The sequence below is a fragment of the Paenibacillus sp. VTT E-133280 genome (genome assembly GCF_002264385.1).
Lineage (GTDB): Bacteria > Bacillota > Bacilli > Paenibacillales > Paenibacillaceae > Paenibacillus_AQ > Paenibacillus_AQ nitricinens.
Window position 1 is genome coordinate 1 of record NZ_NFUX01000057.1, and the last position, 52,686, is coordinate 52,686.

The 52,686-nt window shown below is 42.7% G+C and carries 51 protein-coding genes; 11 read left to right on the plus strand and 40 right to left on the minus strand.

Annotated features, from left to right (window positions below; translation table 11 throughout):
* Positions 1 to 127 precede the first annotated feature (127 nt).
* The 6 genes from CA600_RS21920 to CA600_RS21945 form a co-directional block, all read right to left on the minus strand.
* On the minus strand, positions 128 to 1,186 hold the full coding sequence (locus tag CA600_RS21920; RefSeq protein WP_179281697.1) for a GNAT family N-acetyltransferase: 1,059 nt from the start codon (positions 1,184 to 1,186) through the stop codon (positions 128 to 130).
* A gap of 11 nt (positions 1,187 to 1,197) precedes the next feature.
* Positions 1,198 to 2,655: a sensor histidine kinase gene (locus CA600_RS21925; protein ID WP_094872910.1), complete on the minus strand. Its 1,458-nt coding sequence runs from the start codon at positions 2,653 to 2,655 to the stop codon at positions 1,198 to 1,200.
* A complete protein-coding gene (locus tag CA600_RS21930) occupies positions 2,652 to 3,350 on the minus strand; it encodes a response regulator transcription factor (protein ID WP_042128265.1) in 699 nt (232 codons plus the stop codon). Before CA600_RS21930 ends, CA600_RS21925 begins: the two co-directional genes overlap by 4 nt.
* Positions 3,343 to 4,632 (minus strand): hypothetical protein, encoded by a 1,290-nt coding sequence (locus CA600_RS21935; protein ID WP_256989962.1) that lies wholly within the window; start codon positions 4,630 to 4,632, stop codon positions 3,343 to 3,345. The genes CA600_RS21930 and CA600_RS21935 overlap by 8 nt, the downstream gene beginning before the upstream one ends.
* Before the next feature lie 28 nt (positions 4,633 to 4,660).
* A complete protein-coding gene (locus CA600_RS21940) occupies positions 4,661 to 5,386 on the minus strand; it encodes a phosphonate ABC transporter ATP-binding protein (protein ID WP_060623387.1) in 726 nt (241 codons plus the stop codon).
* A gap of 90 nt (positions 5,387 to 5,476) precedes the next feature.
* Entirely contained in the window at positions 5,477 to 6,631 is a 1,155-nt protein-coding gene (locus CA600_RS21945; protein ID WP_094872984.1) for an MFS transporter, read from the minus strand.
* Positions 6,632 to 6,793: 162 nt separating this feature from the next.
* On the opposite strand from CA600_RS21945, the gene CA600_RS21950 reads away from it, so the two are divergent.
* The 3 genes from CA600_RS21950 to CA600_RS21960 all read left to right on the plus strand — a co-directional run bounded on the left by CA600_RS21950 (position 6,794) and on the right by CA600_RS21960 (position 9,323).
* Positions 6,794 to 7,711 carry an ArsR/SmtB family transcription factor gene (locus CA600_RS21950; protein ID WP_094872912.1) on the plus strand — a complete coding sequence of 306 codons (918 nt, stop codon included), beginning with the start codon at positions 6,794 to 6,796 and terminating at the stop codon, positions 7,709 to 7,711.
* 36 nt (positions 7,712 to 7,747) lie between these two features.
* Complete coding sequence (locus CA600_RS21955) at positions 7,748 to 8,494, plus strand: HAD family hydrolase (protein ID WP_094872914.1); 747 nt, start codon at positions 7,748 to 7,750, stop codon at positions 8,492 to 8,494.
* A 103-nt stretch (positions 8,495 to 8,597) separates the two neighbouring features.
* Positions 8,598 to 9,323 carry a DsbA family protein gene (locus tag CA600_RS21960; RefSeq protein WP_094872916.1) on the plus strand — a complete coding sequence of 242 codons (726 nt, stop codon included), beginning with the start codon at positions 8,598 to 8,600 and terminating at the stop codon, positions 9,321 to 9,323.
* 89 nt (positions 9,324 to 9,412) lie between these two features.
* Here CA600_RS21960 and CA600_RS21965 read toward each other — a convergent pair whose 3' ends face one another.
* Positions 9,413 to 11,668, minus strand: a complete 2,256-nt coding sequence (locus CA600_RS21965) for a type IA DNA topoisomerase (protein ID WP_094872918.1) — start codon at positions 11,666 to 11,668, stop codon at positions 9,413 to 9,415.
* Between the two features lie 186 nt (positions 11,669 to 11,854).
* Between CA600_RS21965 and CA600_RS21970 the strand changes: the two genes are divergently transcribed.
* Positions 11,855 to 12,718 carry a pentapeptide repeat-containing protein gene (locus tag CA600_RS21970; RefSeq protein ID WP_256989963.1) on the plus strand — a complete coding sequence of 288 codons (864 nt, stop codon included), beginning with the start codon at positions 11,855 to 11,857 and terminating at the stop codon, positions 12,716 to 12,718.
* A 10-nt stretch (positions 12,719 to 12,728) separates the two neighbouring features.
* On the opposite strand, the gene CA600_RS21975 is transcribed toward CA600_RS21970, so the two are convergent.
* The 9 genes from CA600_RS21975 to pdhA all read right to left on the minus strand — a co-directional run bounded on the left by CA600_RS21975 (position 12,729) and on the right by pdhA (position 24,491).
* A complete protein-coding gene (locus tag CA600_RS21975; protein WP_094872920.1) occupies positions 12,729 to 14,441 on the minus strand; it encodes a proline--tRNA ligase in 1,713 nt (570 codons plus the stop codon).
* Positions 14,442 to 14,762: 321 nt separating this feature from the next.
* Complete coding sequence (locus tag CA600_RS21980) at positions 14,763 to 16,250, minus strand: glutamate synthase subunit beta (protein WP_094872922.1); 1,488 nt, start codon at positions 16,248 to 16,250, stop codon at positions 14,763 to 14,765.
* Positions 16,251 to 16,480: 230 nt separating this feature from the next.
* Positions 16,481 to 16,972 carry a dihydrofolate reductase gene (locus CA600_RS21985; RefSeq protein ID WP_094872924.1) on the minus strand — a complete coding sequence of 164 codons (492 nt, stop codon included), beginning with the start codon at positions 16,970 to 16,972 and terminating at the stop codon, positions 16,481 to 16,483.
* A gap of 53 nt (positions 16,973 to 17,025) precedes the next feature.
* Positions 17,026 to 18,006, minus strand: coding sequence for a thymidylate synthase (locus tag CA600_RS21990; protein WP_094872926.1), 981 nt, complete (start codon positions 18,004 to 18,006; stop codon positions 17,026 to 17,028).
* A gap of 107 nt (positions 18,007 to 18,113) precedes the next feature.
* Positions 18,114 to 19,088 carry a S66 family peptidase gene (locus tag CA600_RS21995; RefSeq protein WP_094872928.1) on the minus strand — a complete coding sequence of 325 codons (975 nt, stop codon included), beginning with the start codon at positions 19,086 to 19,088 and terminating at the stop codon, positions 18,114 to 18,116.
* 177 nt (positions 19,089 to 19,265) lie between these two features.
* Positions 19,266 to 20,678, minus strand: a complete 1,413-nt coding sequence (lpdA, locus tag CA600_RS22000; protein WP_094872930.1) for a dihydrolipoyl dehydrogenase — start codon at positions 20,676 to 20,678, stop codon at positions 19,266 to 19,268.
* A gap of 2 nt (positions 20,679 to 20,680) precedes the next feature.
* On the minus strand, positions 20,681 to 22,327 hold the full coding sequence (locus tag CA600_RS22005) for a 2-oxo acid dehydrogenase subunit E2 (RefSeq protein WP_094872932.1): 1,647 nt from the start codon (positions 22,325 to 22,327) through the stop codon (positions 20,681 to 20,683).
* A 103-nt stretch (positions 22,328 to 22,430) separates the two neighbouring features.
* Positions 22,431 to 23,408: an alpha-ketoacid dehydrogenase subunit beta gene (locus tag CA600_RS22010; RefSeq protein WP_094872934.1), complete on the minus strand. Its 978-nt coding sequence runs from the start codon at positions 23,406 to 23,408 to the stop codon at positions 22,431 to 22,433.
* Between the two features lie 15 nt (positions 23,409 to 23,423).
* The gene (gene pdhA, locus CA600_RS22015; protein WP_042188812.1) at positions 23,424 to 24,491 is read right to left on the minus strand and encodes a pyruvate dehydrogenase (acetyl-transferring) E1 component subunit alpha; all 1,068 of its coding nucleotides are present in this window, start codon (positions 24,489 to 24,491) and stop codon (positions 23,424 to 23,426) included.
* A 265-nt stretch (positions 24,492 to 24,756) separates the two neighbouring features.
* On the opposite strand from pdhA, the gene CA600_RS22020 reads away from it, so the two are divergent.
* The gene (locus CA600_RS22020; RefSeq protein ID WP_094872936.1) at positions 24,757 to 25,488 is read left to right on the plus strand and encodes an alpha/beta hydrolase; all 732 of its coding nucleotides are present in this window, start codon (positions 24,757 to 24,759) and stop codon (positions 25,486 to 25,488) included.
* A 136-nt stretch (positions 25,489 to 25,624) separates the two neighbouring features.
* Here CA600_RS22020 and CA600_RS22025 read toward each other — a convergent pair whose 3' ends face one another.
* Positions 25,625 to 26,089 (minus strand): low molecular weight protein-tyrosine-phosphatase, encoded by a 465-nt coding sequence (locus tag CA600_RS22025; protein WP_094872987.1) that lies wholly within the window; start codon positions 26,087 to 26,089, stop codon positions 25,625 to 25,627.
* A gap of 162 nt (positions 26,090 to 26,251) precedes the next feature.
* Here CA600_RS22025 and CA600_RS22030 point away from each other — a divergent pair, with 162 nt between their 5' ends.
* Positions 26,252 to 26,893 (plus strand): thiamine diphosphokinase, encoded by a 642-nt coding sequence (locus CA600_RS22030; protein ID WP_094872938.1) that lies wholly within the window; start codon positions 26,252 to 26,254, stop codon positions 26,891 to 26,893.
* Positions 26,894 to 27,219: 326 nt separating this feature from the next.
* A complete protein-coding gene (locus CA600_RS22035) occupies positions 27,220 to 27,720 on the plus strand; it encodes a C40 family peptidase (protein ID WP_094872940.1) in 501 nt (166 codons plus the stop codon).
* A 45-nt stretch (positions 27,721 to 27,765) separates the two neighbouring features.
* Here CA600_RS22035 and CA600_RS22040 read toward each other — a convergent pair whose 3' ends face one another.
* The 18 genes from CA600_RS22040 to CA600_RS22125 all read right to left on the minus strand — a co-directional run bounded on the left by CA600_RS22040 (position 27,766) and on the right by CA600_RS22125 (position 45,793).
* The gene (locus CA600_RS22040) at positions 27,766 to 28,488 is read right to left on the minus strand and encodes a response regulator transcription factor (protein ID WP_179281698.1); all 723 of its coding nucleotides are present in this window, start codon (positions 28,486 to 28,488) and stop codon (positions 27,766 to 27,768) included.
* Positions 28,489 to 28,603: 115 nt separating this feature from the next.
* Positions 28,604 to 29,644, minus strand: coding sequence for a ThiF family adenylyltransferase (locus CA600_RS22045; RefSeq protein ID WP_094872944.1), 1,041 nt, complete (start codon positions 29,642 to 29,644; stop codon positions 28,604 to 28,606).
* Between the two features lie 72 nt (positions 29,645 to 29,716).
* Positions 29,717 to 31,270, minus strand: coding sequence for an ABC-F family ATP-binding cassette domain-containing protein (locus CA600_RS22050; protein WP_042188823.1), 1,554 nt, complete (start codon positions 31,268 to 31,270; stop codon positions 29,717 to 29,719).
* A 145-nt stretch (positions 31,271 to 31,415) separates the two neighbouring features.
* On the minus strand, positions 31,416 to 32,918 hold the full coding sequence (locus CA600_RS22055; protein WP_179281699.1) for a serine/threonine protein kinase: 1,503 nt from the start codon (positions 32,916 to 32,918) through the stop codon (positions 31,416 to 31,418).
* Positions 32,919 to 33,036: 118 nt separating this feature from the next.
* On the minus strand, positions 33,037 to 34,104 hold the full coding sequence (locus CA600_RS22060) for an SAM-dependent methyltransferase (protein ID WP_094872947.1): 1,068 nt from the start codon (positions 34,102 to 34,104) through the stop codon (positions 33,037 to 33,039).
* A complete protein-coding gene (locus tag CA600_RS22065; protein ID WP_094872949.1) occupies positions 34,101 to 34,883 on the minus strand; it encodes an ABC transporter ATP-binding protein in 783 nt (260 codons plus the stop codon). Before CA600_RS22065 ends, CA600_RS22060 begins: the two co-directional genes overlap by 4 nt.
* Positions 34,883 to 35,206: a thioredoxin family protein gene (locus CA600_RS22070; RefSeq protein ID WP_094872951.1), complete on the minus strand. Its 324-nt coding sequence runs from the start codon at positions 35,204 to 35,206 to the stop codon at positions 34,883 to 34,885. Before CA600_RS22070 ends, CA600_RS22065 begins: the two co-directional genes overlap by 1 nt.
* Entirely contained in the window at positions 35,203 to 35,547 is a 345-nt protein-coding gene (locus tag CA600_RS22075; RefSeq protein WP_094872953.1) for a cyclic-phosphate processing receiver domain-containing protein, read from the minus strand. Before CA600_RS22075 ends, CA600_RS22070 begins: the two co-directional genes overlap by 4 nt.
* Before the next feature lie 2 nt (positions 35,548 to 35,549).
* Positions 35,550 to 36,407, minus strand: a complete 858-nt coding sequence (locus CA600_RS22080) for a deoxyribonuclease IV (RefSeq protein ID WP_094872956.1) — start codon at positions 36,405 to 36,407, stop codon at positions 35,550 to 35,552.
* Positions 36,397 to 37,212: an Fpg/Nei family DNA glycosylase gene (locus CA600_RS22085; protein WP_094872957.1), complete on the minus strand. Its 816-nt coding sequence runs from the start codon at positions 37,210 to 37,212 to the stop codon at positions 36,397 to 36,399. The genes CA600_RS22080 and CA600_RS22085 overlap by 11 nt, the downstream gene beginning before the upstream one ends.
* Before the next feature lie 46 nt (positions 37,213 to 37,258).
* Positions 37,259 to 38,047 (minus strand): HAD-IIA family hydrolase, encoded by a 789-nt coding sequence (locus CA600_RS22090; protein WP_094872959.1) that lies wholly within the window; start codon positions 38,045 to 38,047, stop codon positions 37,259 to 37,261.
* Positions 38,048 to 38,329: 282 nt separating this feature from the next.
* Complete coding sequence (rnz, locus tag CA600_RS22095; protein WP_094872961.1) at positions 38,330 to 39,277, minus strand: ribonuclease Z; 948 nt, start codon at positions 39,275 to 39,277, stop codon at positions 38,330 to 38,332.
* Positions 39,278 to 39,421: 144 nt separating this feature from the next.
* Positions 39,422 to 42,799 carry a methionine synthase gene (gene metH, locus CA600_RS22100; protein WP_373455903.1) on the minus strand — a complete coding sequence of 1,126 codons (3,378 nt, stop codon included), beginning with the start codon at positions 42,797 to 42,799 and terminating at the stop codon, positions 39,422 to 39,424.
* A 174-nt stretch (positions 42,800 to 42,973) separates the two neighbouring features.
* Positions 42,974 to 43,405, minus strand: coding sequence for a FixH family protein (locus CA600_RS22105; protein WP_094872965.1), 432 nt, complete (start codon positions 43,403 to 43,405; stop codon positions 42,974 to 42,976).
* Positions 43,406 to 43,664: 259 nt separating this feature from the next.
* On the minus strand, positions 43,665 to 44,450 hold the full coding sequence (locus tag CA600_RS22110; RefSeq protein WP_094872967.1) for an HAD family hydrolase: 786 nt from the start codon (positions 44,448 to 44,450) through the stop codon (positions 43,665 to 43,667).
* A 33-nt stretch (positions 44,451 to 44,483) separates the two neighbouring features.
* Complete coding sequence (locus CA600_RS22115) at positions 44,484 to 45,011, minus strand: hypothetical protein (protein ID WP_094872968.1); 528 nt, start codon at positions 45,009 to 45,011, stop codon at positions 44,484 to 44,486.
* 49 nt (positions 45,012 to 45,060) lie between these two features.
* Complete coding sequence (locus CA600_RS22120) at positions 45,061 to 45,270, minus strand: DUF896 domain-containing protein (protein ID WP_042128334.1); 210 nt, start codon at positions 45,268 to 45,270, stop codon at positions 45,061 to 45,063.
* A gap of 109 nt (positions 45,271 to 45,379) precedes the next feature.
* On the minus strand, positions 45,380 to 45,793 hold the full coding sequence (locus CA600_RS22125; RefSeq protein WP_179281700.1) for a LysM peptidoglycan-binding domain-containing protein: 414 nt from the start codon (positions 45,791 to 45,793) through the stop codon (positions 45,380 to 45,382).
* Between the two features lie 295 nt (positions 45,794 to 46,088).
* On the opposite strand from CA600_RS22125, the gene lexA reads away from it, so the two are divergent.
* The 4 genes from lexA (at position 46,089) to CA600_RS22145 (ending at position 48,566) form a co-directional block, all read left to right on the plus strand.
* Positions 46,089 to 46,715 (plus strand): transcriptional repressor LexA, encoded by a 627-nt coding sequence (gene lexA, locus CA600_RS22130; RefSeq protein ID WP_042188849.1) that lies wholly within the window; start codon positions 46,089 to 46,091, stop codon positions 46,713 to 46,715.
* Between the two features lie 171 nt (positions 46,716 to 46,886).
* Positions 46,887 to 47,225 (plus strand): L,D-transpeptidase, encoded by a 339-nt coding sequence (locus tag CA600_RS22135; protein WP_094872971.1) that lies wholly within the window; start codon positions 46,887 to 46,889, stop codon positions 47,223 to 47,225.
* Positions 47,226 to 47,372: 147 nt separating this feature from the next.
* The gene (locus tag CA600_RS22140; protein ID WP_094872972.1) at positions 47,373 to 47,753 is read left to right on the plus strand and encodes a hypothetical protein; all 381 of its coding nucleotides are present in this window, start codon (positions 47,373 to 47,375) and stop codon (positions 47,751 to 47,753) included.
* A 234-nt stretch (positions 47,754 to 47,987) separates the two neighbouring features.
* Complete coding sequence (locus CA600_RS22145) at positions 47,988 to 48,566, plus strand: hypothetical protein (RefSeq protein WP_094872974.1); 579 nt, start codon at positions 47,988 to 47,990, stop codon at positions 48,564 to 48,566.
* 124 nt (positions 48,567 to 48,690) lie between these two features.
* Here the strand turns inward: CA600_RS22145 and CA600_RS22150 are convergent, their stop codons facing one another.
* The 5 genes from CA600_RS22150 to CA600_RS22170 form a co-directional block, all read right to left on the minus strand.
* A complete protein-coding gene (locus tag CA600_RS22150) occupies positions 48,691 to 49,473 on the minus strand; it encodes an MBL fold metallo-hydrolase (protein ID WP_373455902.1) in 783 nt (260 codons plus the stop codon).
* Complete coding sequence (locus CA600_RS22155) at positions 49,470 to 49,970, minus strand: cupin domain-containing protein (RefSeq protein ID WP_179281701.1); 501 nt, start codon at positions 49,968 to 49,970, stop codon at positions 49,470 to 49,472. The genes CA600_RS22150 and CA600_RS22155 overlap by 4 nt, the downstream gene beginning before the upstream one ends.
* A 132-nt stretch (positions 49,971 to 50,102) precedes the next feature.
* Positions 50,103 to 50,600, minus strand: a complete 498-nt coding sequence (locus CA600_RS22160; protein WP_143812181.1) for a DUF4352 domain-containing protein — start codon at positions 50,598 to 50,600, stop codon at positions 50,103 to 50,105.
* Between the two features lie 392 nt (positions 50,601 to 50,992).
* The gene (locus tag CA600_RS22165; protein WP_094872980.1) at positions 50,993 to 51,196 is read right to left on the minus strand and encodes a DUF5316 family protein; all 204 of its coding nucleotides are present in this window, start codon (positions 51,194 to 51,196) and stop codon (positions 50,993 to 50,995) included.
* Between the two features lie 208 nt (positions 51,197 to 51,404).
* Positions 51,405 to 52,049: a hypothetical protein gene (locus CA600_RS22170; RefSeq protein WP_094872982.1), complete on the minus strand. Its 645-nt coding sequence runs from the start codon at positions 52,047 to 52,049 to the stop codon at positions 51,405 to 51,407.
* Between the last annotated feature and the right edge of the window lie 637 nt (positions 52,050 to 52,686).

The following is a 52,686-nucleotide window of genomic DNA, read 5'->3' on the forward strand; positions in this document are numbered from 1 at the left end:
TTATGCGAGAAATATAAGGATAATGTATAGTGTGAAACTTATATATTATTATATTTATAAAAAGGGGCTGTTGTCCTGGTCGATCATGACCAGAGCAACAGCCCCTTCGGTTGTTAGAAGTTAATTTTTATGATTCTTGGAGTGCTAACCATTCTCGATCTAAAATGCTCATTTCCACACCATCTACATATTGCTCTCCAAACAGCGCCGATTCACGCACTACACCCTCCCGCTTAAAGCCCAGTGCCTCATAGGTTTTCTGGGCAACGGTGTTGAAAGCGTAAGCCCCCAGGGAAAGACGATGCATACCCAAGCCCTCAAATCCGATTCGGAGCATTTCATTCATCATCCTTGTTCCAAAGCCTCTTCCCTGATAATCAGTATCTACTACTACTCTGCCAATACTTGCAGATCGATTGGACCGGTCTATGCCTGAAAAGCTGATGTGTCCCACGACCTGCTGAGTAGCTTCGTGCACCGCACAGAAGATAAGGCGATCAGAATTCGCTGGATGATTAGCTCCATCTAAATACTTAGTAAGCTGGTCATCGTCAAGTGGAAAAGTTAGCGAAGGTCCAGCCCATTGCTTCAGATACTCAGGTGAAACACTCCATCGTTTCAAGTGCTCAAAGTCCGATTCAGAAATAAATCTAAGAATCAGACGATCGGCATCAGGTTGTTCCTCAAAATGCTCATACAGGTTCACTAAACGACCATTTCCCATATCGTTAGTACCCATGTAATGAAAACCCATGCTCTGATAATAACGATTAAGTTTAATGTTATGTGCGACGGTATCAAATCTGAGTCCTCTGTATCCAAGCTCCTTGGCTCGCACCACAGCATATTTAAGCATATGCTGACCAAGTCCCTGACTGCGGTGTGATCCCGCTACAGCTAATCTATGCAAATATGCATAAGACTCATTGTTTTTGCTTCCCCAGTATTGAGGATCACTGAATTGTAACGTGAACATTCCAACTACTTCTTCACCGTCAATCGCAAGATATACATGCCTATCGGCGAAATAACCTGTAATATCCTCCTCGTTAAATTGGCCGGGGGTCCATTGCTTTATCCCATTTCGCTCCATCCAATTTGCTGCTTCCTGCAGCAGCCTCAAGATATCACCTGTCCGATCAGGCTCTCCACGAACGATCCGAATCGAATTCCCCCATACTTCCATTTCCATACCTCCTAGACATCTGATTCAGGTAAGATAGCTGTAATTTGTGCTACATGATCTGAATTGACTTCAGGCAGCTTCTCAGTAAGAGGCAAGATTACGGTAACTTCAGTTCCACTACCTAGCTCACTTTCCATTTCGAGCTTACCGTGGTGAAGTTCCACGATTTGTTGTGAGATGGCTAGACCTAAGCCCGTTCCTCCGTTCAACGCATCCACTTGAAAGAAACGGTCTTTAACCCTGGAGATATGTGCTTCACTAATCCCAATGCCGCTATCACGAACTATGATAGCAGTCTCTGTATTGGAAAGTCTCTTCGCAGACAATTCTATACTGGAGTCCTCATGGGAAAACTTCACAGCATTGTCTACCAGATTTAAGAATACTTGTTTTAGACGGTTGGCATCCCCTTTAACAAAGATCCCTTCCTCACATTCAAGAAGCAAGTGAATCCGTTTCTTCTCTGCCTTGGCCCATATATTTAGTATGGTCTCCTGAAGTAATACTTTCACATCAACAATCCCAATGGACAGCTTCATCTGGTTCTGCTGCAGCTTTGAAAAGTCTAAAATCTCCTCTACCAGACCAATCAAGCGTTCGCTTTCTTTGGAAATGATGCTGACTCCAAGCTTCGTCTCCTCCGGATCATAGCCTCCAGAGACCAAGGTTTCACTCCAACCCTTAATACTAGTAAGGGGCGTCCGAAGCTCATGTGAAATGGACGAGATGAAATCATCTTTAATCTGATTGCTGCGCACAATTTCCTGAGCCATATAATTCAGCGTGGAAGCCAAGTCACCAATCTCAAATTTGTAATTCCCCTTAATCCGCACATTAAATCTACCCTTAGCCATCTGGGCTGAAACCGCCGTAATGTTATTGAGCGGCTTTACAATTGAATTGGCAAGCCCGATGCTGAACACGATAACAACAGCCATAACAGCCGCACCTATACCAATGGACAGTAATGTAAGATTAAGCAAGTCGTTGTTAATACCTTCGAGTGAAGTAAGATATCTTAGAATATACGTATCACGTCCGTGAATTTGCACCGTTTTAGACACAGCCATAACACTCTCGTTAGTACCGCTCTGGCGCCCTACCCAGCGCCCGATACTCCCGCCCACTGCTTCAGGGACATCACTAGTTGTAATCGTACGGTCTGGCTGAAAACCAGTCGAACTGGTGATCATATCCCCAGTCAAGGTTAATACTTCTAGCTCAGTATTGTTCAACTCAAATCTTTCCAGCAGCTTTTGCAGCTGGGTCGAGTTGTTATCGCCCTCTAGCTCGTATTTATGAAAAAACGACTCTGCAGTGGTAATATGATTTTTCATCTTGCTATATACACTGTCATAATAATACGTTCTGATGGCAAGCAGGAAGATAACTTCTACTAGGAGAAGCGCCAAAAAAACTACAAGAATGTAGTGTAGAACAATTTGTCTGCGCATCCCCTTCTTAATCATTGTACTTGGCCTTTCCATCTATATCCGTGTCCCCATACCGTTTGCAAAAATTCTGGCTCTGACGGATTATTCTCTATCTTTTGACGCAGACGACGAATATTCACATCCACAATCTTAGGATCTCCCATATACTCCTTGCCCCACACATGATCCAGCAGAAGATCGCGGCTGAGCGGCGTATTTTCTTTTTCGAGAAAGAATTGGATCAATGAAAACTCCGTGGGTGTCAGTTCAATCGCTTCATTATCACGTTTAAAATGTTTGGAAATAAGATCCAAGGTAAATGGTCCTGAAACGAAAGAAACTTTCGCTGACTGTTCACGATGAACGTTTACTCGGCGCAGCAATGATTGAATTCGAGCAATCAGTTCTGTCGGGCTGAATGGCTTGCTAACATGGTCATCTGCTCCTACAGATAATGCATATACCTTATCTTGCTCTTGAACCTTGGCTGTCAGAAAAATAATCCCCAAACGTTCATTGGTTTCTCTTACCCGCCTACATACTTCAAATCCATCAATACCCGGAACCATTACATCCAATAGAGCAATATCAATATCAGGGATCGTGGTTAACTTGTGAAGGGCTTCATGCCCGTCCGCAGCCTCTATCACTTCAAACCCATTACGCTTCAAGTTAATGACAATAAAACTACGAATGGACTCCTCATCTTCCAGTATCAGTACTTTACTCATCTATTCCCTTCCTTTCTATAGGGGAAGCAATTTTATTACTTCCTTCTTTTCTTGTACTTTGTTCTAACTTACCGCGGTAGGCGATGACCTTGTCTGCATCACGTGCAAGCAGATCCCAACCGTCATTCTTTACGCGATCCCATTCTGAAGGAGAGAAGAAGGAAACCTCAGCAACCGTCTCACCGGTATCTGACATGATGAACTTAAGGTTCTCATCCAGAACCGATTTCGTATCCACTGTCACCTTCCCATGCCATTCCGGTGAAAAATTAATATTGAATCGATCCGATGGATCATGATATAGCTGGGTTGCAAAGGTCAGACCTTCTTTTCCATCCCATTTATAATAAGTGGTAAAGTATGGAGTTTCAGCTGGATCGAAATACTCCCATCCTTTAGGTGCCTCAAGCAATCCAATTTCAATAATGCCATCATGATCAATATCTTCGCTTGCAATCCGACGATCTTTAAAAGTTCGCGCATCGCCTGGTAATACGACGCGCAGCTTGTTATTCTCCATAACGACAATTGAGGTATACGCAGATTGGGAATCCACCGCAGCATCCAATACGATTCCTTCTTTATCCTCTGAGATTTTTCCTGCAACAATATTGTAATAATTATTAAAATAAGGGTCGATATTCTCAAGCTTATCGAGCACCTTAAAGCCATCATTGTATTGATAGACCGAAATGGTTGCAAATTCATTTCTTTTAAAGTAAACAACGGTGATGTCTTCAATTCCATCCCCATTAATATCCTCAATCATATATTTTGTATAAGGATGTGAAAGTACTTCTTCTAATGATCCGCTGGAATAGCTATAAACGACAAGACCTTTTTCTTCACCTTGTGAATAGCCGGTAACAATTTCAAGCTTCCCATCACCCGTCATATCCTTCAAATCAACCGACTCCAGTACAGATCCGTCGCCATCGAATACAAGTTTTTTGACCCAAGTGTCGCCCTGTTTCTCCAGTATCATCCCGTGAATTATTACGGCTTCTCCAGGCGTCTTATAGAACACTAGCGTCTCCATAACTCCATCCTTATTGAGATCCTCAGTAAAGATGGTACTATCATCGTCATTGGTCGGACGAATCAACGTGGAACCTGCTGGCTTAAGTGAATTAATAGCAGCCATAAGCGTTGCTTTGTCAGCAGACAATTGTGGGGATTTCATCTTAGAAACAGGATCACTGATGAAAGTACAACCCGACAGTACGGATAACGTCAGCGTTGCGGCTACAAAGCACCTAAGACTTCTCATATTCAACTTCATCACTCTTTTCCTTATCCGTGTCCTATATTTAAAGATTTGCACGCTCTTGGAACGTTAATCTGCGCCCCTTTATATCATGCTTAATTCTGCCATCTTCTAGTACCCATAGACGCGTTGCAAAACGTTCCGCTAATTCAATCGGTAACACCGTTACAACCGTAAGCCCGGTTTCTTTACACAGCTTCCGCAATGTTTCCAAGACACTCTCCGCAGATTTAGGATCTAATCCCGTAACCGGTTCATCCGCTAAAATCACTTTAGCACCGTGAGTCAACGCTCTAGCAATCGCTACACGCTGCCTTTCTCCGCCACTGAGTTGACTTGTCTTCATCTTCGCCTTATCCAGGAGTCCAAGGGCATCCAATTCATCCATTGCACCCATATAATCATCTGAACGTACCATCCCAGTGACCATTCGCCATAACGGCGTTTGCGCGGACTGGCCGATCAGTACATTTTTCAACGCAGTACGGTTAGGATTGAGCTCTGCATTCTGCTCCAGGTATGCCCATTCGCGGCGGATTTTTCTTTTACCTGTAAAGGCACTCGCCATTATATCTGTACCGTCCACTCTAAAATTCCCTCTATCCCACTTCTCACGCAGCGCTAAACAGCGCAGTAAAGTGGTCTTACCGCTACCGCTAGCTCCAAGTATTGCTACGAACTCACCCGGTTCTAATTGAAACCCTATATCCTGTAGAACTGGGTTCTTATCTTCCCCAACTGCCTTTGCTAAGTGTTCAACTGTGATCATAGTTCAGCCTCTCCCTGTCTTTATCTATAATCTATAGTGTACTCTGAAAGCCAGATGAATTTCCATGCGAGCACTCGTTCTTATCTTACCTCAAATTTTTTGCCGTGGCGAGAAAAATAACCCCAACAATCCGAAGGCGATATATAAAGCGCCCATTAAGCCGAAAATCCCCCCGCCCCAGCCGACTTGCATGAGCAAACCGCCGATACCTGGACCTATAATACTGCCTATACTAAAATGAAAAGAAGCAACCACATTTGCAGCAGGCAGTAAATGTCGTGGTAAAATATCCGCAGCCAGACTAAGCCCTAACGAGAAAAAGGAACCTACAAGTCCACCTGCAATCATCAACAGCACCATCGTCACTTTGAAATGGTCACCTGCTAATGGCAATAATGCGAAGGCAATTCCGCCTCCAATCCCAGTAAGAATCAACACCTTCTTCCGACCAAATCGGTCACTCCACAGTCCTAACGGGAATTGTAACAACAGTCCCCCTATGCCCGCAAAAGGCAATAAGGCTGCAATTTGATCCGTGCTGTATCCGATCCGGAGGCCATACACTGGAAAATTACTGTTTAAGCTTGCTTCCATGAAACCGTAAAGGAGTGCAGGAATTAAAGCGAACCATGCTAAACTGTAACAACGTCCAAACCGGCGTACCTGACTTTCTCCACTATCAACTTTATCTGGTCGTGAATCTGGAAGCATTGTAATGGCAAGTATTAGGACCAGCAAAAAAAGAAAAGCTAGAACAATAAAAGGTGTTGCCTGACCAAAGCGCAGCAGACTGATTCCAAGTGGCCCCAAGCTAAACCCCAGACCATAGGACATCCCATACAGGGAAAGATTTCGTCCGCGATGCTCGGCAGGCGTCATTAGCAGCACCCACAGCTGGGCGGCATAATTGATAGCTGCATCACCAACACCAACAAGTAGACGTAACACAAACCATATTTTGATTCCAGGAAAAAAGGGGAATAAGAGCAAGCTTACTAAGACTAAGCTTATCCCGCCAGCAATCAGTTTTTTGAATCCAATCGCTCCGAGAACTCTTTCAGCAATCAAGGTCATTCCGAATGATCCTATGTATAAAGCAGCTGCATTTAGTCCATTAAGCGAAGAGGAAACTCCTTTCTGCTCCAATAGAATGGATAATACGGGAAGCAGCATTCCTTGGCTGAGTCCAGCCGCTATAGTAGCGGTAATAAGAATCATGAAATTCATTTTGCTGTTACTTCGAATAGATAATCTTGGCCGGTCTGACACAGATGATATCCCCCTATGATTAATAACGCTAATTTGTTCTAACGCCAATTGGCAAACACCGAACATTATAGTGGACAACCCTCTTCAAAACAAGAGATAATATGAAGATGTTACGGATTTCCTGGGGGTGCATGAGACATGGAGTACGAATTAAAGATCGACGTATCGCCGGTTTATGAACTGCTGGACAGTTTTATGTTATATGTAACTAGAAAATGGATCTCCAATTTGGACATTGGTCCCCACTGGATAAGTGATGTGGAAGATCGCATTTCTTCTCATAAGGTAACAGCTTTAATGCAGGCCGCCGAGTGGCCTTTTACGGATTATGATGTGCTATATGCCTGGGTATACATTCGAGGACCCGCAACGTCAGTTCAGCATTTCTTAGATGATCTGGATTCAGCCTCCATAGAAGAATGTTATCAGCAGATCGCTCCGCTCATTCAGGAGTTTACGATTGAAGATGCTTTTCGGATCCGGAGCAGCTATAGTCCACTCTTGCGTCTCTGGTACGAGCAATACTTCCGCCATGTGGAGCACAAAATATTACCGCTATTAATTGAAGATGCTTCTGAGAAAAAAATGCTTGAAAGCAAAATGGACCCCATTTCTCTAATTGAATACGCATCTGGCGGTGTAGTTTTGGAGGAGATCACGGATCTTAAAACAATTGTATTACTACCAACTGTTCATAATCGTCCGATTAACACCTACTGCTTCTACAAAACCATGGTAATCGTACAGTATCCTGTAGATGTACCTTTAGAAGACGAAAATGAACCACCCATGGTGCTTTTGCGCATGACCAAGGCACTTTCCGACCCCACCAGACTTCGATTGCTACGCTATGTCGCGCATGAACCCAAGTCGTTGTGGGAGATGCAATCTGATCTTAATCAATCCAGAGAAATGCTGATGCATCACCTTATGATTCTACGAGTAGCCGGCCTCCTCCGCATCCATCTTAGGGGTGAACAAGATGAACGTTTCAGTATTCGCCCTGACGGCGCATCAGAGCTTCAAATGTTTCTAGAGTCTTATATTTACCTATAGAACACGATACAGATACAGATCCAAGGAGTGAGAGATATGAAATACACGACACAACAGGTGATTTTTGATCTAGATGATACACTGGTCCACTGCAACAAATATTTCGATCTGATTTTAGGGCAATATTTTGAGCTGATGACCGATTGGTTTAATGAATTTGGCCCAAGCACCAGTGAATTACGTAACAAACAAATAGAAATTGACGTGCACACGGTCAACACAAGTGGTCTGGCCAGCGATAATTTCCCTAAATCCCTAATCGCTACCTACCGCTATTTCTGCGCCAAATATAATCGTCCGACGGACCGTTTTCAAGAGCAACAGTTACACAAGCTTGGATTAAGCGTCTATGATCAAGAAATCGAAGCTTACCCTGGTATGGTTGAAACGCTGGATACTCTGAAGCAGGATGGTCACCATTTATTCCTGTATACAGGTGGAGACGATACGATCCAACAACGTAAAATTGAACAAATGAAGCTGGATGCTTACTTTGATGACCGGATCTATATTCGTCAACATAAAAATGTTGAGGCGCTTGAGAATATTTTGACTACACAAGGCTTTGACCGTAAACGTACTTGGATGATTGGTAACTCGCTACGCACAGATGTACTTCCGGCAGTAACTGCAGGCATTAACAGTATCTATCTGAAACAACAGAATGAATGGAGTTACAATCTTATAGAACTAGAGCAAGAGATGCAGCAAGCTGTGAAGACGATTTCCTCCATCCATGAGGTTCCTCCTGTTATTCGTACTGCTACTCTGCAGAAACTCTAGGTGTAACGTAACCTCAGACATTGTTACAAATGACATATCTTCTCTTCCTTTGGGATGATTATACTATTTTTGTACCATTCCCATAGGAGGTAGGAGATGAGATATGAATAAGAAAGTGAAGTCCAACCATTCTCGAACTAACAAAACAATGCTTCCCATGCTCTTAGGCGTAATTGTTGTAATCCTTATTGCTGTTATTGTCTTCATTCTAAATGACAAGACGGACAGTACAGAGGGACTACCTAACTACACCGATGTGAAGGGGAGCATTGTTGTTGATGGGCTCAAATATGAAAAGCAACCTCATCTTGGAAGCCCTGATGCCAAAATCAAAGTCATCGAATTCGCAGATTTCAAATGTCCTGCCTGCAAAAATTGGACGGAGAAATATCTGGATACATTTGTTAAGGACTACGTGGATACCGGTAAAGTTGAGCTCTTCTTCATGAACTTTGCCTTTTTGGATCGAGATTCCTATCTTGCTGCAAGTGCAGGCGAAGCCATTTATAAGCAAAGCAACGAGAAGTTCTGGGAATATCTTCATAAGCTCTACGCCAATCAAGGAGATGAGAGCAAAATATGGGCCACACAGAAGTTCATTCTAAATTTCGTCAAAAATAACATCGAAGGTATTGATTACACACAATTCGAGACCGATCTCAAGAATCACACCTACATGTTCGACGTCAAAGAAGATTTCAAGATCGCGGGATCATACGGCGTCAACGGAACACCTAAATTCATGGTAAACGGTGCCTTGCTTCCTGACTCCTCCTATGAAGGGTTAACTGCAGCGATTGAAGCGCAGCTGGCTAAATCCGCTGAATAATTATAAGGCGTTATTAAAAAGGTGTCTCTGCCATGTATCCATCATGGCTAGAGACACCTTTTTACCGTACACACATTCGTTCCGATCGACTATGATTCTATTGCTAATTGGCCCGTATCCATATTTTGAAGCACTAGCTTGCCTTCCAGAGGTGTACCGTCTTCGCTGGTAAGCTTTAGCTTGCCTGTCCGACCTTTCTCAATCAACGCCTTCACTTGCGCATCCGTGAGTGTACGACCATGATTCTCTTTCCAGATCACGAATTTGCAGCCTTCCTTGTAATGAGAGCAGCCGTAGCCTTTTTTACCCATAAAAATCATTCCACCACAGCCGGGACGCGGACAGCTTCCGATGACCTTAGGACCTGAATTGGCGGATTCCTCTTCACTACTTACCTTACGCTTTCGCGGTGCTGCAGGTTTGTCGGTGGTTTTACGAGATGTATTTCCAGCACTTCGCCCTTTAGCACTTGTATTGACAGAAGGCGTCTCCCCTTCAAATGAGGTTTTGGACGCCCGAGATTGTACTCGTACTTTATCTACAATCATGCAGGCGAATCTTTTTACATTCTCCATAAACTGCCCGTCCGAAGCCGTTCCTCTCGATATTTCGTTCAAACGACGTTCCCATTGTCCAGTCATTTCCGGTGAAGTCAACAGTTCAATACCCGCTCCACGAATCAGCTCAATGGCTGTTCGTCCTTTTTGTGTAATGGCAATTTTTTTGCCCTGCATTTCGATGTATCCGACATTCTTCAGCCGTTCTATCGTTGCTGCGCGAGTAGCCGGAGTTCCAAGCCCTGAATCCTTCATAGCATCGCGAAGCTCTTCATCCTCAATCTGCTTTCCGGCACTTTCCATCGCTCGAAGCAGCGTACCCTCTGTGTAATGCTTGGGTGGCTGGGTATCTTTCTCTTTAACAATAGCTTCACTACAAACCACTTCTTCAGCCGGAGCAATAGAAAATGGTTCATTCACTTCGATCTCTTCGTCCTCTTCCTCATCCTTGTTCTTACCCTTAGAAGACTTCGCTTTATCCTTCTTCTGGTCTGCGTAAATGACCTTCCAGCCGAGGCTTAATAATTCCTTAACTGTAGTTTTGAACTTTTCCTCTTCAACCTCGGTCATCACCGTATGCACTTTATACTCCGCTGCCGGATAGAACTGAGACAAAAAGCGCCGAACAATCAGATCATACAGCTTTCCCTCATCTGCACTAAGTCCTGATGCTTTACGATATGTAGGTAAAATCGCGTGGTGATCCTCAACCTTCGAGGGGTTGCAGATGAATTTATTCCCTTTATGAACCAGATTACGGTTCGCACCCTTCACCCATTCATCATAAGCCGTCCCTTGCAGCGCAGATAACGTCTTATGCATCTCAGGAATATTCTGTTCGGTAACATAGTTGGAGTTCGTCCGCGGGTAAGAGATCACCTTATGCTTTTCATATAACGCTTGAGCGATATCGAGCGTCTTTTTCGCGGAAAAAGCGTACTTTCCATTCGCCTCCCGCTGCAGCAGCGTTAAATCGTACAGCTTATTGGGATACTCTTTCGTTTCCTTAACCTCGTAAGACTCAATCCGGCCCGGTTTTCCTTTGACCTTAGCAGCCAGCGCCTCCGCCTTATCCCCGTCGGTCAGCCGCTCTCCCTGCCACATGCCTTTATAGGTCATTTCATTCTGATTAAAATGTCCTTCCACCTCAAAAAACTTAAGGGAAGAGAACGCCTCAATGGTCTTCTGACGGTCGTAAATCAACGCGAGCACGGGAGTTTGAACTCTGCCCACGGACAGCAGCACATTATGTTTTGTAGTAAAGGCACGTGATCCATTCATTCCTATGAGCCAATCGGCTTCACTGCGTGCCTTTGCAGCTTTGGTTAAATTCTCGTACTCCGATCCATCCTTCAGCTCCTGAAATCCTTTGCGAATGGTTTCTGGCGTCAAATCTGAGATCCATAGCCGCTTCACAGGATGCTCCAGCTTCAAATGCCGTTGAATGAGTGAAAAGATATGCTGCCCTTCTCGCCCGGCATCGCATGAATTCACTAGAAGATCACTACGTTTCGCAAGATCTCCAATGACCTTGAGCTGGTCGATTGTCCGCGCATTAGGAACCAGTTTGAACTGGTCTGGAATAATGGGCAGATCATTAATGTTCCACTTTTTGTATTTAACATCATAAGCATCCGGCTCGGCCAAACCGATTAAATGCCCTATAGCCCATGTAATAATGTACTGCTCCCCTTCAAGATAGGAACGGTAATTTTTGGCCTTTGGTTCTATTGCGGCGGCGATATTCCGCCCCATATCCGGTTTCTCCGCAATAATGAGTGTCTTCAAAAACAATCGCTCCTTACCTTTTCGTTCTTAAGTCCAAAATGCGTCCAGTATTCTATTATAACATTAACCTCGGATTTTTTTAATGGATTGGTTAGTAGGCATTGGAAAAATTCAGACTTCCCTTAGTCTTTTCTATGAATTAGAATAGTTTGGTAAACGAGTTTTATATATCGGAGGAATCAAAACGTGTCTGAAAACAACAAATTTACAGAACCTTATACGGACAGAGACGGTCACTATCTGAAAGCAGAATGTGAGCGCTGCTTCGGTTTGTGCTGTTCCGCACTACCTTTTTCAGCTTCAGTGGATTTTGCTATGGATAAAGCAGCTGGCCAGCCGTGCCAAAACCTACAATCGGACTTTCGCTGTGGTGTACATACAGATTTAAGAGCGCTTGGATTTCGTGGTTGTACTGTATATGACTGTTTTGGGGCTGGGCAAAAGCTCTCTCAGGTCACTTATACTGGTGAGGACTGGCGGAAGAATCCAAAAACTGCGAAGCAAATGTTCGAGGTATTTCCGGCCATGTGGCATTTGCACGAATTGCTATGGTACTTAAATGAATCATTGAACTTAGATATAACCCATTCAATACATGTTGAGCTGCAAACAGCACTCGATGAGACGGAACAACTAACTTCACTTAACCCTGATTCTCTACAGAAGGTGAATGTTGACGCTCATCGAGCAAAGATTAATCTGTTGCTGTTGCAAGTCAGTGAACTTGTCCGTACTGAGGCTCGTCGTAAACTAAAAAAAGCATCGAGAACTTTCAGCCGTGGCGCTGACCTTGTCGGCGCAAATCTTAAAAATGCAGATCTCAGGGGCGCCAACCTGAGGGGAGCCTATTTGATTGCCGCTGACCTTAAAGGTGCTGATCTTAGAGATGCAGATCTTATTGGTGCAGATTTCCGTGACACTGACCTTAGGGGCGCAGATCTATCAGAGAGTATTTTTCTAACTCAGGGGCAGATTAATGCGGCGAAAGGCGATGATCTCACTAAATTACCGCCAGCACTCACCCGCCCTGAACATTGGCTTTCGATATGAGTTGTAGAAATTATACCTGCTGCGAAAAGAATTCTTGAATACGAGAAAGGGCTTCGATCATTTCTAAGACCTCTTTACCCGCAGAGGCTCTTTCTAGATACTCCACCCTACCTTGTGCAGCTTCTTTACCGACCACTAGCGTTACGGGTATACCAATCAAGCTTGAATCCTTAAATTTAACGCCAGCACGTTCATCCCTATCATCCAGCAGCGTCTCAATACCGAGTTTAGTAAGCTGAAAATACAGCTCCTCTGCAACTGCCAGTTGCTCCAAGTCCTTTATGGATATCATCAAAATATGAACCTGATAAGGTGCTAATGCAACTGGCCACATTATTCCTTGATCATCATGATTCTGTTCTACTATCGCGGACAATAGCCGTGAGATCCCAATTCCATAACACCCCATGATCATAGGCTGACTCTTGCCAGAACGGTCTAAAAAGGTAGCTCTAAGCTTCTCACTGTATCTGGTTCCTAGTTTAAATACATGCCCAACTTCTATTCCTTGTTGGAAATGCAGAACACCATTCTCGCAGTGTGGACAAGCTTCTCCTTCTGCTACATTACGAAAATCCCCCACATGTTCAAGCCCAAAATCTCTTCCAGGTACAACATTTCGGAAATGGTAATCTTTTTCTCCCGCCCCCGTCGTCCCTTGAATCATTTCTGTTACTACTGCATCAACGAGTACAGTTATTTGCAGTCCCACAGGCCCTACAAACCCACTCTCTACTCCCGTTAAGGATTTCACAGCATCATAGTCAGCAAGTGCAATCTCCGCCGCACCGATATATTTACTTACTTTTATCTCATTGACTTCATGATCTCCTCGAACCACTACAGCAAAGAATTGTCCGTTTCCTTCATAGATCAATGTTTTCATAATCTGCTCGGGCTGGATCTCCAGCTCCTGCTCTAATTGATTTATAGTGCGGATATCTGGGGTGTGGAATTTCTCTATTTCGGGTAATTCAAAGTTTAATGCTTTCTTTATAGGCTGTACGGCTTCTGCCTGCTCCAGATTGGCCGCATAATCGCAAGAGGAACATACTGCAATCGTATCCTCCCCGATATTAGCCAGTGCCATAAATTCATGGCTGCCCCCTTCTCCGCCAATCGCACCAGAATCTGCAAGAACTGCTCTAAACTTCAGTCCACAGCGAGTAAATAATCGGTGATATGCATCGAACATTTGGAGGTATGATTTATCGAGTCCTTCTGTGCTGATGTCAAAAGAGTACGCATCCTTCATCAAGAACTCTCTTCCTCTTAGCAATCCAGAACGTGGTCGCCGTTCATCTCGAAACTTAGTCTGAATTTGATAAACGGTAACAGGAAGCTTACGATAGGAGCTAATCTCATTCCGCACAAGTGAGGTTACTGCTTCTTCATGCGTTGGACCGAGAATGAATTCCCGCTCATGGCGATCCTTAAAAGTCATCAATTCCTTCCCATAAACATCATAACGTTCTGATTCCTTCCAAAGTTCTGCAGGCTGCATGGATGGCATTAAAATCTCCTGGGTTCCGGAATGATCCATCTCTTCCCTTACAATCGCTTCTATCTTCCGCAGAACCCGCCGACCAAGTGGTAAATAGGTATACACTCCAGCAGCTAATTGGCGGATATATCCTGCACGCAGCAGTAACTGATGACTAATGGTCTCCGCCTCCGAAGGCACCTCACGCAGTGTTGTTAATAATAAATTGCTCTGTCGCATCTTAATACCCTCCCCATAAATTATCTCTTTAAATGCAAAAAGACACATTCGTCAGGGACGAATGTGTCGTGATACCACCCTTATTCAACTGCCAGCTCAACATACAATTCTTTTGAATATGGCAATTCTCAAATCGGATAACGGTCGATTCCGGCAGCGGGTAAGAAAATACTACCGCTACAGCTACCAAGGCAGGATACCATTCACACGTGTTCGAGGAACCTTTCACCCGGTGGGTTCCCTCTCTGTTCTAACGCTTTTTGAATCGTAGATCCTTGGTCAATGCTTTTATCATTTAAATATTGTATTAAATCCTAATTCCTAAACAAGAACAGTTGAACCCATCAAGTATTTATCCACTTCACGCGCAGCTTCGCGTCCTTCATTGATGGCCCAAACGACCAAGCTTTGACCACGGCGCATATCGCCAGCAGCAAATACTTTATCTATGTTCGTATTGAATTTACCATAACGTGCTTTCACATTGGAACGACGATCTGTTTCAAGATCAAGCTGTTGAATAATATCTTGTTCAGGACCATCAAAACCAATGGCAATCAGAGCGAGTTGAGCAGGATATACAGCTTCAGTGCCCGGAACAGGTTGATAGATCTTACGACCTGTCTCATCTACGATCCGGCGGATCTGTACGGTGTGAAGCTCTTTCAAGTTGCCCTCTTCATCCCCAACAAATTTAGTAGTCATGATAGAAAATTCACGCGGATCATCTCCAAAAATGGCTTTAGCTTCTTCTTGCGCGTAATCCAGGCTGTATACATTCGGGAATTGAGGCCATGGATTAGCAATCGGATCACGCTGAAGAGGTGCTTTTTCATGTGTACCAAATTGAGTGATGCTGCTGCAGCCATGACGAAGTGCTGTAGCAACACAGTCAGAACCAGTATCACCGCCACCCAAGACGATCACGTCTTTACCTTCTGCAGATACATAGTTGCCGTCTTCAAGATTGGAATTTAGATAGCTCTTAATTGTACCATTTAAATAATCCATGGCGTACATAACACCCTTAAGCTCACTGCCTTCAACGTTAAACCGACGTGCCTTTGTAGCCCCACCACACAGAACAACCGCATCATACTCATCCACTAGCTGTTGAGCAGGAATATCCTTACCAATCTCTGTATTCACCACAAAATTAATGCCCTCTGCAGCTAATAAATCTACACGACGTTGTACAACTCTCTTATCGAGTTTCATAGTGGGAATGCCATATGTCAGCAGTCCGCCGATGCGGTCACTGCGTTCAAATACAGTTACAGTATGTCCAGCCTTATTTAGTTGAGCTGCTGCTGCTAGTCCAGCAGGTCCAGAGCCTACGATTGCAATCTTTTTGCCTGTACGTTTCTCTGGAGGATTAGGTACAACCCAGCCTTCTTCAAAGCCCTTATCAATAATAGCTAGCTCAATGGTCTTAATGGTCACCGGCTGTCCAATTAGACCCACTGTGCAAGAGCCTTCGCAAGGGGCAGGACAAATGCTTCCAGTAAACTCAGGGAAATTATTCGTCTTATGCAGACGTTCCAGTGCTTCTTTCCAGAGTCCGCGGTACACCAAATTATTCCACTCGGGAATTAGATTATGAACTGGACAACCCGAGGTTCCACCAGCCATATCAATTCCTGTATGACAATAAGGCGTTCCGCAATCCATGCAGCGCGCTCCTTGTGTCTGAAGCTCGTCCTCGGATAAATGATGGTGGAACTCCTCCCAGTCTTTTACCCGCTGTTCAGGATCCCGATCACCTGGGAGCTGCCGTTTATACTCCATAAAACCTGTAGGTGTAGACATGTTTACGTTTCCCCCATCCGTTCTCTTCGTGTTGAAGTATAGTACATTGTAGCATATTGCGGCTTCTTATGGTTGTGAGCAGCGCAATGAAGTACCTGCACATTCTATACCTGTAGATTATCATTTCTAATTTTAATTATAGTAGCACTCATTACTTTTGCACAGTAATGGATTAATCTACTGATTTTTTGTACTATTTCACATGTTATGTCAGAGAAAACGTTTTATTGCTATTCCGTACGTTCATAAACAAGAAAACGGTAATCATACGGATTCTTTTCATCACGAATTCCCTTCTTATTTGAAACCTCTTTCCACAGACTCCAGTCAATATCAGGAAACCGGGTATTCCCTTCAAAATCCTGTTCAATTTGTGTTAACATCAGCTTGTCAGCATATGGCAACATCAGCTTATAAATTTCCGCACCGCCGATCACCATCAGCTCATCGCCTTTTCTACCCTCGCTGAGAGCTTCCTCAAGCGTGTGTACAACCTCTGCACCTTCAGGAGAATAACCAGTATCTCTAGTCATAATTAAGCTTGTTCTGCCCTTTAGAGGCTTCCCTCCGAGTGAATCCCACGTTTTGCGGCCCATAAGCATTCTCTTCCCCAGTGTTTCCGCTTTGAAATAAGCGAAATCCAGCGGTAAATGCCAAGGCATATCGTTATCTTTTCCAATAACATGATTGGTGCCCATTGCCCATATTAAGCTAATACTCATGAAACACGCTCCTTCCTACTTATTAAGATCAAAAAATCTTGATAACAATTCATTTACACAGCGATCGGCGCTTTTATCGAAGGATGCGGGTTGTACCCTTCAATGATAAGGTCTTCCAGCTCGATATCAAAAAGTGATTTCTGATTTGAATGAATGACCAATGTAGGCAATGGTCTTAAGTCTCTTGATAATTGCTCTTTTACTTGATCAACATGGTTTGAATAGATATGTGCATCACTAATGCTATATACAAACTCACCTACTTCTAGACCACATTCATGTGCTATTAAATGTGTAAGTAATGAGTAAGACGGGATATTGAAGTTAGCGCCAAGAAAAGAATCAGCGCTGCGCTGCAGCAAGTGACAGCTTAATTTACCATTGGCAACATAGAACTGGAACATAACGTGGCAAGGGGGTAACGCTGCTTTACTTCCTTTTGCCCCAGCATTTATAACATCTTCCGGGTTCCATGCGCTTACAATTAAACGACGAGAATCAGGATTTGTTTTGATCTGATGAATTACATCTTGTAATTGGTCAATGGATTCACCCGTAGAAGATGTCCAATTTCGCCACTGCTTACCATAAACATTCCCTAGGTCACCATGCTTCGCTGCGAACGCATCATCTTCTAAGACACGATCACAAAATGCTTTCATCTCTGCTTGATAAACTTGATTGAATTCTTCATCAATTAAACAACGATTCCCGAAATCCGTCATATCTGGACCTGCATATTCGTCTGATTCAACCCATCTTTTGAAAGCCCATTCATCCCAAATATGATTATTATTTTTCAATAAATAACGGATGTTTGTGTCGCCTTTAATAAACCATAATAATTCACTTGCGATTAAACGGAACGGTGTCCGTTTTGTTGTAAATAATGGGAAGCCTTTGGATAAATCAAATCGCATTTGATAACCAAATACACTAATTGTACCTGTTCCGGTACGATCTTCTTTTTTTACACCATGATCTAAAATATATTGTAAAAAATTCAAATAGGTTTGTTCTAACTCATTATTCAATTTACTGCACCTCCGTAATATTTCACCTCATATATTATATCTGAAAAATCCGATTTTTGTAGAAGGTAAGATATTTTTTAAATTTATTTAATAATCTGGGGAGTTCACTACTCCGATATCCTTAACTCTACTCTAACCCCATAAGCACGAAGTGAGGCTTGTCCACCTACAGGGAAAGTAATCATAGGGGATGTATGTCCAAAGTCCACGTCTGCAATGACAGGAATGTCTGATAGCTCTTCTTTCGAAGTTATGATTTTGATCAACAGTTCTTTAGTCATGCGTGATCCTTGTTGGAATCTTCCAATAACCAATCCTTTAACATGCTGAAAATCCGGTTGATGAATCAGCGATTGTAAATCCCTATCAAACGTTGCAGGCGATGATTCATAATCATCCTCTACAAATAATATCGAATTTTTTAAACTTGGCATATACTCCGTTCCCTGCAAAAGATTTAATGTACAAAGGTTCCCACCGATAATTGTCCCCTTTGCTTCCCCATCATTGATAATGAATGGGCCCTCATTTCTGATAAATACACGGTTCTCCTGATCCAGATACCACTCATCATCACTCCAATGCTTCGAAGGCCTCACCACTATTTCTTTGTTGTCCATCATCAGCTTACGGAAATATTCGGTTGTATATTCATTGTCGTGAAGCATTGCGAAGCTAGAAAAATGTGGTCCGGAATATGTAACTAATCCTGTTTTAGCATAGATCGCATTACTTAAAGCCGTAATATCCGAATACCCGCATAATCGTTTAGGATGCTCAGCAATGAGGGAATAGTCGATATAACGTAGCAGCTGATTGCTATTAAAGCCTCCAATGGTCGTAAGAATCCCTTTAACATTCGGATCTAAAAAAGCTTCGTGCAAATCCTCTATTCTAGAATCGATCGATGAGGAGACAAAATCATCCTTCTCAAAGGAATTTACGGAAAATGATATCCGAAAACCTAATTTTTGCAGCTGTTCTTTGGCAATTTTCCTTTGTTCAGCAGCGATTAATGACAGACTTCTGGCAGGTGAGATGATCCGCAACTCATCACCAGGCTTTAACTTATTGGGTTTCATCATTTGTCCTCCCTATATAAGTTTTTAAAATACGGATGAATGATTTTATAGAGTATTCGATCAATTTGTTTCATCTCCTTCCATTATATCTATTTTCAAAAAAGTGGAAAACTCAAAAAGGCGAAACGCAAATGCGTTCCGCCTTTCAGTGCCTGCTAGAGCAATTGGGTAAAGAAATTATTTCATTACGTGAATAGGGTGACCTTCAACCAATTCAGCAGCTTCCATGACGATTTCGCCAAGGGTTGGATGCGCATGAATAGTCAAAGCGATATCTTCAAGTGTTGCGCCCATTTCGATAGCCAAACCAAGTTCAGCGATCAAGTTAGAAGCTTCGATACCAACGATTTGTGCACCAAGCACAAGATTGTTCTCGGAGTTAGCAACAATTTTGATGAAACCTTCTGGGCTGTTCAAAGATACGGCACGGCCATTCCCTGCAAATGGGAACTTACCAGCTTTCACTTTGTAGCCTTTGTCTTTCGCTTCTTTCTCAGTCAAACCAACGCTTGAGCACTCAGGATCTGTAAACACAACTGCTGGGATGACTTTGTAGTCAACAACAGATGTAAGTCCTGCAATCGCTTCTGCGGCAATCTTACCTTCATAAGAAGCTTTGTGAGCCAACGCCAGACCTGGAACAACGTCGCCGATAGCGAAGATGTTAGGAATGCTAGTGCGACCTTGGTGATCGACTTTGATCAATCCACGCTCTTCGAGCTCAAGACCAATCAGGTCTAGTCCAAGTTCACCGTCAGTGTTAGGACGACGGCCTACAGTAACAAGCAAGTAATCCGCAGTTACTTCTTTGGATTCGCCACCAACAGAATACTTCACAGTAACTTCCTTGTCGTTCTGTACAGCACTTTCAGCTTTAGCGTTAGTTACGATTTCGATGCCAGTTTTAGCCATGTTCTTCGCAACCAAACGAGTCATATCTTTATCGAAGCCTGGAAGTACAGTATCCAAACCTTCAATGATGGTTACTTTAGTACCGAATTTGGAGTACATTTGGCCAAGTTCAGCGCCGATGTATCCACCACCGATTACAATCATGCTCTTCGGAATTTCTGGAAGTTCCAGAGCTTCAGTCGAAGACAAAATGCGTCCACCGAATGGGAAAGGTTTCAATTCAATCGGACGGGAACCTGTAGCAATGATACAGTGTTTGAAGCGATAACGTGGGGATTCATGATCATTGAACACACGTGCTTCTGTGTCGCTGATAAACATGCATTCGCCGTTAAATACTTCAATTTTGTTACCCTTCATCAAGCTAGTCACGCCGCTAGTCATTTTCTTAACTACGCCGTTTTTGAACTCTTGAGTTTTGGCAAAATCCACTTTAACGTTCTCAGCTGTAACACCGAAAACTTCACCATGCTTAGCAGATTCGAACTGATGTGCTGCTGCAATCAGTGCTTTAGAAGGGATACATCCGCGGTTCAAACATACACCGCCGAGTTCCGATTTATCCACGATGAGGACTTTTTGGCCGAGCTGAGCGGCACGAATTGCCGCTACATACCCACCAGGACCTGCACCAATGACCAATGTGTCAATATCTAGAGAAGCGTCTCCTACTACCATAATTATACCTCCATAACCAGCAGCTCAGGATTATTGAGCAGCGATTTAATGTAGTTCATAAAGTTTTGAGCAGTCGCACCATCGATAATACGGTGGTCAAAGCTGAGTGACAACGCCATTACAGGAGCAACTACGATTTCACCATTTTTCACAACTGCTTTTTCACTGATACGGCCAGTTCCGAGGATAGCCACTTCAGGGAAGTTAATGATTGGAGTAAAGAACATGCCGCCAGCAGAACCAATGTTACTGATGGAGATCGTGCTACCCTTCATTTCGTTAGCAGACAATTTACCGTCACGACCACGAACAGCAAGGTCAGTGATGCTGCTAGCGATCATCCAAATGCTCTTACGATCAGCGTCTTTGATAACTGGAACGATCAGACCGTTAGGAGTATCAGTAGCGATACCGATATTGTAGTATTTCTTGTAGACGATTTCGCCTGCTTCTTCATCAATCATAGCGTTGAGCGCTGGGAATTGACGGGAAGCCGCAACCAAAGCTTTAACAATGAACGGAAGGTAAGTAACCTTAACGCCTTTTTTCTCAGCGATAGGTTTCATACGTGTACGGAATGCTACCAGTTCAGTAACATCTACTTCGTCCATAATGGTAACGTGTGGTGCAGTGTAAGCAGATTTAACCATTGCGTTAGCGATCGCTTTACGAATGCCCTTGTATGGTACACGTTCTTCTTCAAGACTTACATTACCGCTTGCTGCTGCAGATGTTGCTTTAGCTTCGGTCTTAGCAGCCTTAGGAGCTTCAGTAGCCGCTGCTGCAGGTGCTGCAGCAGGTGCTGAACCACCCTTCAAGAATGCTTCTACATCTTCACGTGTGATTTTGCCGCCTTTTCCAGTTCCGTTCACTTTGGAAATATCGACTTTTTGCTCACGAGCAAATTTGCGAACGCTTGGTGTAGCCAATACATCGCGGTCAGGAGCTGGTGTCACACTTGCAGATCCGCCTTGTTTAGCATCAGATGGGCTAGTTGCTGCAGGGGAAGAAGTAGTATTTGCACTTCCTTGTGCTGCATCAGCTTCAGCAGAGGCATGACCTGCTTGTTCAGGAACGTCACCTTCTGCTGCAATGATAGCTACAACATCGCCAACGCGGCATACTTGACCATCTTTAGTCAGAACTTCCAACACAGTACCATTCACTGGACAAGGAACTTCAACAACAGCCTTGTCATTTTGAACCTCCATGATGATATCATCATCGGTTACTTTGTCACCGGCTTTGATATGCATTTTGATGATTTCACCTTCATGCAGACCTTCACCTAGTTCTGGGAAACGATACTCAAAATTTGCTGATTTAGCATTCGAAGATGCAGGAGCAGCAGCTGGAGTTGGAGCCGGAGCTTCTTCAGCAGCATGACCTTCTTGCTCAGGAACGTCGCCCTCAGCTTCGATAATCGCTACAACTTCGCCAACACGGCATACTTGACCATCTTTAGTCAAAACTTCCAACACAGTACCGTTCACTGGACAAGGCACCTCAACTACCGCCTTGTCATTTTGAACTTCCATTACGATATCATCATCCGTTACCTTGTCACCGGCTTTGATATGCATTTTGATGATTTCACCTTCATGCAAACCTTCACCTAGTTCAGGGAATCGGTATTCAAACTTTGCCACTTTGAAAACCTCCTTGTGAAATTGGGACTGACCTTATGATTAGAGAAGAAGAAACGACGTTGTCATCCTTTAGGGATGACAACCGTTTCTCATAGGAAATATTTTAGAAATCCAAAACTTTCTTCACGCCTGCAATAATACGCGCAGGGTTTGGAAGCCATGTATCTTCAATTTGTGCGAATGGATACACGGTGTCAGGACCTGCGATACGCAGAACCGGTGCTTCCAAGTGCAGCAGAGCTTTTTCGTTGATTTGTGCAATAACTTCAGCAGCCACACCGGAGCTCTTTTGAGCTTCTTGTACTACGATTGCACGATTAGTCTTCTTCACAGACGCTACGATAGTGTCGATGTCGATTGGACTTACAGTACGAAGGTCGATAATTTCAACGTTAACGCCTTCTTTTTCGAGTTGCTCGGCTGCTTTGGTAGCTGTATGTACCATCAGCCCGTAAGTAATGATCGATACGTCTGTACCTTCACGCACTACGTTTGCTTTGCCAAGTTCAACAGTGTATTCACCTTCTGGTACTTCAGCACGGAAAGCATGGTAAAGGTTCAAATGCTCCATGAAGAATACAGGGTCATTGTCGCGGATAGACGCGATTAGAAGTCCCTTAGCATCATATGGGTTTGAAGGAATTACTACTTTAATACCCGGGCTTTGCGCAATCAAACCTTCAAGTGAATCTGTGTGAAGCTCAGCAGCTTTAACCCCGCCACCAAAAGGAGTACGGAATACGATTGGAGCATTATATTTACCGCCAGAACGCCAGCGCAGACGTGCCGCTTGAACAACGATCTGATCCAGTGCTTCAAAGATAAAACCTACGAATTGAATTTCAGCAATCGGGCGGAAGCCTTGTACACCAAGACCAAATGCCAGACCACCGATAGCGGACTCAGCTAGTGGAGTATCAAAAATACGATCTTCGCCAAATTCTTTTTGCAGACCTTCTGTTACACGGAAAACGCCACCTACATTACCAACATCCTCTCCGAAGATAAGAACGTTAGGGTCACGATTCAGTTCAACGCGCATCGCGTCGCGAATCGCTTCTTTCATATTCATTTGTGCCATTGCCTGATATCCCCCTTATTCAAAATCGGCTTTTTGCTCTTCCAGATGTTTAGGTGTTACTTCGAACATGCTGTCGATCAAGCCAGGTATTGTCATTTTTTCGGTTTGTTCAGCTTTTTTGATCTGCTCGTTAACTGTAGCTTTCGCTTCATCTTTCACGCGCAGCGTATCTTCTTCAGTCCAAAGACCTTTCTTCTCCAAATACTTGGCAAGACGGTTGATTGGATCCTTTTCACTCCATTGTCCCTCTTCTTCTTTCGAACGATATTTACTTGCATCGTCAGAAAGGGAGTGTGGACGGAAACGGTAAGTTACAGCTTCGATCAATGTAGCACCTTCGCCATTACGTGCACGCTCAGCAGCGTCACGAACAGCACTGATTACTGCAAAGATGTCCATGCCGTCAACTTTAATTCCTGGAATACCAGCTGCAACCGCTTTGTGAGCGATCGACTTGGAAGCTGTTTGTTTTGCGAACGGAGTCGTAATCGCATAACCATTGTTTTGAACAAAGAAGATAACAGGCAGTTTAAAGCGACCAGCAAAGTTCAAGCCTTCATAGAAGTCGCCTTCTGAAGAACCACCATCACCAGTGTAAGTAATTGCAACACTCTTTTGTTTTTTCAATTTAAAGCCCATTGCAATTCCTGTAGCGTGCAGGATTTGCGCGCCGATGATGATTTGTGGCATCAATACATTAACGCCATCAGGAATCGCTCCACCATGCTGGTGTCCACGGGAATATAAGAATGCTTGGTACAATGGAAGTCCGTGCCATACTAGCTGCGGAATATCACGGTAGCCTGGGCATAAGAAGTCTTCTTTCTCCAAAGCGTACTCGCTACCAATCATAGTAGCTTCTTGACCGGATACCGGTGCGTAGAAACCAAGACGGCCTTGACGGCCAAGATTTACTGCACGATCATCCCAAGTACGGGTAAATACCATACGATACATAATTTCTTTCAGTTGATCGTCGGTTAAATCAGGCATTTTATCCTTGTTGATAATTTCTCCATCCGGGGAAAGTACCGTTAGAGCCTCGACGTCCTCTGTATACACTTCATAAGGAACTTTACTCATTATCTTCACCTCAATAAAAAAATTTGAATATCAGCTGCCTCTGTTATAATATTATTATACACCTGTTTGGTTACTTTCGTCAAAGAAATACTTATAAAATTTATATTCCTTTAAATTTTGTATGTATAACAGGTGATTTATTTTTATATAACAGTTTAAAGCTTTTGGAACAAGTAAATGATTAATCACACAGTTACTCAGCTATTCATTTTAGAGCAAATCCGTGTGTATTGCAAAATTCGACAAGAAAGGTGACGTGGCAACTATGAGCGATTCTGTTTTTCTGAAACGCACAATTGTAAAAGAAACGCTTTGGAGTGAACATCTGCAGGAGGAACGCAAGTTACGCATCTACCTCCCTCCCGGCTACAACGAAGTTTTAAGCTACCCAGTGGTGTACTGCCAAGACGGTGAAGAATTCTTTAACTTTGGCCGCATTGCTACACTTGCTGGACGTCTTATAATAGAAGAGGACGTGGAGCCCTTCATCATTGTTGGTGTCGAAGTAGACGTCGCGGTGCGAACCCAAGAATATGCTCCTTTTGGCAACCGATTCAAACAGTACTTATCTTGCTTTTCCGAAGAGATTATTCCCTTCATTGAACAAAAATATCCTGTACGCCGTACGCCGGACGAACGTATCTTAGCTGGCGACTCCCTTGGGGGCAGTGTATCACTCCATCTTGCCCTTGCTTATCCAGCGATCTTTACCCGTATCATCAGCCTTTCAGGTGCATTCTATCCTGAATCCCGCGACATGCTGGCTGAGGAAGAGGATCTATCCTGGCTCAACATTAATATGGTCGTTGGTCTGCAGGAGACCGACTACAAAACGGATACTGGTATTTATGATTTTGTTCAGATGAATCGAGAAACAAAAACATTGCTTGAATCACGTGGAGCAACCGTATCCTACCGAGAGAAAGACGGACGCCATCTCTGGGGCTTCTGGCAGAAAGAACTCCCAGAATCTCTACTCTATTTTTTAAACACATAAAGACCTATTGATAGTTGTAAATAGTGAACATCTAAAGAACAGTATGTAGATTACTTGATGGCGCTTACAGTATAATCCAGCAACTTTACTCGATTTACAATATAAAACATACAAAGAGAGCTGTAATCCAAAGAGGTTACAGCTTTTCTCTTATCATTCTTTCCAGCAAGATGTCACAGCCCGCGTTAATCAAGTCATATACCTGCTCAAAATTACCTGTATAGTAAGGATCGGGCACTTCGCGCAGTTCCTCCTCAGGCAATAAATCCATGAAGAACATTAGTTTGGCGTCTTCCCCGCCTGAAACCTTTCGAACATTCTCTCCATTAGACTTGTCCATGCAGATGATGTAATCAAACTTTTGGAAGTCTTCGCTGCTAACTAGACGCGCCATCATATTCTCATAGCTGATGCTGTGCTGATCAAGAATATGTCTTGTTCCTTCATGTGGTTCCTTGCCAATATGCCAATCTCCAGTTCCCGCTGAGTCTACAAGAATCTTATCAGATAGTTCTCGTTCATTAATCTTATGCCGCAGAACAGCCTCTGCCATTGGTGACCGACAAATATTACCCAGACATACAAACAGTACGCTTACGATTTCCTTCACCTCCCAGTTGTTAAACCTAATTATATGTGAATTTATACTCAAAAGATCGCACACTATCATTTTAGCGTTCTCGAGGTCAATTGTGCAACCTTTCGATCTGCATTATACTGGACAGGATACTCAACAAGAGGTTTAAGAGGAGGAATGGATGTTATGTCATCCAAACGAGTCGTTATTTTTGCCGGTGGAGCATTATCTCCTGATTATTTCGATCTATTAGATGAAGATGATTTTATTATCGGTGCGGATGAAGGAGCATTGTTTCTCATTTCGCACGGATATACACCAGATATAGCAGTAGGTGATTTTGATTCTGTTTCACCTGAGGCACTTCAAAATATTGAAAAGAAAAGTAAGAAGACCATTACCTGTGATGCCGTGAACAAGGATTTGACAGATAGCGAGATGGCGCTCGATATTGCGATGGATCTGCAACCGGAGTCGATTCTACTATTAGGTGTTACCGGTACTCGTATTGACCATTCCCTGGCTAGCATTCAAATGATGACAAGAGCTCTGCAACGTCAAATCAACTGCTACGTCATGGACACTCATAACTATATAACCCTTACAGGTTCCAAGGTAGTGATCAACGATTTAGGCTACACGTACGTTTCTTTACTGCCTTTAACCCCAGAAGTATCAGGTATTACCTTAGAAGGGTTTCAATATCCATTAACTGACGCTACCCTGAAGCTTGGACAATCACTTGGTGTGAGTAACAAACTGATTTCGTCCTCAGGAACGGTTAACATTCGAAGTGGATTGCTGCTGATCATTCAGAGTAAAGACTAGATACATAGGGAACATAATTAACGTAAAAATGCTACTTTTTTATAGTTTAGAAACATCATTGTAACTTTTATCTCAAATTCGAAAAAGCCGTGAAAACTCTTTAGTACCAAGGGTTTTTCGGCTTTTTTATGATCCCAATATATCAAATTATTAATTTTTTGTAACTTTTAATGAATTTTTAATAAAACGCTTACAACCCATGCCCAGCCTCACTTTATTGCACCTCTACCAATTTTTATGTAATAGATAACCTGCTATACTACGAATCAGGCAAGCAAGACAAACAAATTCAACAACAAAGACTAACACCTTGGAGGTACTACAACATGAATAAACAACAATGGATTAAAAAAGCGATTGTTATAGGAATGGTTACTACAATGGGCTTAGGTACAATGATGGCAACAGGCGTAGGCGCAACGAAAGTTGAAGCAGCTACCGTGTCTAAAGGTCAAAGTGTAGTGAATTTAGGGAAGAAATATATGGGCGTGCCTTACAAGTTCGGTGCATCCACTTCTACTACTAAAGTTTTTGATTGCTCTTCTTTTACAAAATACATCTTTAAACAATATAATGTAACATTGCCTCGTACATCCGTAGATCAATCCAAAGTAGGCACAGCTGTATCAAAAGCTGATCTTCGTGTAGGTGATCTAGTATTTTTCTCCAGCGGTAGCAGAGCAAACGGTAAAAATGTAACTCACGTTGCTGTTTATGCAGGCAATGGCAAAATTCTGCACACTTACGGTAAACCAGGTGTTACGATTTCCGATCTTAACTCCGGTAATTGGAAAAAAACATATTTAAAGGCTCGCCGCGTACTGTAAACAATCGCTCTGTGGTAGAGTCATAACTATAAGAGAGAACTAGTCTCAGGATGTGGTGCCGCCTTCGGGCGCCCTCATTACATATCCTGTTCCGCGAACAGTGTGAATTAACTTGTTCCGGTGTCCTTTATCCATTTTCAAACGGATATGTCTAATGTAAACATCTACAACATTGGTATCTGCGTGAAATTGGTAACCCCATACTTCCTTAAGTATCTCGATGCGGGAGCATATCATTCCTTGGTTCGCAGCGAGATAATACAATAGATCAAATTCTTTGGGCGTCATTTTTAACTCGATCCCGTCGCGACTTACAAACCTGCGGCTGGGATCGAGCATTAAACCATCGACTCTCAGTATTTGGTTTAAATTTCGACGCCGTCCAGTAAGGGTTAACAAATTTAGAATTCTGTGTTTGAATTCACCGGTATGTAAAGGCTTTGTCATATATTCATTACCCCCGGCTGAGAACGCCGAAACTGCCCCAGTTCCCGATTCAGATTGTTCACCGGAAATCACCATTACCGGTAGTATCATCCCCTCAGCTCTTACAGCGGAAATTATGTCCCAGCCTTCCCAAGTCCCCACCTCGCATAACTCAGCAAGCAGCAGTACCGGTTCTACTTTTGATATGGATAAGCGGAGATCCTCGGGATCTTCGCTTTTTGTTGCTTCAAGTCCAATATCTTGTAGCACACTTTCTATAACGGCTCGATCTTCTTCTCTACTACTGCTATCAGCCATATACCATATTATTTGTTCAATCACAAAGTCCCCCCATATCCATATGACCTGCACCAGCATCACAGCGGTACATATAGAATTCCCGGAAAACAAAAAGACCATTCCTGAGAAATGGCCTCAACACCTATTTACAGCTTCTTTATCCAAAATATCGATGATAAAAGCTTCGAGCAGCAGCAATATCTTTTGTCCCATGAATCAACGCTCTACCATCAGCAAAAATAACTAACCGATAAGGTCCTTCTATAAAAGAAACCAGATAAGCGTTGCTGTCCACGCTTCCACTTCCTAAACGAGACAACCGATCCGCAGTTTCCTGCAAATTAAGCTTCTGTGGTCGCGCAGGGCGAATTTGCACTGTATCCCTCCCACATAGAACATCGCCTCGTCCGGTATTCGCTGCCATTAGATAGGGATAGATCGGATGACTCCCACAAGAAGGGCAGTTTTTCTTTTTGGCAGCTTTTACTCCAATTTCATGGTATTCATTCCGCCACACATCAAACGTTAACAGTTTGTTTCTTAATTGAGCTTTACGCTTACCTAGTAGTTTCAACGCCTCTGCCGTTGCATTTGCCGTAACTAGTTGGACTGCCTGCGGTAGTATACCTGCCGTATCACAGGTATCACCTCCTAATGGTACTGTGCCTAGAAGACAATGAAGACATGGAGTTTCCCCAGGCAAAATCGTATATGTTATTCCATAACTGCCTACACATGCACCATAGATCCAAGGAATACCGTGCTTAAGCGCCATATCATTAATGATGAGCCGAGTATCAAAATTATCTGTACCATCCATGATCAGATCAACCCCTGAAATGAGCCCTTCCAGCTCTTCGGCACGAACATCTATAACGTGAGCATCAATAACGACCTCAGAATTAATCTGTTGAAGTCTGCTCTGCGCAGCAGCAGCCTTAGGTATACGTTCTTGGGCATCTGCCTCAGTATAGAGCTGCTGCCTCTGAAGGTTACTCCACTCTACATAATCACGGTCAGCTAAAATAATTTTACCGACCCCGCAGCGTACCAACGTCTCTGCAATTCCCGTACCAAGCGCACCTGCACCAACGACTAATACACTAGACTGCGCGAGCTCTTCTTGTCCTTCTACGCCAAATGGGGCAAAGCGGACCTGCCGCGAATAACGTTCTTCACGCCCATCATTATGGATCATTCGATCCCCCTCCCCATATCCAAAAACCGGAGAACAGCAGATCGTCTGCTATTCCCCGGGAGTATGATGATTCTATACTTGTACTGCTGACCACTGTTCAACATCCCAAATTTTCGTAACCCAATCTTCATAGAAATCAGGTTCATGGGAGACGAGCAGAACTGTGCCTTTATATTCTTGTAATGCCCGCTTCAGCTCAGCTTTGGCAATAACATCAAGGTGATTGGTAGGTTCATCGAACAGAACCCAGTTGCTCTCACGCATCAACAGTTTACAAAGACGGACCTTAGCTTGTTCACCACCACTCAGCATGCTAAGCGGTCGGGTAATATGCTCATTTTTCAGGCCACAGCGAGCTAGATGTCCACGCACTTCATTCTGGGTTAGACTAGAAAATTCATTCCAGACATCCTCAATAGGTGTAAGATTAGCTGCTTTCACTTCTTGTTGGAAATACGCGGAGTTCAGATAATCTCCTAGATACGTTTTACCGCTATACGTAGGAATCACGCCAAGAATAGTCTTCAGGAGCGTCGATTTACCGACACCATTGCAACCAGTTATAGCGATCTTCTCTCCACGCTCAATGGTCATATTTAGCATAGGTAACAACGGACGATCATATCCGATCTCGAAATCAATGCCTTCGAAGACTGTTTTACCGCTGGCACGACTCTCTTTAAACTTAAAGGTAGGCTTAGCAGCTTCTTCTGGACGATCAATTCGATCCATACGATCTAGTTGTTTCTCACGGCTTTTCGCCCGTCCAGATGTGGAGGCACGAGCTTTGTTACGCTGTATGAAATCTTCTTGTTTCTTAATAAAATCCTGTTGTTTCTCATAAGCATCAATGTGTTGGATTTTATTCATCTCGGCCATATTCAGGAATTTCTCGTAGTTCGCAGTGTAACGAGTAAGTTTACCGAACTCAAGGTGATAGACCACATTTACGACTTTATTCATGAATTCCGTATCATGAGAAATCAATATAAATGCATATGGATATTGCTTCAAATAGTTTGTTAACCAGTCGATATGCTCAACATCCAAATAGTTAGTAGGCTCATCCAGCAATAGTACATTCGGCTTCTCAAGCAGAAGCTTCGCGAGCAGAACTTTTGTGCGCTGACCCCCACTTAGTGAAGCAACATCACGGTCAAGTCCAATAACGGATAGGCCGAGGCCATTCGCCATTTCCTCCACTTTTACATCAATAAGATAAAAATCTCCGATGTCCAGCTGTTCCTGAATGTCTCCCATTTGCTCAAGTAACATCTCTAACTCTTCAGGAGAAGCGTCGCCCATCTTTTCAGTTATAGTTAGCATTTCCTGTTCCAGCTCTAAAAGCGGCAAGAAAGCGTCCTTCAATACATCACGGATGGTTTTCCCTGGCGTTAAGATCGTATGCTGATCCAAGTAACCATAACGGACGCGAGGCGTCCACTCTACTTTTCCACTATCCTTCAACAGTTTTCCTGTCAAAATATTCATAAGCGTCGATTTCCCTACGCCATTTGCTCCTACGATTCCCACATGCTCACCCGGTAACAACCGGAAAGAAACATTTTTAAACAACGTCCGATCCCCAAAATTATGGGAAACGTCTTCTACACTAAGTAAACTCATAAATTCTCCGCAAGCTCCTGTCTATACTTAAACTTATACTTTCTTATTTTTTTCAAAACACGTATAAATATATATTTTAACACACTTTAATGCAACACTGAACTAAAAGTTAGTTGAGTGAAAAGAGGAAGCATAGAGAACCGCTTCATTCAGCCTTTCTTTTAAAAAAACTTCGGGCTTTCCCCTTACTCGGTAAATCTAATACTTCCTCAAACATTCCATTGATCACTTCTATCAATTTCCCCTTAGGCTGGAATGGATCTTGCTGAAAAGGTAGTGCAAAAACCTTATCTGTACCTATAGCCGCTTGTAGCAGTTGTGCAGACGAGTGTTCAGCTAGCGGTAACCCCACCCTCCAATTCGTCTCAGGCTGTAAACCCTTACGCCTAATCCACAGAAGTAAATCTTCGAGTCGCCAATCTGCACCAGAAGTAATTAGAATCGGCATATCGCTATATTTGAACTCAGCAAGCGCCCCTTCATATTCCCCAACGCCAAGATCCAACACTACAAATTGATAATCCCCTCTCAGCAAATCAGCCATTTTTCCGTGAATAGGACGTTTCCAATAATGCACCCCTTTCCATGAAAAAGCAGCTTGTTCCTCCTTAGATGGGACAGGAGTAATCTGTGTGTACAATAGGTTGCGAATGCGGTCATAAACCGATGAATTGGGTGAACAATCAACCCAAGCCGTTGCCCCCTTCTGTGCAAGAAAGCTACTCAGCGCAAAAGAAGTATGTGTTGTTCCAAGACCTGAAGCTACACCGAGCAAAGCAATAACAAACGATTTTCGCTTTTCAAGCGGTAGCGGTAGTGAGACTGCTAAAACACTTCCTCTCTCCCTTTCGGATTCCACTTTAACTAACGCCTCTAGAACTGTTTCTGCATTCTGATACCGTTCCTCCGGATGATGCCGCAGCAAACGTCTTACGATTGGTATTATCCCAACTGGCATATGGTTATATAACCGATCTTCCATTCCGTACTCCCAGTGGCTACATTGCCCTCCAGTTGCCATATAGAGAATTAATGCTCCAAGTCCATATAAATCAGATACTGGCTGACTCTGTCCACCTCCATATTGCTCAGGTGCAGCGAAGCCAACCGTACCCAGCTTAACCGTATCTTCAGAGATACCGTGTTTGTAGCTTCGTGCGATCCCAAAGTCAATTAACATCAGTTCTTTTTGCAGTGTCAACATGATATTTGAAGGCTTTAGATCACGATAGATAATCGGTGGTTGATGACCATGCAGATATTGAAGAACTTCTAAAAGCTGCTTAGCCGCCTGAATGATGAAGTCACCTGGCAAAGGTCCGGGATTATCCTTCATTAGCTGACTCAAGCTCACACCTTCAATATAGTCCATAATTAAATAGGAATACCCTTCTCGATCCGGAAGATAGAAATCGACAATACGCGGCAATCGCGGGTGGGCTAATGTAATTAACATATCGGCTTCCGCTTGGATGTCAGAATGCAGCGCATCTAAGCATAAGCTTTCTTTTACAGCCCATTGTTTACCCTTTAGACGCAAATCATCTGCAAGATAAACAATACTCATCCCACCTGAACCAATCAGGCCCGTAATTCTGTATCTGTCATCAATAACCTGTCCAATCTTAAGCTTCGTCTCAAAATACAATCTAACTCCCCCTTTTCGCAAAAAAAAAGAGAAAGCTTCCGCCATTAACATTCTTACCGCAAAATACGGAAACGTTAATAACGGGATGCTTTCCCTTAGTATTTAGAATATGTTTGATTTAGTACTTAACCATATAAAGTGTAATTTCATCACGATTATGGAATAGCTGCTTTGAACGCTGAATCTGCATACGCTCCCCTTCAAACATCGCAATAATTTCTTTGATCATCGCAAGTGGTTTCTTATGCATCAGTTTTACGGTCACAATGGCTGTCCCACCCGGTGACAGACTGTGGAGTAACCCGGTTACTAGCTTCGCCATCAGCTTAGGACTCCAGCTCATATCGCACACGAGCAGATCAAATTCATTGTCCCGGAATTTTACTTCTCCTGCGTTTTTACGAAGGATTTTCAAGCCCGGATAATTACGAAGGGACTCATGCATTAACGCAGGGTCAACCGCCGTAACCTTCATTCCACGTTCCAGTAAGAAAGAAGTCCACCCACCTGGAGAAGCACCAATATCTAACGCATTACGGAAGCTGTAAAAAGGAATATCAAACTCCTTCTCCGCTTCCATTAGTTTGAACTTGGCACGTGAGATTTGTCCATCTTCCTTACGGAAACGGATGGCACCGCCATTCCAGCTAGATAAATTAGCTTCTGGTCTGGACACACCTGCATATAAGGCATTCCCGTCTGCGTAGACTGAAATAACCCAGGCTGGATCTTGCACAGTAAATTCTGCGCCTAAGCTCTGCAGTTGCTCTTGGAGCCATTCACGAAGTTCTCCCGGACTGTCCTGCCAGAAGGAAGGATCACCTTTACGAACGTTCAGGGATACCTTTGCACCCTCAAGCTCAGTGTGGCGACTTAAATACACCGCCAAACGCTCTAGAGCTTCCATGGTTCCTTCATCCTGAAACTGAACAGGCTGTATATGACGCAGGAAAATGGGAAGATTCTGTGTGAGTAGGCGCGTTACTTCCTCTGGTTCACATTGCAATGTAGCCAGAAAGATTTCGCCTGGAAGTAACAAGGTACTCTTCACAGCACCGAATAAACGGCGAAGCTCTTCTTGCGCATAAGGCGCAAATCCGTGATTAGCTGTACAAATATATCGGGAATATACTTCTTCTTCCGGAGCAATGTTCTGCTCTTCGGTATCTTGTCTTAAATCGTTCAAATCGTTTTGCCTCCAGGTCTAATTTTAATCCAGGGACGACCGCTATCCCATTCAACATCAACAGGAATATCATAAGTGGCCAAGATCATTTCATTCGTTAATACTTCTTCTTTCGGTCCAGATCCAGCTAGCTTACCCTCACGAATTAATGCAACATGCGTGAAAAGCGGGACAATTTCTTCCACATGGTGAGTTACGTACACTACAGAAACATTACGCTGTCTCAGCTTATCTATTTCAGCCAGCATTTTTTCCCTTTCATATAGATCAAGGCCAGCACATGGCTCGTCCATAATTAATAGCTTAGGGTCAGCCATAAGACATCTTGCCAGCATAGCTTTTTTACGTTCCCCCTGTGACAAGGTCCCAAAAGGATGAAATGCCATATTGCCTAGATTCATATCTTCCAGCATGCGGATTGCTTTCTCTTTTACTTCGGTAGGGATTGTTTCGTAGAAACGCAAATAAGCGTAAGCACCTGTTGCTACGACCTCCCACACCGGATCATTTAATGACATCTTTTCCATCAAGGAAGGCCCGATATAGCCAATTTCTTTACGAACCTCGCGTATATCACATTGCCCATATTTATTACCCAGCACTTCTACAGTCCCTTTGCTAGGAAACAAATAACCAGTCATCATCTCTAAAATTGTGGTTTTACCGGAGCCATTCCGTCCCAAAATGACCCAGTTCTCACCTTCTTTAACTTCTAGCGACACATCGTCCAAGATTAAGCTTTCTTCCCTGCGGAGAGATAAATGTTGTAATGAAATGATTATGATATAACACTCCTTATGTATTCCAGTACTCGCTCAACTGAAACCATGGAATAATAAACATTCGGATCATTTTCCCGTTCTGCAGAAGCTACAAGTAGTGCAGGAACGCTCGTAATACGATATTGTTGTACTAAATTCGGCAGCATGTTCACGTTGCCTGCAACCATTTGAAGTTCAGCAGGCAATAGATGAGCCGCCACCTCTAACATCCGTTCAGCTGCCTTACAAGTACCGCACAGTGGAGTGTGTAAAAATATTATAAGCGGTTCGCCTGAACTCTCGAGCGCCTCCAGTAATTCCACTTCATTCATTGCCTTCATTTCAAGTCCGTCTCCCCGGCGATATCGTGAAGCTTATCAGAACTCAGGGGACCATTTACCAAAAGCATCCCCTCAGGTTTAGCAGTATATAAGATCTCATACATTTCTTTTCGCCCCCAAAGACTGGAAGTGTGCAAATAGATTTCTCGGGGGAACAGTCCTTCCAATACGATCCGTCTGGCAACTTCTCCACCCGAATAATCATCCGGCCCCATATCGTAATCCAGTGATAAAACATCTACCTCGCACTCACGCAACATTAGAAGACATTCTTCCGTCGAACGAGCCAGAGCGAACCCTTTAGGTACTTTTCGAAGATCATCCATAAAGATATGAATCACAATTACGCCTCCGCTTCAAACCAACCACGCACGGTAGCAATTTCTTTTCGGTGACTGCCATCCGCACCCTTCTCCGTTTCCATGACAACAGCTGAGCTTCGTAAAAGCCCGGAGGACATTAAGCTTTTTAGCCCCTGTTCTCCAATATGTCCTTGTCCGATTCCAGCATGCCTGTCGCGTCTTGAGTCGAAAGGAAACTTAGAATCATTTAAATGGACAGCAACAAGATGTGGCCAAAATCCAAGTCTCTCTCCTCGTTCAAGGAAGTCTTCCGTTCGCTCAGGGTTCCAGATACCAGCTGCGTAAGCGTGACAGGTGTCCAAACAAAATCCTATTTTCTCCGGAAATTGGCTAAGCTCTCGAACTTTCACAAGTTCTTCAAGTGTAATTCCTTCATTTCCATGGTTGCCGGCTTGATTCTCTATAAGCAGCTTAGTACGACCATCCCAGGACTGAAGCACCTCATTCATACATTGTATAATATTTTGATAGCCTTGTAACGGCTCCATTCCACCAAAATGTCCAAAATGAACAACGATGCCTAATGAACCACAAGCTTCTGCAATCTCCAGATCATTTAAGAGAGAGGCTACATAAACCTTTCGTGGAGTAACATCATCTAGCCCAGCCGCCATGTTAATCCCATAAGGTGTGTGAGCAATCGAGGAGATCCCTTTTTCTTGACAAAAGAGCAAACAATCCCTCGTATCTCGAACATCCAACTGTTTAAGTTTTAAACTGCGCGGGTTTTTAGGGAAATATTGAAAACATGTTGCACCGCTCTCCCAAGCGAATCGGGCAGCTCTCCCATATCCACCGCGAATGCTAACATGAGCCCCTATTTGAAGACTATTGGTCATGCTGACAGTCTGGGCAATAAAACACTTTGCGTCCAGAAAGCTCTGTTTTGATAATTGTTCCCCCGTCACGAAGGCAAGGCTCGCCTTCACGATCATACACTTTACATTGATTATTATATGAACCTGTAACTGTATCCCCAGTCATAAACGGCATTTCCATGTACCCACCAATTTCCGTGGCCTCAGTTAGTACGTTTTGGATGCTCTCAAATAGACGGGTTATGGAGTCAGACGTTAAATTCTGAACTAGTGTAGAAGGCAACAGCCTAGCTTCAAAAGCAATCTCATCGGCATAGCAATTCCCGACTCCAGCCATCACATGCTGATTTACTAACAGGCTTTTTAGCGCACCCCGCCGTCCCTTTAATAATCCTGTAAACCGTTCTAGCGTCATTCTACGATCCAGCAATTCAGGCCCCAATTTACCCATTGTAGCTTCACTTTCCTTAACGGACACCAAATGCAGATACCCTAATCGAAGTCCTATGAAGTAAAGAATTTGATCTCCAAATACGATTTCGACTTGTGTGTTTCGATCCGGCCGTTCTTCCTCTGATCCATAAAAAAGGAGTCCACCTAACATCAAATGTAAAAGTAGTCTTCGTCCATCATGAAGATGAAACAAAATATACTTGGCACGCCGCTCAACAAAAACAACACGGGCACCGATTAATGCATTTTTAAAAGCTTCTGTCTCAATATTAATTGATTTCTCTCTGTTCACGATTACATCAGAAATTGGCACATTTATAATATGCTGACTTAGCAGCTTTTTGTAATTCTCCATTTCCGGCAGTTCCGGCATAGCTCATCGTCCCCTCTAGGTTGGTGAAGTAATAAGATCCTAGCTATTATACACCGAGAAACGTTTTAAGTTCAGTTAAATCGGCACAAATTTCATCTGGTGAGATCCCTGTAATGTTTTTATAGTGTTCAAGATTCTCTGCGTTAGTCAATCCAGTAAATACAAGAACTGTACGACAGCCCGCATTTACTCCAGCAGCTATATCTGTACGCATATTATCACCAACTACCACAGCATGTTCAGGCTCAATATTTAGAAGATCTGTTGCAAACTTGATTAAATGAGATTCCGGCTTACCAATCACTACGGGACTCACACCACTAGCAGCCTCGATGGCTGCTCCGATCGTACCTGCACCTGGCATCACCCCATCATCTGAAGGGAGCATTAAGTCTGGATTGGTGAGTACAAACTTAGCACCTCCCATAATCCAGCGAGAAGCTTGCGATAGCGAAGTATAAGTGAAAGATCGATCGATGCCTTGCAGTACATAATCGGGTGAGTCTGTGACGATGCGGAGCCCAGCTTCGGTACAAGCCACATGCAAACCCTCTTCTCCAAGTATCGCCACTGCAGCCCCAGGTGATTCCTCAGCTATGTAACGTGCGGCCGCCATTGATGAGGTACATACCTCCTCAGCTTTCGCATCGATTCCCATTCCACATAAATGTGCAGCCACATTAGCTGCTGTACGCGATGAATTGTTGGTAACAAATAGAAATGGAATACCCGCTTCACGCAGACCCTTAATCAGTAAATCTGCACCAGGAATCATTTTATGTCCATGGTATAACGTACCATCTAGATCAATCAATAATCCTTTAATCTGTTCCATTATAAATCCCTCTATTTCCATAAGAAATTAATTAATGTAATGAATAAATAATTGTATTAATAAAATCTAAGACCAGGCTCAGCTTGGATTTAGAATAGTTAGTAATACTTTTTTTTGATGATATTTCCCCTTGGTTTTCGGCAAGATTTCCAGCCATTCGTACCGCTTTCACCCTGTAATTACTTTAAATCTAACACACTTCGTCGAATGAAATCGAACGAGAGACTCATCCAGCATTTTTTAGCATAGCACTGTCATTTCCTGCGCTTTCCCGGAAAATAATCATTTCCCCAATTGCCCGTTTTGACCTCGATAAATTGGATATGTGCTGAATTCCTCAGCTAACAATGTCTCTGGAAAAATGAGCTCAGCTTCTTCCAGCAAAGGAATCAACTCTTCAGACGAACTGTAACGAGAGCTGAAATGAGTCAACAATAGTTGTCCTGCTTCGGCTTCCTTTGCTAGCTCTGCAGCCTGACGAGCTGTGCTGTGATGATATTGATAAGCCATTTCTGCCAGATCATGAGCAAAGGTAGCTTCATGAACGATAAGGTCTGCATGAAGTGAGAGTTCTAAAGCTCCTGAACAAGGTCTTGTGTCTCCTAAGATCGTAACAATACGCCCTCTTTTAGGTTCTCTAACAACATCAGCAGCGCAGATACGAACACCTTCATCCGTTATAACATCTTCACCTTTTTTTAATTTTCCATATAACGGTCCAGGTTTTAAGCCATAGCTCTTTAGTAATTCCGTATTGAGGCTCCCGGGACTATCCTTTTCCGTTATCCGGTAACCATAGCTATCAATACGATGCTCTAATAATGCTGCCTCCACTTTAAAACCATCATCCTCAAATACCGTTCCTCCTGTATGCTCGACAATCTCAATCTTGTATGGAATTCGGGATTGGCTCACAGCTAAGGATATATCTAAGTATGCCTTTAATCCAGGTGGACCATAAACCGTTAAAGGCGAAGTCCCTCCCTGATAACCACGACTAGATAATAAACCTGGAAGACCAAATAGATGATCTCCGTGTAAGTGTGTAATAAATAGCTTTTCCAGCTTCCCTAGGCGAATCGGTGAGCGAAGAACCTGATGCTGAGTCCCTTCCCCGCAATCGAACATCCAAATGCTACGGCGTTCTTCCAGAAGTCTTAATGCAATCGACGTTACATTGCGTTGTATCGTTGGTACCCCTGCATTCGTACCCAAAAAATATAATTCCATCCTTGTTCCTCCCTTCCTCTTATTGGCTGAACAATCTCTTATCTATTCTAAACGTCCTTCTTCCAGCAAAAAACCCCCCAGTTACGGGAGGTTCCGCTGATAGGGATACAATCTCCCTACAGACCAGGTGTAAAAATGAAAGAATTACAGCTTCTCTACATTAAAATACTGCGCCTCTGGATGAGCGAAAACCATCGCCGAAACGGATGCCTCAGGCTCCATCATAAAGCCTTCTGTAAGATGGACACCGATATCCTCCGGGGATAGTAGCTTAAATAGTGGTCCCTGATCTTCCAGATCTGGGCATGCCGGATAACCAAAGGATACACGAATCCCTTGATATCTTGCTCCATGTCTTTGTTTCATGGTCATATCGGCAGGATCTGGGAAACCCCATGTATCCCGCATCATGTGATGAACACGCTCCGCTAATCCTTCTGCGATCTCTAGCGCTACAGATTGTAAGGCATGTGAGCGTAAATAATCTCCATTGTCCTTAAGGGCTGTTGAGAGTTCACGAACACCGTGTCCCGCAGTTACTACTAAGAAACCAACATAATCCATAATTCCACTCTCGACCGACTTCAAAAAGTCTGCTAGACAGAGATAAGGTTCTACACCTTGTCTTGGGAAAGTAAAGGTATGCAGAATCTCGGCTGTATTCTGTGGATTATACACGATAATATCGTTACCACTGGATTGTGCCGGGAAGAATTGATACATCGCATGAGGAGTAATCGTACCTTCCAGCATCGCTTGATGTAGAATGTCATCCACAGTCCCTTTTAACTCAACAGTCCGTTGATCACCAGCAGCTAACTGAGCTTCTACAGAACCACGTAGTCCCAGATGATGACCCAGCAGCATTTGCATGTTCACATAAGGGATAATATGCCCCAATGGATAATTACGAATGACATGACGTTCTAAATCCGGTGGAACAAATACAGGAGCATCTGGAGAAATTTTGGAGCGTACTGCTCTTGTTAGCTTAGGAAGCTCTTGCTTTGGAGCTACCGCAACAGCCGCTTCAGCTTCCACGCGAATTTCCTCGGCAATTTTCTCCCGTTCAACTGGGTTCATCAGCCGATTAGCAATATCAAGTCCATCCATAGCATCCTTAGCATACAGTACTAAACCATCATACTCAGGGCGTATCCGTGTTTTGGTGAACTTACGAGTCAGAGCAGCACCGCCCACCATAATCGGCACATCAATCCCTGCCGTCCGTAAGTCTTGTGCAGTCAGCACCATTTGCTGTGCCGATTTTACGAGCAGTCCAGACAATCCGATCGCATCAGCTTTTTCTCGACGAAACGCTTCGATAATGGTCTCAGGTGGTACTTTTATACCCAAATTAATGATCTGATAACCATTATTCGATAAGATGATCTCCACCAAATTCTTACCAATATCATGTACGTCACCTTTTACGGTTGCTAGCATGATTTTACCTTTTACCGATGTCTCATCCTTCTTCATAAACTGCTCCAAATGACCAACAGAAGCCTTCATTACTTCAGCGCTTTGCAGCACTTCGGCAACGATCAATTCATTGTTATTAAACAATCGTCCAACCTCTGACATCCCTGCCATTAACGGACCATTGATAATCTCCAAAGGTCCTGATTTGGTAAGCGCCTCATTCAGATCCGGAATGAGCCCTTCTTTCGTGCCTTCAACCACGTAAGAAGCCAGGCGCTCTTCTAGGGACAGGTTAGAAATTTTTTCTTTTTTCTCAATCTTCTTCCCACGGAAGGCGGCAACAAAAGCAGCAAGCGTGTCGTCATTCGTATTATAAATTAACTCCTCAGCAAGACGACGGTCTTCAGCAGGAATAGAAGCATAACGTTCTACCTTCTCGGTATTTACGATCGCATAGTCTAAGCCAGCCTTAGTACACTCATAGAGGAATACTGAGTTCAGCACTTCACGTCCAGCTTCCGGTAACCCAAAGGAAACGTTACTGATCCCCAAGATCGTATGAACACCTGGAAGAGCTTCTTTGATCAAACGAATGCCATCTATTGTTTCTTTGGCCGAGCCGATATATTGTTCATCCCCGGTGCCTACAGGGAACACAAGCGTATCAAATATAATATCTTCTGCCGCTAAACCGTACTTATTCACCAGTAAGTCATAAGAACGTCTAGCAACTTCCAATTTATCCGTAGCCTTGATCGCTTGTCCAGTCTCATCAATCGTACCCACAACAATAGCTGCGCCATACTTGTGAATCAAAGGAGTGACCAGCTCGAATTTTTCTTCACCATCTTCAAGGTTAATAGAGTTAATTATCGCCTTACCTTGACAGTACTGTAATGCCAGATCAATAACATTAGGGTCGGTAGTATCGATCATCAAAGGAACTTTAACCTTTTTTACAACCAATTCTAGAAACAGCTTAATATCTTCAGTCTCATCACGGTCCGGATCTTGCACGCAGACGTCGATCACTTGCGCACCGCTCTTCACCTGTGCTCGGGCAATTTCTGAGGCTTCCTCATACTTACCTTCGACGATAAGACGTTTAAACTTGCGTGATCCTAATACATTCGTACGTTCGCCTACCATGTATGGACGGTTGTCGTTCTCAATATAAATAGGTTCAATCCCTGAAAGTGCCGGTGGATGATTTCCTGCAAGCGGACGTGGAGGGAATTGTGAAAGCGCCTCAGACATAGCACGGATATGTTCCGGGGTCGTTCCGCAGCAACCCCCAGCAATGTTAAGCCATCCCTTTTCTGCAAACGCAGCAATTTTACGCGCAAGCGAATCAGGAGATTCATGATAATGCCCATTCTCGTCTGGCAGTCCAGCGTTCGGATAACAACTCACAGCAGCAGAAGAGATTGCAGAAAGTGAACGAATATGATCACGCATAAACTCTGGACCCGTCGCACAGTTCAGACCTATAGAGATAGGCTTCAGATGTTCTAAAGAAATATAGAATGCTTCAATGTTCTGACCGGCAAGTGTGGTGCCCATCGGCTCTATTGTTCCCGAGATCATCACTGGCAATTTGATACCCGTCTTCTCAAATGCATTTCGAATACCTATACTTCCAGCTTTCACGTTCAGCGTATCCTGAGAGGTCTCAAGCAATAATGCATCTACAAGACCATCAATCAATGCCACTGCCTGTTCCTCGTAGCTATCAACGAGCTCTTGGAAAGTGACACCCCCTGTAACAGAGAGTGTCTTTGTTGTAGGACCCATCGCACCTACGACATAGCGGGGACGATCTGGTGAATCATATTTATCAACGGCATTGCGGGCTAGCTTTGCTGCAACCAGATTAATTTCACGAGCCCGCTGCGGAATATCATATTCAGCAAGTACAACAGACGTTGCACCAAATGTGTTCGTTTCAATGAGATCAGCACCTGCTTCAAGATACTGCTCATGAATCGTCTGAATGACTTCTGGACGGGTTAATACTAGCATTTCATTACAGCCGTCCAATTCTTCCCCACCAAAATCCTCACCTGTCAAAGGCACCTGTTGGATCATTGTGCCCATGGCACCATCTAGAATTAATATTCTTTGTTGTAAGCTTTCCTCAAGTGTATATTTAGCCAACGTATAGTCCCCCCAGTAAAACATTAGAGTAAGTTTAGCAGAATAAAGGAATTTCGAAAAGCCTTCCTTTCCACTCTGCATTATCTGTAATCACAGGAAATGCTATTCTTTTAATTATGGTTTCACAGAGAGTTCTTTATTAGGCATAGAATGCTGAGTTCTTGCAGTTACGTGTGATGTAACAATATATTGTCCTTCTTTCGCAAGTGTTCCTTCTGCTTGATAGATTCCATCACCGACTAGCTTCCCTTTAAATTCAATTTTCTGTTCACTATCATCTTTGCTCACAATTTCGAACAGAACCTCTTTCGCATCATCCACTGCCTTGTTGTCTTGCGTCACCACCGCCTCAAAGGTCACCTTCTGATTTACAACAACCTCTTCAGGACTCCAATGTAACTCAACCTTAATAGGCTCCATAGACATGTCCATGTTCATATTCATATTATGTACGCCAGAATGTTTAGATTGGTCTGATGAACATCCTCCCAATACTAAAAGTGTTGCGCCTAATAATAAAGGAACTATTGTTCTTGAAATCTTCATTTAGATTCCTCCCAGTCGATTTGAATACTAAGAATCTACCAATTCATGTTATACATTCTCCATCTATTATACACATTATTATTGGTTTTTCAGTATTTCGCAGCAATTCAGCTAAACTCTTGTGACTTAGATCATATACTAGTAAATCTCATCTATCGTACTAAAAATGATGTAGATATAAAAAAGACAGCAAGTCTCCTAGTAACTAGGAACTCACTGCCTTCTTAAAGCTTAAATGAATGAAAGCCTCAGCTCAAATTTATAAAGATTGGACTAATGATAGAAGCTCTCCAAGATGTTTGATTTCATAATCCGGCTGAATTTCCGGATCTGGCTGTTTGCCTTTTCTATTAATCCAAACCGTAGTCAAACCTGTTGCCAACCCACCACGAATATCCGTTGTAAGCTTATCTCCGACCATAACGCCTTGCTCAGGTGAAATATCCAAAAGCTCTAGGGCATGCAGAAAAATTTCCTTATCCGGCTTTCCTTTGCCGAAGCTTCCAGAAATCACGATGTGATCAAAGAAAGGAACGATTTCGGGTACACCATCCAGTTTTTCTTGTTGCAATGCAGGGCAACCATTGGTCAGAAGCAATAGCTTCACTTTACCCTGCAGCTCTTCAAGCACCTGAATCGTTTCATCATAAATGTAAGGCCGATTTCTACGCTCTGCTGCGAATTTGGCTGCTAATGTCCCAGCAAGAGCTTCGTCCTCTACACCAAGTGCTGCAAGACCACGACGCCATGCCTCTTTACGATATCCCGGTGCAAGCTGCTCCAATTGACGAAATTCCGGCTGTTCACCTGCAGTAAAGTTCCCCCAAAGTGCTTCAAACGGATTAATCCCAATCATTTTTGTAAACGGGTTCGTTTCGTAGGATTCATAAAGTCCTATGGCTTCTTTACGCACCGCAATTTCCAGCTCTTGTGGATCAATCGTATCCCCGGCGGCTTCACATGCAGAACGAAATGCTTCATTGACGCTCCGATCATCCCAGAGCAGTGTATCATCAAGGTCAAATAGTACGGCGGAAATTGGCATTACAGGTCTCCCTCTCCCATGGCTGGTTAATTTCTATTCGTGAATTACTTCAATTTGGTGAGCTTTTGCGAATGCTTCCAGTCTAGTCCCCATTGCAGTTGTATCATAACGATTCATAAGTCTGGTAAAAATCCATTTCGTGCGTTTGCCTTTATGCTTAATGACAACTGCTCCACGCGAGAGGATGATTTTCTCAATATCAGAAGCTGGCAGATAGCGTTCGCGATTGAATTTTATAGTAGATAGTCTAGCATTCTCTACCTTCAAGTACGGACGTCGGAAGAACAGAAGTGCTGCTAGTAAGTAGTACAAAACGACTCCTAACCAGTTCATAAGCATACCATTACCTTTGGCTTGGTCCACTGAACCAATCATCCAAAACATAGTACCTAGCACTAATAACACTACTGGAAATGCAATGTTACGGCCTTTAAAGGTTTCGGTGTTCTTCCCAGGAGATTTAGATTTAGATGCGTAAATCGTTTCCTTCCCCTGTTTCTTTCTTTGCTTGTTGATTTGCTGCGTGTTGCGTTGAACCATTCTTTCCCAAGAACGGGCCATATGCGTTCCCCCTAGTCATCCAGAAATATCTATGAAAAGGAACAGGGTGTTAATGCTTAAGCCCCTTGTTACCTTGTTCATGCTCATCATTATCAACCAATTCAATCGTATTCAATTGTGCTCGAAAGTTATTGCGGATATTCCCCAAATAAATTTCCCGAAGCTTGGCGCGTTCCGCCGTTTCCTCTTGATTAAGGCCTACGCTCTTCTGTTTGCGTGCCAATTCGTTAATACGCGCGACCAACTCATCAATATTCAAAACTTTCCCTCCCCTTATAAATTAATTCTAACTCTGCCATGAGAAAAAGAGCTTGTCAAGGTTTACTCCCTGCAAGCTCTTCATGTCCTCTTAATATGTTCTTAGAATATTAATAAATAGGTAAAGAGAGAATATCTCCAGCATTAATCTGACTACCTTTTATGCCATTGGATTTTTTAATTCCTTCTATATATACAGCCGTCTTCATATCAGAAGGTTTATTCTCAAGAGCAATACTCCAAAGTGTATCTCCACGTTCAACCACTACGCGCTTCTCATCCTTCATTAAAGTAGTAGATCCTGCAAATACATTACCCACTACTGTAAGTCCTGATAGTACGAGCACAATGATCAATGTCAGCTTAATAACAAAATCTCTACGGAACAAACGCATCAAGCCTTCAAGCAAAAACTCTGTGATTTCTTTAATCTGAGCTGAATAACGGGTAATAGGATTATGTCCTAAAGATTCAACCACTGGGGCTTTATCGTAGATGCTACGGTATGTACTGTATTTTAACATGAATATCATCCTCCAAACACTTGTTCTCACTTCCAAAATCATAATAACACGAACATGTGTTTTGTTCAATACTATTTTAGAACAATTGTTCTCTTTTTTTCAGAGGTCAATATTTACCATATTATTCATCTAAGAACCTGCTCTTACCATTTAGATGAAGGAAATGTAATCAATACAAGACTACCATTTATTAACTCTATCGAATTAATATTTATAATAGTTAGAACTTATGTTTGTGCGAACGGTAGTTCTATGTTATAATTTTCCCAAACATTACTATATGGGGTTGATTCCAATGTCAAAGATTTCAAGTCGCCAGCTGGCGATCCTGGAATTTATACGTAGCGAAGTCCGCAGCAAGGGTTATCCTCCTTCCGTCCGGGAGATTGGAGAAGCTGTTGGTCTTGCTTCCAGCTCCACAGTTCACGGTCATTTGGATCGGCTAGAGAAGAAGGGACTTATCCGTCGAGATCCAACGAAGCCTCGTGCGATAGAATTGCTTGGCCAAGAGGATTCTGAGAATGTGCACCATTTCGCACAAACCGTCGCTCGAATTCCTGTCGTAGGTAAGGTTACCGCCGGGGTTCCTATCACTGCTACTGAGAATATTGAAGACTACTTTCCCCTTCCAACACACTATGTTGGAGATAACAAAGTATTTATGTTATCGGTTCAAGGTGACAGTATGGTCGAAGCTGGGATTATGAATGGCGACTATGTTATTGTTCGTCAACAACAAACGGCTGATAACGGAGATATCGTTGTAGCTATGACCGAAGAAGATGAAGCAACCGTTAAGACTTTTTATAAAGAACGTGATCATATACGTCTTCAGCCGGAGAATCCGGCGTACGAGCCTCTTCGCCTTAATCGCGTGACCATTCTCGGCAGAGTTATCGGATTATTTCGAGATATCCACTAAGTATGCACTCCTACCAAAAAGGCTGTTCCGCGAATGCGGAGCAGCCTTTTTTTCTATGCATTTAGCTTAACTCCCATCCGGAACATATGTTCCCGTAGGCTAAAATGACCATTTTTAAGAATAACCGTTTAGGCATCCTGCTCATATCTTAATTAGAAAGGAGTGTGCACAATGCCAAATTACCGGATTATAGTTGATCTGACGCAGCGTATGCTTTATCTTCTTGATAACGACATTGTGATCAGGGGCTTCCCAGTCGGAATCGGTAAAATGTTAACTCAATCACCACTCGGTGAATTCACAATCATTAATAAACAACCCGATCCAGGCGGTCCATTTGGGGTCTTTTGGATGGGACTATCTAAGCCTCACTATGGGATACATGGAAATAATGATCCCTCATCCATAGGGCACGAAGTATCCCATGGTTGTATTCGTATGTACAATGAGGATGTGTTAGCACTAGCTGCGATTGTTCCAATTGGAACACTAGTAACGATCAGAAATTAAATCTATCCATAGATAAACACGCCTCACTCTTTGCTTAACGGAGGGGGCGTGTTTGTATTTATGTATTTTTGATGACCTAATAGGAATTATGTGGTTATATGTCGAATAATGTTAACAGGATTTCAAATTGAAAGGAAGTGTTTCGTTTTGAACAACTCAAAAATTAGAACCCTCGTCGATTTTAAAGTCGATGCACTTGTTAAACTCTCTGGCTTATTGTTAAATAACGATCAAGCTAGTGGAAAAAAAGTAAATCTACTCACCTCATTTGGCAGTATTCAAGGGACCATCTCCCCTTCTACCTCCAATAAAGAGGATGTTTTTGACTTAAAATCTCTAATGGATGATGTCATTGTAGATGAATACATATCTTATTTAGGTGCGGAACATCCCGATAAAAATTTCAGTTATAACTTTGTAGTCCTTAATGATGTTTCTGTTAGACCCTATGCTAGCTATGAATCTCCGATCGAATACAAACAGCTAATTGTTTATACCGATCAAATCACAGCCTTCAATTTCTTATGATTTAGACATATTTATTTTAAAAAGCTCTCAACAAAGCACTCAGCAGTTGCCCCAATTTTGCATTTAGCTTGCAAAATCGGCAGAACTCTGGGTGCTTTCTCTTTTTCTAATCAGTAGTCGTTTCCTAAATTCCCACGATTTTCGATTATAACAGATACTAGTAGAGAGGATTCAAGCATATCTTTCAATAAGCAATAAACCTTGCTCTACTGAGATCATTGGAGGTGTGGTTAGATGCTGATTTTTTTGATGTACATGTTTGGCATTTTAGGGGTAGTCTTAATGCTAAGTGCCGGTATTCTAGAATTGAAAAAACTATCTACTTCTTCTGAACTGTCTAAGCTCTTAAACGCAATCTCCTCTTTTAACATCATATTCACCAAAACATTCATTCCCCCCAATCAATCTCACTTGATCGCGCTTAACGAATCTTATAAAAAAATAGCTATAGGCACCAGCGATCCGAAAACAAGAAAAAAGGCTATAGCAAAGCTATACTCCTTCGAAAATGTATTGGGTTCAGAGATTGTCGTTAACGCACTAACCCTTTCAAAGGTATCTAAAAGACAACAAAACAGTAAAACAACTGCTTCAAGTGCGGATATTAATGTGCTTAATAGCGCTGACGAAGAGGCTGATGTTATCGAGGAACTTACGCTTAAAATATACATGAATAGCAATGAAATACCTATGTATAGCATTTCCTTCTTGCCAGGCTTATTGCCCATTCAACAATCCGACAATCAGTACAAAGAAGCTTACTCCCAGGTACAGCAATTGCATGCGTTCTTTAGGTCGATCGTATCCGAATAAACACACCTCTTTCGCCCCTTATTACTTCACTTTACTTTTCCAAATTAGAAATTTTGAAAATCTTAAGGAATGACAAAAAACGGTCCTTTTGGGAGGCCCGTTTTTGCTGCAGCCAACATTTATTTTAAAACTGCACACTAAATCCGTTAAACTGATGAATACCCGTACCATGAGCGACAAGATCTCGTTCACGTAATTCACGAACTGCCTTCATAACCTCTTGCAAAATAGCTGGATCTAGACCCAACGTATTATGAGAACCGAATACTTGAGATACGTTTGGAATTTGCGCAATCTTTTCTAAAGAAGCCACTAAATCTGCCGGGCTAGTAGAGGGATAAAAAGCATAAATTGGCGTAACATCATACAACAAATCTCCTGTAAACAGATACCTGTTGGCATGATCAAAGATGCTAATATGACCTGGTGAATGACCCGGTGAGTGGTAAATTTCTAATCTACGCCCGCCTAAATCAAGCACATCTCCCTCTCGCAATAGAGCAGTTGGTTTCCCTTGAAAAGGCGTATACGTATTAGGATCAAACGTCTCAGGAACAGGTAGAGTAATATCTCGGCTCATATCTTTTCTGATCTGGGCAAGGGACAAACCTCGTATTCCATTAATTAGCCAATCCTCATCCTCTTTATGAACATAGATCGTCTCAAATTGTCCATGACTGCCTATATGGTCTGCATGCACATGCGTAGTGATGACAGCGATAGGTAACTCCGTTAACTGATCCGTTATTCTTTTTATATTATCGATGCCTAATCCCGTATCAATCAACACCGCTTTCCCTTCCCCTAACAGCAAAAAAGAGTGTACCTTTTCCCAATGTCCATATTCACTGATTGCATAAGTAAGTGGATCAATTTTCGTGACTGTGAACCATCGATCTTGAATCAAGTATGAACCTCCATTCCGTTCCATTTCTCCCTTACCTGCTCTTCACCTTTATAATAGTCTGCTTGTTGATCTGCCTGATAAATTTCTTGATAGGGGAGAATGTTAATTTTACCTGAGTCCGGATATTCGCAAACATCTATGCCCTGGTTCGTTCGGAGATCAAGATACTTGCAAGGTGCATCCGTATGATTATAAAGTTGATGCGCTCCTTCAGGTCCCATTTCAAAAAATAGCACATCACCTTCAGAAACCTCAGTAAAACCCTCGGGAGTTCTTAACATCGCTTTTCCCGTCAAAATCACAAATATTTCTTCCGCGTTTCTATGAAAATGATAAGGAAAGGAATACTTATCTGGATCAAGCGATCTTATGTCGAAGACAAGATGTTTAGAATTAGCGATCTCAGCTAACCTCTCACTCGTATGCCAAGCAAACTCAGGGATCGGTGATAACTTTTGCTTAAACGAAACTGTATTTTCATTAAAAATCTTCGCCAAATATAACACCCCTCATCCTTTATGCCGTTCTTTCAATATAATCGGTTTGGTACTTTATGTAAATAATGATTATTAGGTTTAACAATGAAAAAGCCCCGCCAGCTTTGGCGAGACTCTTATATGTGAGATATCCTATTTATTTTGAAGAACGATTTTGATTTCTCCATCTGAACTAAAACTTAAAACCGTAAAATCAGTATTGATTTCAAGTTCTTTCCAATCCTTAGGAAGCTGGTAAGCTAGTTTGCCACGAATTTTCTTTCCCGCAGCTAAAGCGCCGTCCATTGTTCCTATTTGACTATCCAAAGTATGAGCCATGAGATCTTCATTTATAGAGAAGCTGTCTTGATACGCATTGAACATTAGCATGGAGCTTACCATATAATCTTTACTGGAAATATTCTCAAGTATAATTCCGATTTCTACAAACTCATTACCCTCTGATGGTTTTACATAATCGTTTCCCTTAGGCTTATCAAGAGATTCAACTGTAAGCTTAAAATTCTTAGTTGTGATGGTTTGTCCAACTTCAGTTATCATCGTTTCTTTTGGCTCTTCAGTAGGCTTGCTGGTAGGCTTTTCCGTTTCGACCGGTTTCTCTGTTGCTGCAGTATCATCTACCTTTGCCACTGTTGGTTCTGATTTTGATACTGTAGGTTCACTATCATTCCCCTGTGATCCAATCACCCCTATTACAACAAAAACAATAATAAGCCAAAACCACCATTTTTAAAAAAAAGGTTTCTTTGTTTTCAATATTCTACTTCCTCTCAGATAATATCCATTTCCAACTTTTGCTAGGAAAATATACCCATATTATCCTATGAAAGATATACCTTTGCAAGAAAAATATAAAATAATGTCAGATGATAAGAATAATTGTGACTGTTATATTAAATTCCATTTTACTAGAACTATAAATATAAAATACCTCAACGGCAAAGACATCAAGGGTCTAAAGGTTCTTGTAAAAAGTCATGTATTGCACTCTTTACCACGCTTGAACTTGAGTGAAGTAAAGATCACAAGAAATATAAGAGTCCAGCTATAACCAAGGAGAGAATCCCTCCTAAAGCAGTCCAATTCGCTACTTTGTTTTTAATTTTACGGTCTTCTTTGGATTCCGAATAAAAATTCCCTCTTTGCTGAGTACCTGTCGTAAATCCTCCAACACATATACCAGAGATCACAAAAAAAGCCAGTCCTATATATATGAATATGCGCATATTAGTGCTCCTCCCAGGAAAGTATTGTATATCTATATATAAGATATTCTAACATTATTCTCCACTACTAATCGGAAAAGTTAAAATGATGTATGGGTATTCTCCTTTTCCATTCGATGGCATGAAGCCGACTCACATACTCATCCCTGACCCGTTTCGTATTGGTGCACAACAAAAGACCATACCCGATTGAGTATGGTGATAGGATCTATTCTAGACTTAAGGCATTAAGAGGATCGACCCATCCTATTACGATTCCGTTGTCAAAATTAACAATAGATGAACCAAAAAACCATGTGTCTCCATCATTGATTATAGAGCTTGGTGTTCCCATAGACTTTTTAACTGTTTCTTTAGTATCACCGAGTCCAAACTTTGTGATTCCAATTGAGCTAATTGATGCTTCCTTACTACTGGCTATGAATTCTGATGCAGATTCTGTCCCTCTGTCTCTATTCCTTACTGCATCAAACACTGATGTTCCATCTTCATATGTTGGATTTGGTTCGCTTGCAGTTTCAGTAATCAACTGCTTTCTCCCATGATCTAATTCTGCCTGTACACTTTCTATAACACTTTCTTTGATTTGTTCATTCTGTGAATTTATCGCTTCTAATATTTCATTCTTATAGCTTTCAAACTCACTTAATTTTGCATCTATATTGCCAACAGTGGACCAAGAGTCGCTAAAAAGTATCTTTGTTTCCCCTGTTATTCGATTGATCAATACCGGAAATTTTTGATCGAGTTTATCATACTTATATATTCCAGGGTAGATGAAAATTCCAAAGGCTACAATACATATTATAATAAATACGTACTTAAATATTTGCTGAATCTTAGGTTTCCACATTAATGAATTCCCCTTATGTATCCACATCGGTTGCGGTATTTACTATATCATCTGTAATCTAAACATTTCCTAACAATAACTGTAATCCGGACGATATTTGATTTGCAATCCTAAACCAAATATTGTAATTATAAAAAAGAAGAGAAAGACGCCGTGAGGAAAGGCAGGGTACGATTAAAGCTGTGGACGTCATCATCACTTTATTCACAGCCATTATAAACATCGTCCTCGTGTTCATCTAACTGAACCCGAAAATCAAACCCAACAAAGGGTTTTGAACGAAGGGAAAATGAGAATCCCAAGCGTCTTTTACTTCGATTATAACAGAGGTATATTTAAAAGGAGCAATGAAGCATGACTAGGAAAACTATATACTACCATTGTATATTCAGCGTTTGGCATTAGCGTTAACCCCTTGCTGCTTACCATCATTAAACTTGTAAAGGTGGCCTTTTGCCTGCTCATAGCATAAACATTTGCGAAGTTCTATGGACATCATAACTAAATCCCCCACAGAAAAAAACCTCAACGCCAAAGGGAGGCCATTGAAAAAGTTTCCACTAATTTGAGACCTACATCTAAGGAGTCAGTTATAACTACGGAGAACATTTGGACTTCCGGCCGCTGTTGTCGTAAG

Excerpts from the sequence above, each read along its gene's own strand:
- CA600_RS21920 (WP_179281697.1), bottom strand. The coding sequence starts at position 1,186 with ATGGAAGTATGGGGGAATTCGATTCGGATCGTTCGTGGAGAGCCTGAT.
- CA600_RS21925 (WP_094872910.1), bottom strand. The coding sequence starts at position 2,655 with ATGATTAAGAAGGGGATGCGCAGACAAATTGTTCTACACTACATTCTT.
- CA600_RS21930 (WP_042128265.1), bottom strand. The coding sequence starts at position 3,350 with ATGAGTAAAGTACTGATACTGGAAGATGAGGAGTCCATTCGTAGTTTT.
- CA600_RS21935 (WP_256989962.1), bottom strand. The coding sequence starts at position 4,632 with ATGAAGTTGAATATGAGAAGTCTTAGGTGCTTTGTAGCCGCAACGCTG.
- CA600_RS21940 (WP_060623387.1), bottom strand. The coding sequence starts at position 5,386 with ATGATCACAGTTGAACACTTAGCAAAGGCAGTTGGGGAAGATAAGAAC.
- CA600_RS21950 (WP_094872912.1), top strand. The coding sequence starts at position 6,794 with ATGGAGTACGAATTAAAGATCGACGTATCGCCGGTTTATGAACTGCTG.
- CA600_RS21955 (WP_094872914.1), top strand. The coding sequence starts at position 7,748 with ATGAAATACACGACACAACAGGTGATTTTTGATCTAGATGATACACTG.
- CA600_RS21960 (WP_094872916.1), top strand. The coding sequence starts at position 8,598 with ATGAATAAGAAAGTGAAGTCCAACCATTCTCGAACTAACAAAACAATG.
- CA600_RS21975 (WP_094872920.1), bottom strand. The coding sequence starts at position 14,441 with ATGCGACAGAGCAATTTATTATTAACAACACTGCGTGAGGTGCCTTCG.
- CA600_RS21980 (WP_094872922.1), bottom strand. The coding sequence starts at position 16,250 with ATGTCTACACCTACAGGTTTTATGGAGTATAAACGGCAGCTCCCAGGT.
- CA600_RS21985 (WP_094872924.1), bottom strand. The coding sequence starts at position 16,972 with ATGAGTATTAGCTTAATATGGGCAATGGGCACCAATCATGTTATTGGA.
- CA600_RS21995 (WP_094872928.1), bottom strand. The coding sequence starts at position 19,088 with ATGAAACCCAATAAGTTAAAGCCTGGTGATGAGTTGCGGATCATCTCA.
- lpdA (WP_094872930.1), bottom strand. The coding sequence starts at position 20,678 with ATGGTAGTAGGAGACGCTTCTCTAGATATTGACACATTGGTCATTGGT.
- CA600_RS22010 (WP_094872934.1), bottom strand. The coding sequence starts at position 23,408 with ATGGCACAAATGAATATGAAAGAAGCGATTCGCGACGCGATGCGCGTT.
- pdhA (WP_042188812.1), bottom strand. The coding sequence starts at position 24,491 with ATGAGTAAAGTTCCTTATGAAGTGTATACAGAGGACGTCGAGGCTCTA.
- CA600_RS22020 (WP_094872936.1), top strand. The coding sequence starts at position 24,757 with ATGAGCGATTCTGTTTTTCTGAAACGCACAATTGTAAAAGAAACGCTT.
- CA600_RS22030 (WP_094872938.1), top strand. The coding sequence starts at position 26,252 with ATGTCATCCAAACGAGTCGTTATTTTTGCCGGTGGAGCATTATCTCCT.
- CA600_RS22035 (WP_094872940.1), top strand. The coding sequence starts at position 27,220 with ATGAATAAACAACAATGGATTAAAAAAGCGATTGTTATAGGAATGGTT.
- CA600_RS22045 (WP_094872944.1), bottom strand. The coding sequence starts at position 29,644 with ATGATCCATAATGATGGGCGTGAAGAACGTTATTCGCGGCAGGTCCGC.
- CA600_RS22050 (WP_042188823.1), bottom strand. The coding sequence starts at position 31,270 with ATGAGTTTACTTAGTGTAGAAGACGTTTCCCATAATTTTGGGGATCGG.
- CA600_RS22070 (WP_094872951.1), bottom strand. The coding sequence starts at position 35,206 with ATGAAGGCAATGAATGAAGTGGAATTACTGGAGGCGCTCGAGAGTTCA.
- CA600_RS22080 (WP_094872956.1), bottom strand. The coding sequence starts at position 36,407 with ATGACCAATAGTCTTCAAATAGGGGCTCATGTTAGCATTCGCGGTGGA.
- CA600_RS22085 (WP_094872957.1), bottom strand. The coding sequence starts at position 37,212 with ATGCCGGAACTGCCGGAAATGGAGAATTACAAAAAGCTGCTAAGTCAG.
- CA600_RS22090 (WP_094872959.1), bottom strand. The coding sequence starts at position 38,047 with ATGGAACAGATTAAAGGATTATTGATTGATCTAGATGGTACGTTATAC.
- rnz (WP_094872961.1), bottom strand. The coding sequence starts at position 39,277 with ATGGAATTATATTTTTTGGGTACGAATGCAGGGGTACCAACGATACAA.
- metH (WP_373455903.1), bottom strand. The coding sequence starts at position 42,799 with ATGGGCACAATGATCCAACAGGTGCCTTTGACAGGTGAGGATTTTGGT.
- CA600_RS22105 (WP_094872965.1), bottom strand. The coding sequence starts at position 43,405 with ATGAAGATTTCAAGAACAATAGTTCCTTTATTATTAGGCGCAACACTT.
- CA600_RS22110 (WP_094872967.1), bottom strand. The coding sequence starts at position 44,450 with ATGCCAATTTCCGCCGTACTATTTGACCTTGATGATACACTGCTCTGG.
- CA600_RS22115 (WP_094872968.1), bottom strand. The coding sequence starts at position 45,011 with ATGGCCCGTTCTTGGGAAAGAATGGTTCAACGCAACACGCAGCAAATC.
- CA600_RS22125 (WP_179281700.1), bottom strand. The coding sequence starts at position 45,793 with ATGTTAAAATACAGTACATACCGTAGCATCTACGATAAAGCCCCAGTG.
- lexA (WP_042188849.1), top strand. The coding sequence starts at position 46,089 with ATGTCAAAGATTTCAAGTCGCCAGCTGGCGATCCTGGAATTTATACGT.
- CA600_RS22135 (WP_094872971.1), top strand. The coding sequence starts at position 46,887 with ATGCCAAATTACCGGATTATAGTTGATCTGACGCAGCGTATGCTTTAT.
- CA600_RS22145 (WP_094872974.1), top strand. The coding sequence starts at position 47,988 with ATGCTGATTTTTTTGATGTACATGTTTGGCATTTTAGGGGTAGTCTTA.
- CA600_RS22165 (WP_094872980.1), bottom strand. The coding sequence starts at position 51,196 with ATGCGCATATTCATATATATAGGACTGGCTTTTTTTGTGATCTCTGGT.
- CA600_RS22170 (WP_094872982.1), bottom strand. The coding sequence starts at position 52,049 with ATGTGGAAACCTAAGATTCAGCAAATATTTAAGTACGTATTTATTATA.